Below are 57,671 nucleotides of genomic sequence, written 5' to 3' on the forward strand. Positions count from 1 at the left end.
GGACGGAGGCTTCGGATGGGATTGGACAGCAAAAAGGACGTCTATTTGGACGGCTCATCGGCGGGGTCGGTGAGCCGGCTGGAGATTCTTGAAGGGCCGTCAGGACGTCGTGTGCGGTCGGAAGCTGAGAGAGCGCGGATCGCCGCGGAGAGTCTGTCGCCCGGCGTCCAGGTATCCGAGGTAGCGCGCAAGCACGGAGTGACGCGCTGGCAGGTCTACGATTGGCGACGGCGGCTTCGACAGCGAGGTATGTTGCCGCCGTGCGAGGCGTCTCCACCAACGTTTGCGCCGCTGGTTGTGGAAGATGCGTTGAAGGAGCGTCAGGCTCCGGCGGTCAAGCTTGAGATTGCGATCGGCGATGTCGTGCTGCGGACTGACACAGCCATAGATGCTGACCAGCTATCCCGGGTGATCCGTGCGGTGCGAGCGTCACGATGATCGCGGCCGGTGCTGATCTGAAGATTTACGTTGCCACGCGGCCGATCGACTTCCGCTGTGGCCACGACGGGCTTGCGGCGAAGGTACAGGAGATGCTTCGTCTCGATCCGTTCAGCGGCGCAGCCTTCGTGTTCCGATCGAAACGAGCGGACCGGATCAAGATTTTGGTCTGGGATCGAACGGGTCTGGTGTTGGTGCACAAACGCCTCGAAGGTTGCAAGTTCGTTTGGCCAACGATCGCGGACGGAGTGATGCGCATGTCGCCGGCGATGTTCGCTGCCTTGTTCGAAGGGCTGGATTGGAGATTGGTCCGCCCGGAAGAAGCACGGCGCCCGCAGGTGGCGGGATAACTGCGGCAGAATGACTCGGCAGCTATTTTGATCGTGGCACGGGCGGCGGCGATGTGCTCGAAATAGCGCATGAGCATCGCGACACTGCGCGACGAAAACGAACGCCTAAAGGCGCTTCTGGCGCAAACGCAGGCGGCCTTGAGCGAGCATCAGGGGGCACTGGCGGCATCGGAGGAAGCGCGGCGTCGGCTGGAGGTCATTCTCGGCGAATTGCGACGCGACAAGTTCGGCTCGAAATCCGAGAAGCTACGACCAGATCAGTTCCATTTGCCGCTCGAAGACGTGGAGATCGCGCAAGGCATTCTGGACGCGGCGCAGGAAAGAGCCGAGAAGGTCATCCAGGGTCGATCGCGCAGCGATCCGGACGATCGAGGCTCCCATCGCAATCGCGGCTGTCTGCCTGCCCATTTGCCGCGAGTGGAACGGATCATCGAGCCTGCGAGCACGCTCTGTCCGTGCGGTTGCGGCGCCATGACGAAGATCGGCGAGGACGTCAGCAAGCGACTCGACGTGATCCCGGCGCAATGGCGCGTGCTGGTCACACGCCGCCCGAAATACATCTGTCGCCGCTGCTCGGGCCCTGTCGCGCAGGCGCACGCACCGGAACACGTCGTGCCCGGCGGGCTGCCGACCGAAGCGGCTATCGCTCATGTGATCGTCTCCAAGTTTGGCGACCACACGCCGTTTTATCGTCAGGCCGAGATCTATGCGCGTCAAGGCATTCGGCTTGATCGGGCGACTCTGGGCAACTGGTCCGGCCGCGCCTGCTTCCATCTTCAGCCCATCGCGGACCACATGCGCCGCCACCTGGCCATGGCGGATCGCCTGTTCATGGACGAGACCACGGCACCGGTGCTTGATCCGGGGCGAGGTCAAACGAAGAAAGGCTACTTCTGGGCGATCGCGTCAGACGACCGTGGCCACAGCGGTCCAAGTCCACCGATCGTGTTGTTCCGATATGCCCCCGGTCGCAGCGGCGCCTTCGCGGAGCAGTTCCTGGACGGCTTTGGCGGAAGCTTCCTGCAATGCGATGCCTACGACGGGTATGACCGGCTGACCGAAGTCGTTCGACCGCAAGGGCCTTGGACGCTCGTGCATTGCTGGAGCCATTTGCGCCGGCGCTTTGTGAAATTGGCCCGCAACAGCAAGTCGCCGATCGCCGAGGCCGCCATTCGGCACATCGCGCAGCTTTACGCCATCGAAGCCATGGCGCGCGGTGCATCGCCGGACATCCGGCTGGCCGCGCGCAAGGAGCACTCGCTGCCCATGGTCGCCGCGTTGAAGTCCTGGTTCGAGAAACAGCTGTCGATGATCTCCAGCGGTTCGACGCTCGCCGAGGATATCCGCTATGCGCTCAATCATTGGCAGGGGCTGACCCGCTTCCTCGAAGACGGGCGTCTCGAGCTCGACACCAACCCGGTCGAGAACGCCATCCGGCCGATCTGCTTGACCAGGAAAAACGCGCTCTTCGCCGGACATGAAATCGGGGCGGAAAACTGGGCTTTGCTCGCCTCGATCGTCGCCACCTGCAAACTCAACGACGTAAACCCTGCTGCCTACATCGCCGAAACACTCGAGGCGATCATCGACGGCCATCCCCACAGCAGGATCGAAGACCTCATGCCGTGGCGATTCCGCAAAGCGTCAAGCCCGCACCAATAGGGTGACGGCTAAGCGCTTACGCATCTTCGTCAACCCACTCAGTTCGGACCAAACGAGGATCTCAGCACCTATCCGCGCGACCTCTTCCGCGATGAGGGACTTTGCCGCGGTGGGGTAGAGATTCTCTTCGCGCCGGATTCATCGGAAGTCCATCCGAGCTATTTAAAACCCTCATTGAACTGGGCGTCGTCGCGAAAATTCTGTGCGGAGCCTTCAGGCCTGAACATTTTCGGGGTGTCGCGACTGTCTTATGCAAGTTGTTCAATATTGTGCAGCCCTAAGTCACGTTTTTTGGCCAGAAGAATTTTTCAGCGATGCGCAGCTGTGCTTCGCATGGCGGTTGATCTCAATCTCCCGATCGAAATCGTCAGCGGCCAACGTGCGCAAAAAGGATGGGCTCACCATGAGTAGTCGGAACCGGTATCTCAGCAAGGTAGAACGGCAGCAGGCCCTTGCGATCAACCGGGGACTATCCGCCGCGCTCGATGATTTTCGCTCGGGAGAGCGCAACATAGAAAAGCTGATAGTCGCCGCCAAGGGACATTTAGAGGCAGTTGACAGACTGCAGTATCTTGAATTTGTCGACGGTGACGCTCAAAACTTCCGACAGTTCACTGCGGCGCCGCATGGCCCTTTTGCGGCTACCTAGGCTGGCTCAACGCGGCTGATCGACAACGTAATACTTGCGTTTCCAACTCGGTAGCACAATGCGTAGCTAAATCCTGCGCATCATATTGAACTGAGAATCCTCAGGGCGCTGTTCCGAACGGCGTGTCGAGTTGGTAGCAAATGGCAAACTCTGAGGCGATTTTGTTCAGCGAGTCGGTGAAGCGATAGCGGTAAGTGCGGAATATTGTGGGACCGAGTTGTGTCCGGCAACATCACAAGTGTTGCGCGACAGCGACCAGCGATCGGTTCGACAAACCTTCGTATAATGCTTCGCAGCCGATGCTATATCACCTACTTACCTTTGTAGAGTTGAGCGCTCGCCAAATCGTTTGTACTTTCTGGTCGAGCCTGGATCATTCGGTCTGGGAGTCAATGCGAAGTCTGAACTGATGCGTCGCCAGAAGTCGTCGCGTTCCAATCAGATGTTGGCACGAACATCTTGTGTCGGACCTTTGGCCGATTGCACGCAAAAAGGCCAGGGGCTCTATAGAAGGTGCCAAACGTCAAGGTCGCCATCACCGTCAGAACGGCGGAATAACATTCATTCGAGCGGTGAAGATGGAGGCGGAGGATAGGGCGTCTGCGCTCGCATCATGTGAGCCCTTAGAGTAGCGGATAACGCCTCCGTCATACCGGGGCTCTAGTACAGTCGCCGCATTGATGATCATTGCCGTAGCGTAAGTTGCTGGCGAATTTGCATCCCACCCTTGAAATAAGAGTCGACATGGCATTTACCGAGCTTTTCATCAAACGTCCGGTATTGTCTATCGTCGTCAGTTTCCTGATCTTGCTGATCGGCTTGCGCGCGGCCACCCTCCTGCCGATTCGGCAATATCCCAAACTATCTAATACGGTCATCAATATCACGACTTCCTATCCTGGTGCCTCGGCCGATATGATCCAGGGGTTCGTCACCACTCCCCTAGAGCAAGCAGTCGCGTCCGCCGAGGGCGCCGACTACATTACTTCCTCGTCTGTGCTTGGTGCCTCGACCATCCAAGTCCACGTCAAGCTTAACTTCGATCCCAACGAAGCGCTCACGGAAGTGCTCTCCAAGGTCAACTCCGTCAAATACCTAATCCCGAAGGAATCAAACGATCCAGTCGTCACGAAGTCGACCGGTCAGGCCACTGCTGTCATGTTTATCGCTTTCTCCAGCGAGGAACTGGCGGCCAACGCGATCTCCGACTACCTCTCGCGCGTGGTGCAACCGGTTATCTCAACGGTTGAGGGTGTCGCAACGGCACAGATGCTGGGTGGCCAGAGTTTTGCGATGCGGCTATGGCTCGATAGTGCGAAGATGGCTGGGCACGGCGTGTCGCCGGCTGAGGTTTCAGCTGCAATCGCTGCTAACAACTTCCAGGCCGCGGCCGGCCAGACCAAGGGCTATTTCACTATCTCTGACGTTACGGCAAATACGGATCTGCGGAGTGTCGATGATTTCAAGCGCATGATCGTCAAAGCCAATGACGGTGGCCTTGTGCGCATGGAGGACATTGCAGCAGTCGAGCTTGCCGCGGAGACGACAGACACTAGCGTCACGATGAACGGCGAGCATGCGGTCTTTATCGGCGTGCAGGCGAGCCCGCAGGGCAATCCGCTAAACATAGTGAGAGGCGTTCGGGCGCTGTTTCCGGAAATTGAGCGTAACCTGCCGCCGTCGTTGAGGATGAAAGTGGCCTACGACTCTTCCCAATTTATTCAATCATCGATCGATGAAGTGGAGAAGACGCTCCTTGAGGCCGTCGTAGTCGTGGTGGTCGTGATCTTTCTGTTCCTAGCCTCGCTGCGGTCGGTCATCATTCCTGTGGTCACTATCCCGTTGTCGCTCGTTGGTGTCTGCAGCATCATGCTGGCGCTGGGGTTTTCATTCAATCTCCTAACTCTCCTTGCGATGGTTCTCGCGATCGGTCTCGTAGTGGACGACGCGATCGTTGTGGTGGAGAACATTCATCGCCATTTAGAAGAAGGTGCGTCCCCCCTACGGGCGGCTACAAGCGGCGCGCGCGAAATCGTCGGTCCCGTTATCTCCATGACGATTACTTTGGCTGCGGTATATGCCCCAATTGGATTTCTCGGCGGCCTCACCGGTGCGCTGTTCCGCGAATTCGCGTTTACGCTAGCGGGAGCGGTGATCGTATCGGGCGTGATCGCTTTGACGCTGTCGCCCATGATGTGCTCGCTCTTCCTGAGGCGCGCCGAGGGAGGGCGATTTGCAAGGCTTGTGAACCGCGGCTTCGGCGCCATGACACGATGGTACGGCCGCAAGCTCGACCGCTCGCTCAACTATCGCCCAATTACCGGCCTGTTTGCGCTGACCATGCTTGGCCTTGTGGGCTTTCTCTATACGAATATTTCCAAGGAACTTGCACCAGAGGAGGATCAAGGCATCGTATTCGCGCTAACGAAGGCGCCGAAATACGCCAATATGGACTACCTCGACTACTACGGCACCAAACTTGAAAACGCGTTCAAGAAATTTCCAGAGGCTGACTTGAGCTTCGTACTCAATGGCGTTGGCGGAAAGCAGAGTGGCATGGCCGGCATGTTGCTCAAGCCGTGGGACGAGCGCAAGCGATCATCGATCGCACTAAAGTCCCTTGTCCAGGTCGAGCTGTCCAAAATCGAAGGCATTAGCGCGTTTGCCTTTAGCTTGCCCGCCCTTCCCGGCGGTTCGGATGGCCTACCAGTGCAGATGGTCCTCAATTCGACGCTTGGCTTTCAATCCATCTACGAGCAGATGTCGAAGCTGAAGGATGCCGCACGAAGGAGTGGTCTTTTCGTGGTGAGCGACTCCGATCTCGAGTTCAACCAGCCGGTGGTACGAATCAAGGTTGATCGTTCCAAGGCTAATGAGCTTGGCATCACCATGCAGACGATCGGTAACGCGCTCGCCACCTTACTTGGGGGGAACTACGTCAACCGCTTCAATTTGGAAGGTCGCTCCTATCAGGTGATCCCGCAGGTACCACGGGAGGAGCGCCTGGCACCGCAGGCAATCGGGAGCTATTATGTGAAGACTGCGACAGGCTCGATGCTTCCGCTGTCTACCGTAGTCGCCACCGAAACTGCGACCGATCCGAACGCGCTCACCCACTACAACCAGCTCAACTGCGCGACGTTTCAGGCCGTGCCGATGCCCGGCATCACGATTGAACAGGCTGTGGATTTCCTGGAAGCTGAGGCGAAGAAACTTCCCGCAGGCTTCAGTTACGACTTCCTGGCCGACGCCCGCCAGTACGTGCACGAGAGTAATCAATTGGCCATTACCTTTGCATTTGCACTCATCATCATATTCTTAGTGCTTTCGGCGCAGTTCGAAAGTCTGCGCGATCCGCTCATTATCATGATCAGCGTGCCGATGGCGATGGTCGGCGCCTTGATTCCGCCGTTCATCGGCTGGGCGACCATGAACATTTACACCCAGGTTGGACTGTTGACGCTGGTCGGGTTGATTTCAAAGCACGGCATCTTAATGGTTGAGTTCGCCAATGAGCTGCAGCTTAAGGAGAGACTTGACCGGCGCTCGGCTATAGAGATGGCGGCGCGCGTCCGACTGCGCCCAATCTTGATGACCACGGCGGCAATGGTCACGGGCTTTATACCCTTGCTGACTGCAACGGGAGCTGGCGCCGCGAGCCGCTTCTCGATCGGGCTCGTCCTCGCCGCTGGCATGTCTGTAGGCACGCTGATCACGCTATTCGTGCTCCCGGCGGTCTATGTTGCGATCGCGTCCGATCACCGTGATAATGCGAGCGCCGACCGCGCGAAGACCGCCGCCGAGCTCGGCCTCACCGGCGCTGCTGGTTCCCAGCTGGCCAAGCAATGACGATTAAATTCAATCTAGGTCGCTCAGCGGCCAGCGAGGGAGCCTGCGATCGCTTCACGCCCCATTACGCATTGAGATCTTCACGCCCGTGGTGCCGAGCTTGGCGGCCATCAGGGGCTCGGAAGAACACATCGGTGATCCCCGGCTGCTCCGCTAAGGTGAATTGCACCGTACATTTCATGGCAGCGGAATGCCCAAGCTCGACCTCCGCGGGGGAGAAGGGAATTGATCCTCGCCCATAAAAAGTGCGTTGCCATTTATCCCATAGCTCTTGAAGGAGAATTGTTTGCTTCGGTCTAACCGATGCTTTGCTAGCTGAAGAATGATGGCGCTGAACCGCTTCGGATTCGACACGAGTTCAATTCCGTGGGACCGGCCCGTATCCATGATCGACGCACTTACGGCTTTCGACACGAGGACCATGGATGGACAAGCCGAGAAACAAGCCGACACGTTTGGCTGAGTGATCGTAGTCGGGTACCGGCAGGTGCAGAACAGCTTGCGTTGCACGATCGAAGTCGAGAACAAGAGCGACCGCTGAACGCACACGAGGGCCGCTGCCATTGTGCAGACGGGAGGAGCTGCTAATGGAATGATCAGAATCTGCCGCAACCTGATGACCAATGGCCGCGCCGGCTTCCCGACGCCCTCCGTAGTGAGAGAGTTAAGGAAATGCCTGAGTTTGATGCTGCTATCTGGTTTCTGGCCGCAACGACGTGTTTTGCTGCTTTTGTCAACGGAGCCATTGGCTACGGCTTTTCGTCGCTCACTGTTCCCCTTGGGCTGGTTTTCTACAACAGTCGCATTCTCAACCCCGCCATTGTCATCATCGAGGTCTTCGTCAACGTTTACGTCCTCCTCATCAATCTAAAGGGCGTGCGGGTAGTTTGGAGACGAGTGTTTCCCATCTTGCTTGGGCTCTTGCCGGGCATTGCGCTCGGCGGCTATGCGTTGACCTCGCTCCAGCCGGGCTGGATCAAATGCGCCACCTACACGATCATTCTGCCCCTGATCCTGCTGCAAGCCGCGGGTTGGCGCCGCCCTATCGGAGCAAGCTGGCTAATCGGCCTGCCATTCGGGTGGATGCTGGGCGTTCTCTATTCGCTGACGACTATCTCCGGCCCTCCCTTAGCGAGGCTGTTTAACAACCAGGGCTTGGTCAAACACGAATTTCGCGCCGGCCTAGCACTGGTTCGCGTGGCGGAATCGAGCGTTACCGCCTTCGTCTACTATCAGTCAGCTCGGCTTGTTCACTTACGAAAGCGGCAGCTTGCTCTATGTTTTTGTGCCGAGTGTCATGCTTGGTGTCCCGCTGGGATCCTATGTCATTCGCCGGCTTGATCCGGAGATATTCCGACGCATCTGTATGAGCTTTGATGCTTGGACCGTGGGTTTCGGTTTGTCACGGGTGCTGATCGAGCTCGATCTAGTGCAGAGCGCCTGGGCTTATAGCGTGATGGCGGCTACGATACTGATTGATCTCTGCCTGCTATACTTGTTCTTTATAACGTGTAATCCAATTTGGTCAGAGCGACGGTCTCGACGAACTGCGGATATAAGCGCTTGAACGATGCCGGCTGGCAACTCGGTATCGAATGCGCGCGCGTCCTAGACCTAGTCGACGCCGCCCTCTTCGGCGGCGATAATAATGGCATGCAAATCCGGTTGATTGCGCCAGACGGCCCAGCGCACCGGCGAGGGAACCCGGGATCACAGCACTGCCATGAACTGTTGGAGGCTGATGCTGCCGCCATGCCACTCGATGTGCATGTTGCCGGCGGCGACACGCTGGCCCAGAACAAACGAACTGGGTCCAATGGCTGCGCGGGGAACGATCTGGCGGCCGGAAACCAGGACGAACGAATATCAAAAGCATCGGGCCGACGTTGACCGCTTGCGCGTGATAGCGTGGCTCGTCGTATTGATCTCGCGAGGCAGCGCCGTCACTCGTGATGAGAGCTTCCGATTGTGCAAAGCTGTCGGAAAACCTACGGCCGTGTTAGCGCCAACTACATCGAGGCGTGGGGCGCCGTCGGCTTTGTAGGCGTTACGACAAGCCATACTAAGCGTTACGCCTCCTGCTTTCGCAGACAAACTAAACCATGGCCCTCGTATGGCCAGCTCATCCGTGAGAGAGTGGCCAAAACACCGCCATCCCCAGGGGCTCGACGATCACCCCTACTTGTCGCTCTCCGTGTAACGCAGTTCAGCATTCGTGACGGCATCGCATTTGCAGGGATGAAGAACGTCAACTTGAGGCCATCCGCGTCGAGCCGCGCGCCGCTTGGAGCCGACGCACGCAGGATGGAGGGGCGCCGCGCCCGCGAGTCCGTTCTCTCAGGAGCGTCTGTGATACGATGTGCCAATTTGTCTGCCGGCCTGCTTGGGACGCGCCTGACATTTTTTGTGGCCGGATTCGGCCTCGCGGCCTGGGCGCCTTTAGTGCCACTCGCCAAGGAGCGGCTCGCGGTCGATGACCGCATGCTTGGTCTACTGCTGCTCTGTCTCGGGACGGGATCCGTCATCGCGATGCTTTTGACCAGCGTGCTGAATTCGCGGTACGGCAGCAAGCCCATCATCCTCGCGGCTGGACTTGGACTCGCGATCATCCTGCCGTGCCTTGCAATTGCCGACACACCTGTAAGGCTCGGTGCCACGCTGTTTGCTTTCGGCGTTTCACTCGGCTCGATCGATGTAGCGATGAACATCCATGCGATTGAGCTGGAGCACGCCACCGGCCGCCTGTTGATGTCCGGCTTCCACGCCCGGTACAGCATTGGGGAAGTCACCGGCTCTGCCGCAGTGATCTCGTTCGTCTCGCTGCAGTGTGGCTCGCTTCTCTCGACGTTGGTCTGTTCGGCGTTAGTGACGATCGCGATTGTGACGGCCTGGCCGAGGTTGCTGGCGACGGGTTCGAGACAGCAGGGGCCATTGTTTGTCTTGCCCCACCGCAGTGTGTTGCTCATAGCGGTGCTCGCGGGTATCACCTTTCTTGTCGAAGGTGCAATGCTCGATTGGAGCGCTTTGCTTCTCGTTGAAAGAGATCTTCTCGCGGAGGCGCACGGGGGCATTGGTTGTATGCTCTTCTCAATCGCCATGGCCGCAGGGCGTCTCAGCGGAGATGCCGTGGTGGCACGAATCGGCGACCGTGCCACATTGATGCTCGGGACTGTACTAATGGTAACAGGCTTCCTGGCCGTGGTGGCCGCGCCCGTTGCGTTGATTGCTATGGCAGGGTTCCTGCTTATTGGATTGGGTATTTCAAACGTTGTACCCCTACTGTGTCGACGCGCCGGCAAACAGAACGTGATGCCAGCAGGCATAGCGATCGCGATCATCACGACAGGCGGCTACGCGGGTATGCTCGTCGGGCCAGCCGGCATCGGGCTCATCGCACACTTGTTTGGCTTGCCGATAGCGTTCGGGATCTTAGGCGCGCTCATGTCCATCGCTATGCTGTCGGCGAGGATGATGATGACAGACCATCGCTAAGGCATTGGTCAAGAGGAAGGGGCGGCGGTGCGCTTCCGGCTAATGATCGTCCATCGGCGTTTGAGATTTTGAGTCAAGTGCTGGCAGCACGTCTCGATCATGATCACTCTCCTTTCCCGCAAGTCGGCAGCGGTTCTTAGCGGCGAACTGAGGGCAGTTGTCAACAATGAACGTTCATCAACTTGCAAAGCAAGAGTGATCGTTATGAGCGGCGAGTCTGCTAGGCCGGACGTTCACCGCCGGTTGATCGTAGGATCGGCTCCCTTATCCGGGAACAAGCGAATCAGTCTGGTGCCGTCCGTCGCTGGCAGCGCGATACGCCCGGTATGCCAGCTGAATGCCATCGTTCAGCGAAGTTGTGGCGCGCCAGCCGAGCCCGGACAGCCGACGAACATCGAGCAGCTTGCGGGGCGTGCCGTCCGGGCGCGACGTATCGAAGCTGATCTCACCGCGAAAACCGACGGCGGCCGCGACCATGAGTGCGAAGTCGGCGATGCTGATGTCCTCGCCGGTACCGATGTTGACCAGGTCCGGCGAGGAATAGGTCTTCATCAGATGGATGCAGGCGTCGGCGAGATCATCGACATAGAGGAATTCGCGGCGCGGCGTGCCGGTGCCCCACACCACGACCTTGCGGCCGCCCGAAATCTTGGCCTCGTGGAAGCGGCGGATCAGCGCGGCGACGACGTGGCTGTATTCGGGGTGATAATTATCGCCGGGGCCGTAGAGATTGGTCGGCATCACGCTGATGAAATCGGCGCCGTACTGGCTGCGATAGGCTTCGGCCATCTTGATGCCGGCGATCTTGGCGATGGCATAGGGTTCGTTGGTCGGTTCCAGCGGGCCGGTCAATATCGAATCCTCTCGCAGCGGCTGCGGCGCCAAGCGCGGATAGATGCAGGAAGAGCCGAAGAACATCAGCTTCTCGCATCCATTAGCATGCGCCGCCTGGATCACGTTGCTCGATATCGCCAGATTGTCGTGGAGAAACTCGGCGCGCAGAGCGTTATTAGCGACGATGCCGCCGACCTTGGCGGCGGCGAGGAACACGGCTTGCGGCCGCTTTGCGGCAAACCAAGCGTTCACGGCGGCCTGGTCGCGCAGGTCGAGCTCGCTGCGCGGCACCGTCAAGAGTTCGGCCTGTTCCCCTGCTAGCCGGCGCATCAGCGCCGCGCCAACCATGCCGCGATGGCCCGCGACGAAAACCGTTTTACCCTTCAGCTCAAACGCCGTGCTTGCCATTGGCCGCACCTTGCCTGGCTTCGACGAGATCGCTGGCGACCATTTCCTTCACCAATTGTGAGAACGGCGTTTTCGGAGACCAGCCGAGCATCTGGCGCGCCTTGCTGGCGTCGCCAATCAGGAGATCGACCTCGGTCGGACGGAAATAGGTGGGATCGATCTGCACCAGGGTCTTGCCGGAGGCCTTGTCCACGCCGATCTCCTCGATCCCCCTGCCGCGCCATTCAATGCTGCGCCCGACCTCGGCGAACGCCGCCTCGACGAACTCGCGGACCGACCGCGTCTCGCCGGTCGCGAGTACGAAGTCGCCGGGCTCGTCGACCTGCAGCATTCTGTGCATGCCATCGACATAGTCGCGGGCATGGCCCCAGTCGCGCTTGGCGTCGAGATTGCCGAGATAGAGCGTGTTCTCGAGGCCGACCTCGATGCGGGCGACGGCGCGGGTGATCTTGCGCGTCACGAATGTCTCGCCGCGGGTCGGGCTCTCATGGTTGAAAAGGATGCCGTTGCTGGCGAAAATGCCATAGGCCTCACGGTAGTTCACCGTGATCCAGTAGCCATAAAGCTTGGCGACGCCATAGGGCGAGCGCGGATAGAATGGCGTGGTTTCCTTCTGCGGCACCTCTTGCACGAGCCCGTAAAGCTCCGAGGTCGAGGCCTGGTAGAACCGCGTCTCCTTTTCCATGCCGAGGATGCGGATTGCTTCCAAAAGGCGCAGCACACCGATTGCGTCGGCGTTGGCGGTGTATTCCGGGCTCTCGAAACTGACCTGGACGTGGCTCTGGGCGGCCAGGTTATAGATCTCGCTCGGCCGGATCTGCTGCACCAGCCGGATCAAATTGGTCGAATCCGTCATGTCGCCATAGTGCATCAGGAACGGCACGTTGCCGGCGTGCGGATCCTGGTAGAGATGATCGACGCGCGCGGTGTTGAACGAGGACGAACGGCGCTTGATGCCGTGCACGGTGTAGCCGAGACCGAGCAAATGCTCGGCGAGATATGCGCCGTCCTGCCCGGTGACGCCGGTGATCAGCGCAACGCGCCGCTTTGAGTCCTGAGCTGTCATCGTTTTTCTCTTAGTTGCGCCGGAAAGAAAGCCCTGTGAAACGCTATTGGGAAGCCGTTTCTTGAGAAATCTAGATGCGCAAGCCCGCTCCACCGGCAATTCGAGGAAAGCGATCGTTAGCTCCAGTCATACACATCAGGTAGGAAAGCACACTACATACATTGATTTAAACTGGACTGGAGTGTGTCAACACATTCATCTTCAAAACATCAAGGTCAGCTAACGCTCGCATCCTGGCTTATATCCGCGATGATCCGAAGCAGGCGAGATGGATGCGATCGCCTTTTCGAGCGCAAGGGCGCTTGTCCGGGTTATATTCCAACGAGATAGAAGCCGAGGATCTGTGCTCCTATCTATCCTCAGGCGCAAGTACGCATAGGCGTGGTCTCGTGACGGCTTGGCAGAGCGACGGGCGGAGGCCGCAGTCGTCAATGCATTTGCCGGATGACGGGATGCAAGCAAGCGCACAGTCAGGCCTGCACGTCAAATCGTAATCTCCAAAGCACCCGTACCGTTACTTCCGGACAGAACACCCGGTCTTGGTAGGCGATTTATCGCCCGTGGTCAGCGCTGTTGCCAATATTCAGCTCGCGGCAGGCCGTGGAGCGGCCGACGCAAGGCAAGATGAGCAAGAGTAGTAAACGTTGGTATAGATGCTCCAACCTTTCGATATCGAAAGTTTACGCTCGTACAATAGAGCGTCGCTGCTAATCGTTTAATCTCGACGAGCGTAACTTCCTCGGGACGAGTATGATGAGCCTCTTAACCCCGCGCCTGCGAAAATGTTTCCGTATAGCGCAAGACAACTCACGCTAGAGCGGCTGCGCAAATATGTCGGCAGCAGACCGTGTAGAAGCCGTGGGCAAGTTTCATCTTCATCTGCCCAATGGAATACAGCTGAGACGGAACGTGATCCTCTTGAGGAGTCATTGAGTGACTCGAAAGGACTCAGTTGCTGCCGCCCAGTTCGCCGGTTTCGCTGCTCACTTGCTTGAGAATTCGAGCTGGCGTGAAATAGCTCGCGTGATGATGAGCCAAACGAGACAAGAGTGTTATCGTAGGCTAGTTGGAGTCCGATCTGGATCGAATGTCCCTAATCTATGGAGCCAGACTATTTGCGCGATATATCCTCGGTGGGCTTGTTGCGCCAACCACAGCTATCGTCGAGCAAGTCTGTTTGTATCGAGATTGGATGTCACACCACTGTTCAAGCGCGCCTGCATATCTGGCTCTCCTCAAAGCGGTCGCTTATTCGAAGCAGTATCGCAGTTCTTACTCGATGGGCAGCCAGAAGCGAAATGCAGCCGCGCGAAGCGATGATGGCTGAAAGGGAGCTAACTCACGCTTGTGACTGCGGCGACGATACAGGCCGCTGCGGCAAATCCCGAAGTTGGCACCTGTTATCATCGGGCAGCGAATTTCATAACGGGGTTCCCTGCGAGGGGAACGTCGGGGCTTCTTGAACTTGGGCGGCATCGATCGATATGTGTGGCATTGTCGGCATCTTGGGGCGTGGTCCGGTCGTTGGGAGCTTGATCGCGTCGCTCAAGCGACTGGAATATCGTGGCTACGACTCCGCAGGCCTCGCGATTCTCGAAGGCCTCCGTATCGAGCGCCGCCGCGCTGAAGGTAAGCTACGAAACCTTGAGGAGCGGCTGCGCTATTGTCCGCCTTCGGGTCATATCGGCATCGGTCACACCCGCTGGGCGACTCATGGAAAGCCGACCGAACGCAATGCTCATCCGCATGCGACGGAAAATGTAGCGGTCGTTCATAACGGGATCATTGAGAATTTCAGCGAACTGCGCGCCGAGCTTCAGCAGAATGGAGCCCATTTTGACTCAGAGACGGACACGGAGGTGGTGGCACATCTCGTCGACTCTTATCTCAAGGATGGCTACTCGCCGCAGGATGCGGTAGAAGTGTCGCTGCCGCGGCTGCGCGGTGCCTATGCGCTGGCATTTCTTTTCAAGGCCCACGACGATCTTCTGATCGGTGCGCGCAAGGGGTCGCCCCTTGCGATCGGACACGGTAACGGTGAAGTGTATCTAGGATCGGACGCGATCGCGCTCGCGCCTTTGACCGATACCATTACCTATCTTGAAGACGGCGACTGGACCGTGCTTACGCGCACGGCGTGCGTGATTTATAGCGCAGACGGCTCCATCGTCCAGCGGGAAACATCAAAGTCTGGCGTATCGTCACTCCTTGTAGACAAAGCGAATTATCGCCACTTCATGGCTAAGGAAATCCACGAGCAGTCGTTAGTGGCCGGCAAGACATTGGCGCATTATCTCGACATGGCGGCCAAGCGCGTCGCCCTGCCGCTCACATTGCCGTTCGATTTCAAATCCATTCAGCGCATCTCAATTACCGCGTGCGGCACGGCGAGCTATGCCGGGCACATTGCCAAATATTGGTTCGAGCGGCTGGCGCGCCTGCCTGTCGAGATCGATGTAGCCTCCGAGTTCCGCTACCGGGAGGCGCCTCTGCGGCGTGGTGATCTCGCCGTCGTCATCTCGCAGTCGGGCGAAACCGCTGACACACTAGCTGCGTTGCGATACGCCAGAGGCCAGGGCGTGCACACGATATCTGTAGTCAACGTCCCGACCTCGACGATTGCGCGCGAGAGTGAATCCGTTCTGCCGACGCTGGCGGGGCCAGAAATCGGCGTCGGCTCCACAAAAGCATTCATCTGCCAGCTGATGGTATTGGCGGTGCTTGCCGTCGCAGCAGGCAAAGAGCGGGGTAAGCTGTCTGAGATCGATGAATCGAAGCTAGTCCGTGAGCTTATCGAAGTGCCCCGGTTGATTGCTGCGGCGCTGTTAATCGAGCCGCAGATCGAGAAGCTCGCGCACTATATCGCCGACTCGAGGGGCGTGCTCTATCTCGGTCGCGGCACATCGGCACCCCTGGCCTTGGAGGGGGCGCTCAAGCTGAAGGAAATTTCCTATATCCACTCAGAAGGTTATGCCGCCGGCGAGCTCAAGCACGGACCCATCGCACTGATCGATGAGACCGTGCCTGTGGTGGTGATCGCGCCTTACGACGAGGTCTTCGAGAAGACCGTCTCGAACATGCAAGAGGTTGCCGCTCGGGGCGGCAAGATTATCCTGATCACCGATGCGAAGGGTGCTTTGGAAGCGACGGTGGACACACTCGTGACCCTTGTGCTGCCGGAGATGGTCGCAAGCTTTACGCCGATGGTCTATGCCATTCCCGTTCAGCTCTTGGCTTACCATACCGCTCTCGTGAGGGGCACTGACGTGGATCAGCCGCGGAATCTCGCAAAATCGGTGACTGTCGAATGAGGTCGCAGTGTTAGTATCTGAGCATTGAGGCCTCCGCGGTGTTGGACTTGCGTTTGGTTGCGTCGACTTCGTGGAGAGGGAGCCGCACGAGTTCTCAACCTTCTGTATCGAAGTTGCTCTAGCTGCCCTACGGTTGTGCGATCTCAGGCAATGCCATCGTCAGCCCGCCCGTGCTCGGCTGAGCGGCGAGACCAGATCTAAACGTCATTATGGCGTGGGCGAGCCCAGAATGAGAAACGATCCCGGCATCAACAGGTCATTCATAGACCGATCCAGGTGGATAAGCAGATTCCAGTCGTGCTTACGGCATCAAGTCAAGACGTCATTGGCAGCGAGCATTACTTTCATGGCATTCGAGTGGAATGGTCAATAACAATCGGGAATTACGGACAATTGAGAGATCCAAGTCGGCTCTTGGTTACCCGGCCCACTATCCGGTTTGCAGGGCCAAAATCAGCCTGAAGCTGGATGCACAAAAGATATCCCCTAACTCATGCTCGCACCTTGCCGAAGCGGGCGAGCAAGTCGGTGACGACAGCTTCGGACCGCTCCCTCGCGGCTTATTCACTGCAAGCGCATACGCGCGACAACTTACTTTTCCCGATTGCCAGCCAGCATCCGAGCCCTATCGGTCAAGTTGAGCATGCGCTTCGCCCTTCGGATTAGCAGTCCAGTTTCTCCGTTAGATCGCGCGTACCAACGGCTCATTGATTCCGGATGGGGCCACAGGCGCCGTTCCCACCTGCTGCGTGTCATGAGAAGAATTGTTAGGAATCGGACATTCCCGCGCAACGTCGAGAGCCCAGAATCAATCGCAGATGGTAGCCGCACCGGAAGGTGCGGCGCCACCGGGCTGTATATGCGACAGGCGAGTACCATTGGCCATTATCTAGCCCAGCGACAGCCGACCCTTCTCGTATAGCAGGATGGACTGGGCCTCGCGGCGACGCGATTTAGCACGAGTGGCAAATCCGGTTGGTGAGCCAGACATCGCACCGGGCTCCTACCGCGGAGCCGTAGATCTGGTTGACAGAGGAACCGATCCTCATCCTCGGCACGGGAATTGCTGTCCCGCTCCTCGAACGTGACTGCTGTCAACGCATGTCTGGGAGTGCGACGCCCTAGCGCAACCTCTCCAATTCTTCGTTTCAACGCTCGCAACGAGAAAATAATTGTGTGGCCGCAAATCTCGGGGCTGCAACCCAACAAGCCAACGGTGGGGAGGTGGCTTGCCAGGACTAGGCGTCCGTTCGCCACATGCCCAGGAGGAACGAGATGAATGATCGGAATGCGGCCGAAGTCGATCTTCACAACCTACAGGTCTCGGATCCGCTGATTGGGAAATGCCAGCAGCTGGTCAGGGAAGTGGCAATTCCCTACCAATGGGAGGTGCTGAACGATCGCGATCCCGAGGCGGTCCCGAGCCACGCGGTTGAGAACTTCCGCCTCGCCGCCGGACGTGCGCGGGGCGAGTTCCATGGCACGGTTTTCCAGGACAGTGATGTCGCAAAATGGCTTGAGGCGGCTGCGTGGTCGCTTTGCCAGGCACCAAATCCGGACCTGGAGAAAGCCGCCGATGAGCTGATTGAATTGATTGCGGCCGCCCAATGTGGCGACGGCTATCTCAACACTTATTTCATACTGAACGCGCCTCAGGAGCGCTGGACCAACTTAGCGGAGTGCCACGAGCTTTATTGCGCGGGCCACTTGATTGAAGCGGGTGTCGCGTTCTTTCAGGCCACTGGCAAACGGCGATTGCTGGAGGTCGTTTGCAGGCTTGCTGACCACATCGGCACAGTTTTTGGCCCGGAGCGCGATCAGTTACACGGCTACGATGGCCATCCGGAAATCGAACTTGCGTTGGTACGCCTCTACGAAGCGACTAAGGAGCAGCGATATCTCACGATAGCCAGTTATTTCGTGGAGCAACGCGGCACGGAGCCACACTTCTACGAGATTGAGTACGAGAAACGCCAGCAATCCTGCGTCCCCACATCGGACTGCCCGCCTTGGATGATAACAAACAAAGCGTATAGCCAAGCGCACTTGCCACTTTCGGAGCAGCGGACTGCAACTGGCCATGCGGTTCGTTTCGTATACCTAATGACCGCCCTAGCTCATCTCGCGCGTCTGCGAAAGGATGAGCAGCAGCGCCAAACTTGCCTACGCCTCTGGCAAAACATAGTCCAGCGCCAGATCTATGTTACCGGAGCCATAGGCTCACAATGCGCTGGCGAAGCGTTCAGCAGCGATTATGATTTACCGAATGATACGGCGTACGCGGAAACTTGCGCGTCGATTGGCCTGATGATGTTCGCACGCCGTATGCTGGAAATGGAACTAGACAGTCGCTATGCCGACGTGATGGAGCGCGCGCTCTACAATACCGTTCTCGGCAGTGTCGCGTTCGACGGGTGTCACTATTTCTATGTCAACCCGCTCGAAGTGCATCCCAGAACGCTGAGGTCGAATGGCATCTACAATCACGTCTCGCCGGTGCGACGACGCTGGTTTGGTTGCGCTTGCTGTCCGCCTAATATCGCGCGCCTTTTCACATCGATTGGTCATTACATCTACACGCCCCGCACCGACGCGCTCTATGTAAATCTCTACGTTGGCAATAGGGTGGCGATATCCGTCGGCGGACATGCGCTGCGCTTGCTCACGAGCGGGAGCTATCCATGGACAGATGAGGTGGAAATCGTCGTCGAATCTAGGCCGCCAATTGCCCACACGATCGCCCTGCGACTGCCGGAGTGGTGTAGCGCGCCGCAGGTGAGCCTGAACGGCGAGCCTATCAATTGCGAGCCGTGCAAAGGCTATTTACACGTTCGGCGAACATGGCGGCAGGGAGATCGCGTCAAAGTGTCGCTGCCGATGCAAGTGCGTCGCGTATACGGCCATCCACAACTTCGTAACTTGGCTGGCAAGGTGGCCATCCAACGTGGCCCTTTAATTTATTGTCTGGAGGAAGCCGACAACGGGACCGAGTTACACAATATTTGGCTTCATGCGGACAGCCGGTTTTCTCTTATCGAAGGAACTGGTCTCTTTAACGGCAAGGTTCTGCTGCAGACCGATGGGTGGCGGTTGCAACATACGCATTCTGAAGAAGCGGCGCTTTATCAATACGACAAAGTGCCTGGACAGCTAGAACCGCAGCGGCTGACGTTCATTCCGTGGTTCAGCTGGGCTAACCGCGGCGAAGGCGAAATGCGGGTTTGGATAAATGAGCGTTGACGCGGATCGCGCTTACACAAGTCGAACTTAGATCGCGTTTCCGGCGCAGGTGATATGGTTGGTCATAGTCTGGAAATCGGCCAAAAATATGGGCGGCGGCTCGTCCGCGAGCTCCACTGGAAGGCGCGACTGGTCGCTGAAGCTGATGCTCATCAAGCCCAAACATTCGACGACCGAACTGTCATGCGGCAGTTGTTCCGAGATCGCCGGAACTATGTCGGTCCATTGCTGAAGCAGACGTCAGTGTTCAGCGGCGGCCCCAGTCTCCAATTTATCTTGAAGGAGACCAGTCATCAACAGGAAGCGAATTCGCGGCCAGAGGTCCCCGAGGTATACGTCGACGACTCCGCTGATGCGGGCTGACAGGTGCTCGTACAGGGTCATAAAGCCTCCACCATCTCGCTCAGGTCATTCCCTGGATAGGTATGCGCCTCTTGAGACAGACCAGGTTCAAGTAAAGTCGCCCGGCAATGCGGAATTGATTGCATTGTGCCAGTCCTGCGGCGGAGCACACCCGCGCAGTACCGCAAAGCGTTGCATATCGTCGGCAGGCCCTTAATGCACGTGGACGACGTGCACAGACCTTGCTGGAGGGTGGCACAGACCTTGCTGTTAGAGGGCAGCAATAGTGAACGATTGCTCTGCGTATATAGTGCGAGACCATCGATGCTCTTCTTCCTTGGACCGATGTACTTTGCTCACGACATGAAACACTTCTTGCTTGCGAGTTGGAGCGCGCCGCGCTCAACGCGGCGGCACCGACGTTCGCCGCGGATCTCGATGGGAAGACACTATACGGCAAATCGGTCGCGGCCCGCCGATCAGAGATCAGCTAGCACAAAAGGTGGCGTAAGGTCGTGCATCAGTTTTGGAGAGTAACATGGTGCTTGGCTTAGAATCCCCAGCTCCTCTGATCAAAGTAGAGATTTGGCTGCGCGGCCAGTCCCTCGCGAGCTTCAAGCCCGGAACTGTGTACGTGGTCGAATTCTGGGCAACTTGGTGTAGTCCGTGTGTGGCAGCGATGTCCGATCTGGTGCAGTTGCAAGAGAAATACAAAAACAGCGGAATTGAGGTCCTCGGAGTGGCAGTTCATGAACGCGCCCAAACAGTGGACGAGGCTCGAAACAATTTGGACGCCTGGTTGACCGAAAAGGTGCCGAATCTCAACTACCGGATCGGGTTGGACTACACACGCGAGATGAAAAAGCTCTGGCTAGATCCGAGCTTTTCAGTGGGGATTCCGACTTCGTTTGTGGTCGACCGTGACGGCCGCATTGCCTTTGTCGGTCTTCCGACACAACTCGCTGACGTTTTACCGAAAATTCTAACCGGCGGCTGGCGGACCAGCGATGAAGCTAAGGCCGCCCAAGCAGAGTGGATCGCCGAAAACGAGCGCATGGAGCGCGAATGGCGGGCAAGAAGCCCTGACTGAGCTCGCCAAACTTACGCTAATGATGGAGGGGAGATTGGGCGAAGGCGCTTCCGGCCCTCGAAGAGGCATAGCTCTAATGCCGGATGAGCTTAGATTGCGCGTGCTACATAAAAGATGCGCGTCTTGTAGGTTGGTTTGCCGGTTACAAGTAAATTTGTTCGGGACGCGATCGGCAAACAGTACGAGCTTTGGAGCTAGGGGTGCTGCGACAACTCTTTAATTGGGCGAATGACAACTCCTACTTCTCGTCTGCCGAGCACCGTGCGTAACGAAAGAGTTCCTCCGAACACATTCTGGCGCTGTATGTTCTCCTTAGAGAGGATAGGAATGAGCAGGTTTGATGAGAGCTCCCGCCCAGATGAGGCAAACACCATGCCTCTCTCTTGTCCAGACACCGCGTGGTTCGGCTATTGATGCAGGTGCGTGCTTATAAATGCATCTTGCTCATTGCCTTCAACCAATCTCTAGATGCCGACGACCATAGCGATTGAAGGTGCGTCATCTCTGCCTGGTCGATCGTATACTGACAATGATGTCTCGCTCGTTCACCGTGTTCGAGTTCAGACACGCGGGGCGCATTCGCGTTTCACAACAATGCCGTTTAGACGACGAGACCAAACCAATGCACATTGCGCATTGTTGGCATGAGTTCTGCTTCTGCTAAGTGTGACTTGCGGGCGGTGTCCGGCATAGTGAGGGCAGCTGATCAAGTCATGCATAAGCTCGACGTCATGTATAAGATCGGCGCTTTGATATTCGCTCTCTTAGCTCAGCAGGAGGCGGCTGCTGTGAACGGGTCAAGAGGCAACAGAGAAAAAGAGGTCCTGCGTCCTGCCGATTACAATCGAGCGCTCACGATAAACGATCGGCATGCCAGACTGACGATCAATGCTCCGGAGGAAGCGTTCTGGCTCGCAGATGGTGCTTCGTTCGCCTATCGCTCGACGAGCAACGGCAAGCGCCAGTTCATGCGCGTGAATGTTGCCAGCGGCAGAAAACAGGTAGCTTTCGATCATGAGAAGCTAGCTGCCGCGCTGAATCGCTTGGGCCACACAGAGTTTAATGCCGATCATCTGCCATTCGACCGCTTTGAGCTCGCTGACGATGGTGGCAGAATAACGTTTGAGATTGAGGATACAGCTTGGAGCTGCGAACTCGTAAACTACGCTTGCTCGAGAGAGGCAAACCGTTCCGCAATCGACCAGCAGAGCCCGTACGATTATACGCCAATTGCGGAAAATGATCCTAAGAGAGCGAGCGTGTCGCCTGACGGGAAATGGCTCGCCTATACCAAGGATTACAATCTTTTCCTGCGCAGCAAGGAGGGGCCGAAGGACATCCCTTTGACTTGGGACGGATCTGAAGGCAACTACTACGCGTTTTCGACGCTGAGTTGGTCTCCAGACTCGCGTCGCCTCGCAGCTTACCGCGTCCGTCCGGGCCACAAACGGGAGGTTCATTACATCGAATCATCCCCAGGCGACCAGCGCCAACCGAGGCACTTGACAATAACCTACCCGAAACCCGGCGATGCTCTGGCACTGCCACAGCCGGTCCTTTTCGACGTCGGTGATCGTCGCGAGATCGCGATCGACAATGCGTTGTTCCCAAATCCCTATGACCTCTCTCCCATCCGATGGTGGAAGGACAGCCGTGGATTCACTTTCGAGTACAATGAGCGAGGCCATCAGCTTTACCGGCTCGCCNGAGGTCGAAGCCGCCACAGGCACCGTTCGAACTCTGATCGACGAGCGCAGCAAGACTTTCATCGACTACCAGCCCCTAAGAATGGACCAGTCGAATACTGGCAAGACCTTCCGCTACGACGTTGCGGACGGGCGGGAGATCATCTGGGCCTCAGAACGCGATGGATACGAACATCTGTACCTGTTCGATGGACGCACTGGCGAGCTTAAAAACCAGATCACGCGTGGAGCTTGGGTTGTCCGTTCCGTCCACTACGTAGATCCCATCAAGCGCCGGATATGGTTCAGTGCAAGCGGGATGAATAAAGGGGAAGATCCCTATTTCGTCCACGCCTACGGCATCAACTTCGATGGCACGGGACTGACCTCGCTGACGCCCGAAACGGCGAATCATCAGGTCGAGTTCTCGCCAGACGGCCGCTACTATCTAGACTTCTGCTCGCGCAGCGATCTCGCGCCGCGCCTAATGTTGTACCGAACCATTGACAGCTCGGAGCTGATGGAGGTCGAGAGCGCCGATATTTCCGCGCTCGTAGCCGCTGGCTGGCAGCCGCCCCTGACGTTCCATACACGGGGCCGGGACGGCGAGACCGAAATATGGGGGATTATTCACCTCCCGATTAACTTCGACCGAAGCCGCCGATATCCGGTCATTGAAAAGATTTACGCCGGTCCGACCGGTTCTTTCGTTCCGAAGTCTTTCTCGCCTTTCGTAGAGCCGCTCACACAGCTTGGATTTGTCGTCGTTCAGATCGATGGAATGGGCACGAACAATCGGTCCCGTGCGTTTCACGACGTTGCCTGGAAAAACCTGAGAGATGCTGGCTTTCCCGACCGAATCCTTTGGCACAAGGCGGCGAGCGCGAAGTTTTCGTGGTACGATATCTCGAGAGTTGGTATTTTTGGTGGCTCGGCCGGCGGTCAAAACGCGGTGAGCGCACTGCTCTTCCATTCCGATTTTTATAAGGTGGCCGTTGCCAATAGCGGTTGTTACGACAATCGTATGGACAAGATCTGGTGGAACGAACAGTGGATGGGGTGGCCGGTCGGTATTGAATATTCGCAGTCTTCCTCGGTTGACAACGCTCATAGATTGCAAGGTAAGTTGCTGCTCATCGTGGGCGAATTGGACCGCAATGTCGATCCAGCCTCTACATTTCAATTGGCTGACCGGCTTATTCGAGCAGGAAAATACTTCGACATGCTTGTGGTGCCAGGCGCGGATCACGGAGCGCCCGGGTCTTACAGTCTGCTCAAGCTCCTGGACTTTTTCGTTTTGAATATCCTCAGGCAGACGCCGCCTAATTGGAATGACCCATCTATTGACTAGCCAAAGACATCGAGGGCGAACCTGCCCCGCCTTGATCGGCCGTCTTCGATTGATTTCCAATACGGTTTCGACGATGTCTTGGGGCAAATTGCGGCGAGACGATCCAGCACCATAGAGTCCCGTTCGATCTGCCGAGCGCCTGAGATATGTGACGCCGCGGCGGAATTCCGGCGTCAACAGGCTAATCATCGATCGACCCGATTTCTAAGAGCAGCATCCTCCGACATGCTCGCTGCCTTTCATCAAACCTGATGAATGCCAACGAGCGTGCCGCCGTCTCGCTTAGAAGGAAGCCCTGTGACAAGACAGCGTGAGGACTATAGCAGGACCACGTCAGGTTTTCGTAAGGCAGGCTGCCTATCAGCGCCGCAAGGCCTAACAAGCCTGAACTAGATACGGAAAGAATGTCCGACGGGAGCACCAATCGCCATGTATAATCGGATCAATGGCTCGTCCTACCTCCAATCCTCTCCCTTTGCCGAAACTAATGAGCAAGAGGACGCAGATATCTTTGCAGATGCGTTCGCCAATATGCGCTTAGCCGCACCAAACTCTGGCGGCGGTTCATCTCCGGCCTCACGGCCGTATTCGCTCGATTCAAACCCTCCTGTGGTGGAGCTCAAAAAGGCGGAATTCAGAAAAGCAGCGCAGGACTACCACAGCGACGACATCAGGTATATCGCCAACAACCCACTAGAGTATTCGGATTTTGTATCTGCAAGAGCCGTGCGAACTGCAGAAGTTGCTGAGGAGTATGGCACAACTCGAGATTCTGATAGTGCGCGATACTTCAGCTATCAACTAGGAAACAAGAGTGTCGGTCTCTTACGAATGGAAAAGGGCGACAGCATGACGGAGTTCGACGTCGAAAGGTGGGAAGGGCTGTTTCCTGGGCGGCCTGGGACTACCTCTACTGTAGATCTTCAAGTCGTTCATCCGCTCGTCGAGAACGCTGGCGATATTCTGCTCGAGCATCAACTTCGAATGGACGGCGAACGGCCGCTGCTTAATTTGCGTCCGGCAAATCCGGAAGCAAGAGCCCGTGCGGCAAAGATGGGCTTCGTCGAGGTTGACGCCGACAACATGGTTCTCGACCCAGAGAAGTCGGACAAGTGGGCAAGGAATAGCGACGGCAAATGGCAACGGGAAGGCACTGCCGCGCGGTATCTTTCGAAAGCTGATGACAGTAAAGCTAGTGATACCGAGATCCCAGCGAGCTCCTCAACATACGATTATGAGGATGATTTTATGTGACCATGGGATCACCGGGATTTGGTCCCATGGAGTAGATCTATCTAGCCTACTCCGGGCTACCTGTGTTTATCGGCCTTTCGCTGGAGTCCCTCTGAGTTGGCTCAGAAGACTGTCCCCAGAGTGCACCTTGGCTTAGCGGTCGCTGATCTGTTTGCGCCTCGGAAGTAGGACCTCACTGCAATTGCTGACAATGCTCGGTGAGGCGAGGACCTGCATGGGGTGCCGCCAAAGTCCGCCCGGCCGCCGAAGGGGCCGGGCGTGTTCCGCGGCTGGACGGCTTAGAGGCAGAGGTCTCTACAGATGATGCCGACGAAGTAGTAAGGGCGAGCGCCTGCGTGAGTCGGTCGGCAAGGGAAACGCACAGCGAAGCCGGCCCGATGGACAAGACCGGCCCGCATGTGTCAACGGACATAACGACGCCGTGAGCACGAAGCATCGTGCAGAGCTCTTCACCAGAAAGCCTCAACACAAGAGACGTGAGGCGGTTGTCCTGGGCGAAGCCCCTTGTCTCGTCCCTGCAGAAAGGCTGAGCACGGCGAATCTCTTGCCTTGTCGAGCGCTCTCGGCCAGATCCGGTCTGCAATGGAATATATGGCCCCGATCCAGACGGACTTAAGAAGTGCGTAATGCCGTCGATTGCTTTGGGTGAGCATTACGTTGAACATCGACCTGCAGAATGAGTTGAGCCGGCGTACCCTTCGACCCTCGCAGCGACAAGGTTGTTCTGCACCAATGTAACCGAAGGGTAAAGCATCGACGAGGCAAGTTCGGCCTCTCGCTCGCCTGTAGAGCTAGTAGCCTGTCCGACTGCGAAGAGGTTGATCGGTCACTAGATCGTCGTCGCATGGAGCGTTCAGATCCGACATGAACTCAAGCGCTGCTGCATCAGATGTCCCCTCGGCCACCATGCGCCTTCAGTGCGGTGTCGAGGCACTCGATTAACGCTTGTCCGCCAAAGGGCTTGGCGAGGAAGCCAATCGCCCCGGCTTCCAGGGCTGACGCGCGCACGCGCTCGTTGGGGAAAGCTGTGATGAAAATGAAAGGCGCGTCGTAACCACGCGTCCGCATCTCTGCCAGCAGCTCCAGCCCGCTCATAGTCGACATCTGTACATCGGTAATAACACAGGATGTCTCATTCAAGTGCGGCGACCGCAGGAGTGCCTCGGCTGACGCAAATATCTGCACGACGTAGCCACGCGATTTCAAAAGGTTTTCTGTCGACGCACGGACGGAGGCGTCGTCGTCAACGACGGAAATCAAAGGCGTGGACAAGATCAGCCCTCCTGACGCGGGAACAGCGGCTGCCAAAGCATTAGCCACCTTCGGCGAAAAATGGGCTTGAGTGATGAAGTTGTAAAATCATACTTGCGTTTGTTCGGAACGATTGACGCAAATTCCCAGCGTCTCGCTCATTCTGATCAGGTCGGCCAGCGACCGGGCACGCATCTTTTTCATTACGTGACCCCGGTAGATCTTCACCGTAATCTCGGCGAGCCCAAGTTCGGCGGCTACCTGCTTATTCATCAGGCCGGCAGCGACCAGTTTCATCACTGCCTGCTCTCGCGGACTTAATGTCTCAAATAGAGACTGCAGGTTCGCGACGGTTCGCTGAGCTTCCCGTCTTTTGCGATCTCGTTCGGTCGCTGCAACCACGGCATCAAGCAGCTCCTGATCGCGGAACGGCTTGCTGAGAAAATCAACCGCACCTCCTTTCATGGCCTTGACGGTCATGGGAATGTCGCCATGGCCGGTAATGAAAATGATCGGGATGTGTATGTTCAACCTGGCCAGCTCGGTCTGGTAGTCAAGCCCGCTCAGGCCTGGCAGCCGGACATCAAGAACTAGACAGCTTGTGACGTCCGGAATTGTGCTCTGCAGCATTTCGCGCGCCGATCCAAACGCAACGACCTCCAAACCTACCTGTTGAAAAAGGTTCGTAAGCGAGCGGCGCACGGAGATGTCATCCTCAACGACAAAGACGATCGCCTTCGTCGAGGCCTCGGCATTGCTACCCTCACCTGGCGAGTCAAATCGTCCTGTCACTGGAGGGCCTCCTTATGCACGGGCAGGACAAACTGGAAGGTCGCGCCCGGTTCATTTTTCTTGAGAAGCGATAGCCGCCCTCCGTGAGCTTCCACGATAGAACGGCAGATCGAAAGGCCCATTCCAAGGCCACTCGACTTGGTGGTGAAGAAGGGATCCAAGACGTGGTCAGCGTCCTTCTCGGCGATCCCGACGCCGCAATCGGCCACGGCAAGCTGCACGTTCCCCAGATCGTCCTTGGATGATTGAATCAGAAGTTCGCGCGGCCGGTCTGTAACTTCGTCCATCGCCTCGATTCCATTCATTACCAGATTGATGATCACCTGTTGTAGCTGAATTCGGTCACCGAGGATCCTAGGCAGCGCGGCCGCCAACTCGGTTCGCAACCCCACTCGGTGGCTCACCAGCTCTCGTGTTACCAGCGCAATGACGTCCCTAACGACCTCATTAATGTCGAGTGGTACCATCTCAATCTCGCCCTTCTTCGCGAGCGCGCGAACACTGCGGATCACTTCGCTTGCTCGGATGGCGTCTTCGATGATCCATTCCACCGAAGAGCGCGCGGCGGCGAGATTAGGAGTTTCCCGAGCCATCCAGCCAAGGCACGCATCGGCGTTGTTGAGAATAGCGGCGAGTGGTTGGTTTATCTCGTGCGCGATGGAAGTCGTCAATTCTCCTAACGTCGTTACACGCGTCACATGTGCAAGCTCCGCCTGCGCCTTTCGCAGCTCTTGTTCGGCTTGATCGGCACGAATCGTAGCGGTAATGTCGGTGCTGACGCCACGATAGCCCATAAAATTGCCGTTTCCGTCGAAGAAGGGCTTGCCACTCGTGCGGACGTAAATCGGAGATCCCGTCCGATTCACGGTACGGTAGACGAGATCTCGAAACGGCAGATGCGCCTGCAACGTCGTCCGATGCTGCCGCCACTTCTCTGGTTCCTCTTCGATATCGCACGCAATGTCCCAGCGAAGCAGGCCCATCAATCCTGTCGCCAAGATTCCCGCAGCGCTGGTGTGCTCGGACAAGTGAGTGACCCGATGATCTGGCCCGGTCTCCCAGAGCCAGTCGGAAGCGGTCTCGGCGTAGTCGCGAAAGCGCTGTTCGCTTTGGCGCAGCGCGACAAGTGTGTTTTCCAGGCGTTCCCTAGCTGCGTGTTGCTCGGTGACATCCATATGCGTTCCGATCAGCTCGCTGACGTTACCGTCGCTGCCGACGACAACGTGCGCAACGGAGTGTATGCGCCTTATCCCGCCATTTGGCAGAAGAACACGGAAATCATATTCGAACCGCTCCTTCTCGTGTTCAATCGCCTGGCGCTGCACCTCCTGTAGCCGCGGCAGATCTTCCGGATGGATGCGCGATCGAACGGTCTCTATCGAAACCGGCTCTTGTGGGTTAAAGCCAAATAGGCGATCGACCTCCGCGGAGCGATACACGAAATCTAGAGCGTGGACGTCCCAGGACCAGCTGCCTGTGTGAGTGAGATGCTGGGCCTCGGCCAGATAGGCTTCGCTGCGGCGCAACTGCTGTTCCGCTGTCCTCGCTGCCGTAATGTCGGTGGCCGCCCCAACAAACTCGATCTCACCAGAGGCCGTTCTCGTGGCTCGTGCCTGCGCATGGATGTGCTTGACAGAGCCGTCCGGTAATAGCAGCCGGTACTCGTGCTCGAAATCTGTCAGGTCTCGCATCGCTTTATCGATGATCTCTTTAACGGAGGCCCTATCGTCTGGGTGAGTGCGCTCGACGACGAGCTGCGGCGCAGGATTCGTTTGAGGATCTAATTGGAAAATCCGAAATGTTTCTTTTGACCAGAAGGCCTCGCCCGTGGTGGCGTTCCAGCTGAAGCTGCCTGTATGACTCAACTCCTGCGCTTGAGCTAAGTGTGCTTCGCTCCGCTGCAGGGCAAGTTCGGTCTGCTTTCGCTCTGTGATATCTTCGCATGCTATAAGGACAATAGGCCGGTCGTCGGCCCAAAGCATAGCCTTGGCGTTCTCACGTACCCACAATACGGAGCCGTCCTTCCTGACTTTTTGGACGTCCCACGTGCGCGATTGTCCAATATCCTCTAGGCACGTCCGAATGCATTTGCGAACGAATGCGCGATCCTCCTCAAGAAATATGCCAACCACGGAGTGGTCGATCAGTTCTGCACGAGCATAGCCGAGGTGTGTCGCGCCGAATGTATTGACATTGAGGACAGTGCCGGCTTCATCGAGCATGAAGTACATGGCCGGATTATGCTCGAAGATTGCACGCCACCGTTTTTCACGATCCTCCAAATCCGCCGCACTCCGCTGAAGCTTGGCCGCAGCCACACGCGCAGCCTCTCTTTCCTGGCGGAGCTTTCCGATCAGGTACGTTCCCACAATCGAGACAATAAAGAATGCGATCACCACTAGAAGATCGCGCGCGTCATCGATTCGCAGAGTGAACGCCGGCGGCGCAAAGTAGTAAGCGAGAGCGGCGATTGCGATAATGCAAAGCGCGGATGACGCGATGAAGCTGCCCATCGACGAAAATAGCAAGACTACCAACAAATAGGCGAACGCCGTCGCGGCAAAATGCGCATGGAGGTACAAGCAAGTCAGTGTAACCGCGGCTAACGTTATGCTGCCGAAGGTCAACTGAGGGGCTGAACGTTTAAAACTGCTAATCAGGCTAGGCATTTGAGACCGTCCGGCCTGTTATCCGGCGGGAGAGCTATAGCATTTTAGGCAAAAATGGGGCAATCTTTGAACGTTTGGATCCGCTAGTGAGCGTGTCCGGAGGTTGATCACCTGCTGGCGAACTCAGCACGCGCGGGGAAAAAACGCATTACAAACATACGTATAGTTCTCTTAAACCTTTCGATAGGGGTGTCTCTGATGCGGCTGCAGTCGAACCTGAAATGTCTGCTGTGCGCCGCTACTAATAGCTTCGGACAGTCGCTCGAGCCTCCGGCCGGTGCGCCCCCTTATGCCCGCGCAATGAGGACAACAGCCTCAGTTCAGCCGAGAAGTTGAAGCGAAACAAACAGGCGCGCCTCCGAAGCGGCAAAGAACAGAACCTAGTTGCTGAACCATCTGACCGGCAAGGGTCGGTCCTGCAGAAGAGCGCAAGGTTCATGTACCGAGACAGGAAGGCGAAGTTGCGCGAGTACAACCCACGCGATCACGCCGTCATCCCTAGCTGCGGAGGACGCGTCTCCAACTGGTTCACTGGAACCGAGCGCCGACATCGGCGCCGAACCGACGCTAGCCGTGTGCGGCTCACCCCGGCTCCGTCGAGTACCATGTACCACGCTGACCACACCCGCCATGATCTGGTGCCGCAGCGCGCATCGTAACGACGGATGACGAGTTGCGTCCGCAGGATCCCTACGACGTCGTTGGTCGCACAAGGCAAATGCAGCGGCCGCGCACAGGGTTATTGATAGGCGGACCAATATCTAAGTCCGTCACGCCGGACACCCCGCAGTCCTGTTATCTGGGTCCGTAAAATGTTCCACAAGCACTCAGATGGCCGGGAGCCTTGAGCGAAAGAGGCGCCTTGAAAAAGCAGGGGCAGCTGCCTGGCCGTGGTGCGGAGAAACCTGTGCACTGGAGAGCGCACGAGAAAGTACCGGCTCATCTTAAGACAGCCTCGCTCATTCGAATACGAGAAGTGTGGCTCTTGCATCCGACCTGTTCGGATGCGCGGATTGAGATCCGGGGCCTACCGCATTGTGCTTGTAGTGTCGATAGTGGTGGAAACGGTGGCCTGGTCGAGCTTAGCCTGCAGCGTCGCGTGCTCGAGCTCGTCTTCCCACCAGGAGACGAACACGGCCGCGATGCCATTGCCGATGATGTTGGTCAGGGCGCGCACCTCGCTCATAAACTTGTCTATCGAAAACACGATTGCCATGCCCGGCACCAGCGCTGGGTTTACCGCCGACAATGTCGCAGCGAGCGTGATGAAGCCCGCGCCGCTGACGCCGCTTGCTCCCTTCGACGTTAGCATTGCCACGAGCAAGATCGTGAGCTGCTCGCCAAAGGTGAGATCGACCCCGAGTGCCTGGGCAATGAACAATGTTGCAAGTGTCATATAGATATTGGTGCCATCGAGGTTGAAGGAGTAGCCAGTTGGCACCACCAGGCCGACGACCGGCTTGGAGCAGCCCAGCCGCTCGAGCTTCTCCATCAACTGCGGCAGTGCGCTTTCGGAGGACGAAGTACCGAGCACGATCAGAATCTCGTCCTTGATATAGATAAGGAACTTGAAGATCGAAAAGCCGACGAGGCGCGCGATCAGACCGAGCACTACCACCACAAACATCGCCGCCGTCGCGTAAAAGAGCGCGATCAGACCGATCAGATTGCCAAGTGCTGCCGGCCCGAACTTGCCGATCGTGAAGGCCATGGCGCCGAAGGCGCCGATCGGGGCCGCTCTCATTACAATAGCGATTACGCCGAACACTGCGTGCGCGACGTCGTCAATCAGGCCGCGGAGCCGCTCGCCACGGTTTCCCAGCGCCATGAGCGAAAAGCCGAAAAGGATCGCGAACAGCAGAACCTGCAGAACATCGCCGCGAGCGAAGGCGCCGACCACGCTATCGGGAATGATGTTGAGAAAAAAGTCGACGGTCTTCGAGGCTTCCGCCTGCTTGACGTAATTGGCGACCGCCGCAGCATCCGGCTTGACAGCAAGGCCATTGCCGATTCGGACCAGATTGCCCATGACAAGGCCCAACAGCAAGGCAAAGCTGGAGACGATCTCGAAATAGAACAGCGCCTTGAGGCCGACGCTCCCGACTTTTTTCGCATCCTGAATATGCGCGATACCAGATGTGACAGTGCAGAAAATGATCGGCGTGATCACCATCTTGATGAGCTTGATGAACCCGTCGCCGAGCGCCCTGACCCAGTCGTTGGTGGCGACAGACGGCCATAGACAGCCGACCATGCCGCCCACCAAGATCGCGATCAGCACCTGCACGTAGAGAATCTTATACCAAGCTTGCGACGCGCGTGCGGGCGCCGCAGTTGCCATGGTGGTCATGACGCTTCCTTCCCGAATATACTCGAATGTGAGCCGCCGCGTCATTGAGAGGCGGCAGCGTCATACGAGACTCATCATTTTAGCCGTGCCCGATTGAGACGTTCCGAGAGCGGTCGCGTCCTTTCCAAGGCAGGCGTTTAGGTACGTTGTCCTTTCTCGGTAAGCAAGATGTGCACCAGATGCCAACTGCGGCCGAGTCGCGGACAAATAGTCTGTCTTCGGCGACATCGGCTAGAGTGCTCGCACCCCGTTCGAGGTCGAACAAGAAGTTGCAGCGTGGCGCGCATTAGCGGAGTTACGCCTCGGCTGGAGTGCTGAGATCGATGCAACAGTACGTCGCATTGGTAAAATCGATATTTTGGATTGTACGCATTTACCGGATGGAAGCCTGGCTTAGGAACTCATTCCGCGGGAAGGAATCTTTGATGGATACACTGCGTTGTCGATAACGGTGAAGCCCGTTGATGCGCGGGGCGTCTGTCTCCAGGCCTGTGCTGACGATGTGACTAGCTAGCTCGGCCGAGAGGCGGCCTCCGCCCGCGGCCCTCGCGCCCTTTGCGGCGTCGCAGAAGCAGCCTTGCGACGATTTTTCAGCCCGATCGTTCGCGTTTCTGCCAGCCGGCAGGCGTCCTGCATCCGTTCAGCTACCAGCTCGGCGAGTGCGGCGTTTGAGACATCGACAAACCAAGCAGAAATCTGTCGAGGTTGTCGAAGCCTGCCCGTTCGTTGCGCACCTGTCGCTGTCTGCTCGAGAACAAAGATGCCAGGAATCTGACACAACGTTAGGTCCACTCCACAGTGACGTCGGCGTCTATGTAAAGTGTTTTCCCGTTGAGCATAGAGCCGCCACACTTCGCGCGCGGCACAAGAATTGCTGATGGCAAATGAGAAGTTACGCCGTCAGGTGGATTGAAGAAGACTTGTCACAGGAGTTCTCGATGAGGCTTGCGATGCAGTTCGTGCTCGCAGAAAGGACGTGCGTGAATTCGGCGGTCGCTACGAGCTGCCGAGCGACTAAATGGCTACCCGTGCCACATCGCTGGGGGAGCCGGACGTGCAGGCGATCACTGTCACGATACGGCGATCTGGGCTCGCGGGTGGGCTGACGCACATGGATGTCGATTCGTCAGAGATTTCGCAATCCATTGCGCTCACGATCGAGCTCGCTAGCGTGACGACCGTGATCCTCCTCATGATTGGTGTGCCCCTCGCTTGGTGGCTAGCGCGCTCAAAGACGTTTTTGAGCGAGGCGGTGGCGGCACTGATCACTCTTCCGCTGGTGCTACCCCCAACGGCTCTCGGCTTTTGCGTACTCGTTTTGCTCGGGCCCGACGGGCCGGGTGGCGTTCTTGCCTCTTTCTGGGGCGGGCGCACGCTAGCGTTTACCTTCGCAGGTATCGTGGTCGGATCGGTGCTCTCGGCGCTACCGTTGGTCGTGCACCCGATACGCAACGCCTTTGTTGCGATTGGCGATCACCCCTTGAAAATGACACCGCGCGTTTCGCCATTGTATGCCTTCATTGCCATCAGCGCGCCGCTGGCGCGACTGGAGCTTGCGAAAGCGGCGGTGTTTGGATTTTCTCATACGATCGGCACATTCGGCGTCGTGATGATGATCGGCGGCAATATTCCTGGACGGACCAAGGTGTTGTCGGCCTACGTCGTAGACTATGTCCAAGCGTCGCGCTGGCACGAGGCAAGCGTGGTTGCCGCTGGTATGGTGGTGTTCGCCGTTGCGACAATCTTCACCTTAGCCATCATCGACAGACATTCTACGAGGCGAGTCACCGAACCGTCCTAAGCTTGCCAACCAGACATATCACGAGCTTGTTATGGTCGCGGCGGCTGCTGGGATCGGCTTCAATTCAGTGCAGTCCGCGCCTCTGCCGAAGCGACGGCCGACGACGTCGGCGCTTCTCAGCAGCGCTTGCAAAGCTAGACGAGTTCTTCGCTCGCGAGATCGCGAGTAAACGCGTGCCGGGTGCGGTGGTTGCAATCGCCAGAGACGGCAAGCTGATCCACTACAAGGCGTACGGACAACTCGATCCTACAAGAGGAAGGTCGATGCGGCTCGATGCGATATTGGCGCTTGCTTCTATGACCAGACCGATGATCGCCGTTGCGGGGCTTATCCTCATGGAGCAAGGTCGCCTGCCTCTACCAGGCCAAGCTTACCGATTGCTCCCCCGAATTCGCAAATATGAAGGTGGGAGTGCCACAGCATGACGGCTCATTGAAATTGCAAACGCAGAGATCTCCGAACTTAATTCACGATCCTTATCGCCACACATCCGGGCTCCCTTATGGCCCGCGCCCTCCAACAGCTCAGACCAAGTGGCGCGTCTCTATCCCGATTTCGCTACTCCGCCACTAAGGGGCGATAAGCAGGCTTTCATCGAAGCCATTACCAAGCTGCCGCTAACGCACCAACCGGGAACGGAATTCGAATACGGCTTCTCGACCGATGTGCTGCGGGCTGTCGGGGAGCGGGTCAGCGAACAGCGATTGGGCGACTATCTCGCCGGCAACTTGTGGAAGCCTATCGAAATGCAAGATGCCACATTCCATCTGTCTGAATCGCAGCGCGAACGCTTCGCACGTCCATTTTCATGCGCCCCCCCTTACGGGAAAACCACAAGACATCGAGCATCCTCGAAAGCCAAACTAAGTTTGACTGCGGGGGAGCTTGCGCATTTGGGACCGTCGGTGACTACGTGCGCTTGGACAAATGCTGCTCAACGGCGGGGAGCTCGATGGGCGGCGCATTCTTGGTCAGAGGACGGTGCGCCACATGGTCTCCAACACATCGGGCCAGGGATCAAAAATAGAGTCGCAAATGTGGAGGCGCACCGTGCGGCTTCGGCTTCGGGCTCGGAGTGGCTGTACGCATGACCGAGGGGCGCTCGGCGGTTCCGCGAATCCTGGTGAGTTCACCTGGACCGGCGCCTACGGGACACAAGTTTTCTGCGACCCGAAAGAGCGTCTGGTCGCGGTGGTCGGGACGGCGGCGCCCGAAGAAATCCGGAAGTATTACCGCGAACAAGTACGATATATCGTCTATGCTGCGATTAGCTTCTTGCAGAAAGGCGCGATGAACCATTTTGTAGTAGGCAGGCAGCACTTTCCGCGCCGGACGGATTGCGCGATGAAGCCCCCCGGACCATAGCTTTAAACGTCCAGTCTGTCGCTCACAGCCCCGTAGCGATGCCGCGTAACGAGCCGCTTTGAACCAAAGGCAAATCGGATCGACCCAGACCTATAAAGCGAGTCAACGTACGCATCACGGCTCAGTGCATTGCATTCTCTATTCATCGCGCGACAGCCGCTTTCGCACGGGCTGCCTGCATAGTTGCGCCTGTGAGCGCTTTAACCCACCATTGATCAGAAATCGGCAAGTCTGATTGAGATGGGGCATGGCGGTGCCCGTCAGCTGACCCAATTGAATTCGACAATCGGCATGACGAGTGTCGCGGTTGTGTAGAGGCGTAGTCCCGTGCAGTGGTGAACCATCGTGCTGATCTGTTGAAGTGCTAACACGGACGTCCAAAACTAGACACCATTAGCGCGACAGATCGATGGCGCAGTTTCCTTGCACGCTGGCCGCGGTCGACAATCCGCGACATCTCGCAGCGTTGGCTTGCTATGTTTCAAGTGTTTCGCTTCGCTGGCCTGCTTCTTGCTGAACGTCACCAGTTCGTAACGGCTGACGACAACTCGCATGGAAGGGTTCATGGGTGATGCAACGGAAACTTTCTACAGCGTAATCAGACGTCAGGGTATCACGCGCCGTAGTTTCCACAAATTCTGCTGTTTGACCGCCGCGAGCTTGGGACTTAGTCCACTCACCGCAAGCAGTATTGCGCACGCCCTGGAGACCAAACCGCGTGTGCCTGTGATCTGGCTGCACGGGCTCGAGTGTACCTGCTGCTCGGAAAGTTTTATCCGCTCGGCCCATCCCTTGGTCAAAGACGCTCTGCTGTCGATGATTTCGCTCGACTATGACCACATGATCATGGCGGCGGCAGGACACCAGGCTGAGGCCATCCTGGAGGAAACTCGTGCCAAGTACAAAGGCAGGTATGTGCTCGCCGTTGAAGGCAATCCGCCGTTGAACGAGGGTGGCATGTTCTGCATTGAAGGCGGCAAGCCGTTCGTTGAAAAGCTCACGTCGATGGCGGAAGAGTCTATGGCGATCATCGCTTGGGGCACGTGCGCGTCCTGGGGATGCGTGCAGGCGGCCAAGCCAAATCCGACTGGCGCGGCGCCGATCGAAAAGGTGATCACCGACAGGCCGATTATCAAGGTGCCCGGGTGCCCGCCGATCGCAGAGGTTATGAGCGGCCTGGTGACTTTCATCACCATGTTCGGAAAGCTTCCGGAGCTCGATCGCCAAGGGCGTCCAAGCATGTTTTACTCCGAGCGCATTCACGATAAGTGCTATCGGCGGTCCCATTTTGACGCTGGCCAATTCGTCGAAGAGTGGGACGATACCAACGCACGCAAGGGCTATTGCCTGTACAAGATGGGCTGCAAGGGGCCAACCACCTACAACGCCTGTTCGGCCGTTCGGTGGAACGGCGGCGTCTCATTTCCCATTCAATCCGGCCACGGCTGCCTCGGCTGCTCCGAAGACGGCTTCTGGGATAAGGGGTCATTTTACGACCGACTCACAACCATCAAGCAGTTCGGCATCGAGGAGAACGCCGACCAGATCGGAATGGCCGCTGCCGGCGTGGTGGGACTGACCATCGCTGCCCATGCGGCGGCCACCGCGGTGAAGCGGTTGACCCATTCTCCGGATCGCTCTGCCCATAAAGGCAAACCGAGTTGAGGAGGGACGAGGGTGGCCGTCCAGACGCCGAATGGGTTCACTCTCGATCGTTCCGGCAGACGAATCGTTATCGATCCGCTGACGCGAATCGAGGGCCACCTGCGCATTGAAGCCAATCTTGATTCCGACAATGTAATCCGCAATGCGGTCTCAAGCGGGACGATGTGGCGCGGCATCGAAGTCATCCTGCGCGGGCGCAATCCGCGGGACGCGTGGGCGTTCACCGAACGGATCTGCGGGGTCTGCACCGGCACGCATGCGCTCACCTCCGTGCGCGCTGTTGAAAATGCACTAGGAGTTACGATTCCGGAGAATGCGAATTCGGTCCGCAACATCATGCAGCTGTGCCTGTTCGTGCATGATCACCTCGTACATTTTTATCACCTCCACGCGTTGGATTGGGTCGACGTGGTCTCCGCGCTCAAGGCCGATCCGAAGTCCACCTCTGCACTGGCGCAGTCTATCTCGCCCTGGCCGCAGGCATCCCCTGGCTATTTTAAGGATTTGCAGATCCGGCTCACCAAATTCTTCGGATCAGGGCAACTCGGTCCGTTCAAGAATGGCTATTGGGGGCATCCGGCCTACAAGCTGCCACCAGAAGCGAACCTGATGGTGGTAGCTCATTATCTGGAAGCGCTCGACTTCCAGAAGGAGATCGTCAAGATCCAAGCTATTTATGGTGGCAAGAACCCGCATCCAAACTGGCTGGTCGGTGGCGTGCCGTGCGCGATCAACATCGACGGAATCGGTGCGGTGGGCGCGATCAACATAGAGCGGCTGAACATCGTGTCCTCGATCATCGACCGCTCGATTGAGTTTGTCGAGCAGGTCTACCTGCCGGATATCGCCGCGATCTGCTCGTTCTATAAGGATTGGCTCCACGGCGGCGGCCTTTCAAGCAAAAGCGTGATGTCCTATGGCGACATCCCGGAAAATGCCAATGACTGTTCCACGGAGAGTTTCAAGCTGCCGCGCGGGGTTATTCTTGATGGCAATCTCAAGGAGATACTGCCGATCGACCATGGTGATCCCGAACAGATCCAGGAATTCGTTGCGCATTCATGGTATAAATACCCCAGCGATTGCTGCGGATTGCATCCCTGGGATGGTATCACCGAGCCGAGTTTTGAGCTTGGGTCAAAACTCAAAGGCAACAAGACGGATATCAAGGAACTCGACGAAGGCGGCAAGTATTCCTGGATCAAAGCGCCGCGCTGGCGCGGTCGCGCCGTGGAAGTCGGGCCGCTGGCGCGATACATCGTCGGTTATGCGCAAGGCAAAGCCGAGTTCAAGGAGCCCGCCGAGAGACTGCTCAAGGGGCTCAATCTTCCCGTGACTGCGCTGTTCTCGACGCTTGGCCGTACTGCGGCGCGAGCGCTTGAATGCCAGTGGGCGGCGCATCAGATGCGATATTTCCAGGATAAGCTCGTAATCAGCATCAAGGCAGGCAATACGGCAACTGCCAATGTCAGCAGGTGGAACCCGGAAAGCTGGCCCAAGGAGGCCAAGGGCTACGGGTTCACCGAGGCGCCACGCGGAGCGCTCGGGCACTGGATTAAGATCAAGGACGCTAAGATCGACAACTATCAATGTGTCGTGCCGACGACGTGGAACGGATCTCCTCGCGATTTCGAGGGCAATATTGGTGCTTTTGAAGCTTCCCTGATCGGTACCCCGATGGCCGATCCGCAGCGACCCCTGGAGATCTTGCGCACCATCCATTCCTTTGATCCGTGTTTGGCTTGCTCGACCCACGTGATGACTCCTGACGGCCAGGAAATGGCTTCAGTTAAAATTCGTTAGGTCTATGCTGAACAGGGCTCGGAAGCTACTTGCCGCCATCGATGCGGCACCGACTGGTCGCAGCATCGTCGGTGGCGTCGGCTACGTTTACGCGCCGGTTCGACTTTGGCATTGGGTTAATGCGGCGGCCATTCTCGTGCTGAGTTTAACCGGCTATCTTATTGGAACCGGGACACCCGCGACGTCGGGAGGGGCAAGCGGGAATTTTCTGTTCGGCTATATCCGCTTTGCTCATTTCTCCGCGGGATATGTGCTCAGCGCCGGTTTTCTTCTGCGCATCTACTGGGCCCTGGTGGGAGACGCGCATGCCATGCAGATCTTTTACGTGCCGCTTTGGCGCGGGTGCTTTTGGCGGGAGTTGTGCCACGAGATTCGCAGGTATGCGTTCCTTACGGTTGAGCCAGCGAGGGGCCTCGGGCACAACCGACTTGCTCAGCTCGCAATGTTCTTCATGTTTACGCAGACGATCACATTCATGGTCCTCACCGGCTTTGCACTTTATGGGCAAGGTGCCGGTACTGACAGCTGGCAGTACAAGGTGTTCGGCTGGGTGTTTTCATTCTTGCCGAACAGTCAGGACGTCCACACCTTGCATCATCTCGGCCTATGGGTGATCGTGATGTTCGTGCTGGTCCACATCTACGCGGTGATCCGGGAAGATATCATGTCGCGCCACAGCTTCTATTCTATATCCGGTGACCACGGGTTCGGCGATTGACTGGGAAGCGCATGCTCAGTCCGACAAACAAAAAACGGATCCTGGTGCTCGGCATCGGCAACATCCTATGGGCCGATGAGGGATTCGGTGTGCGTGTGGTCGAGGAGTTTCATCGCCGCTACGCCGTCGATGATAACGTCACCGTCCTCGATGGAGGCACCCAAGGGCTCTACCTCGTCAGTTTTCTTGAGCAGGCTGATCGTCTGATCGTGTTCGATGCCATCGACTATGGATTGCTGCCCGGGCAGTTGATGCTTGTACGAGATGACGAAGTCCCTAAATTCACTGGCGCCAGGAAAGTTAGCCTGCATCAGACTGGCTTTCAGGAGGTCTTGAGTGCGGCCGAGTTGCTTGGCCGCCGCCCGCGAGAGCTCGCTCTCATCGGCTGTCAGCCGTTTGACCTGGAGGATTGGGGCGGTCCTCTGACCGCGCCGGTGCGCTTTCAGATTGCCCCTGCGATTAAACTGGCTTGTAAACTCCTAGAGCAGTGGGGCTCGCCGGCAAAACTCCGGAGCCTGCCGCTGCCTGCATCAGAACGGCTGTTGGCGAACAATATTGACCATGCGAATTATGAGATGAGGGCGCAGCCGATCTAGCGGCTGCGAATGACCATGTGCCTTGGGTTGCCAATGACGATTGTCGAGACCGACGGTTTCACGGCGCTATGCGAGTATGGCAATGAACAGCGGCGCGTTTCAGTCATGCTGCTCGCCGATGTATCGGTTGGCGCGAAGGTGCTCGTTCATATCGACAGCGCGGTGCGGCTCTTGGACGAAAATGAGGCAAGGCTAATCTCGCGAGCACTTGACGGGCTTGAGGCCAGCCTCAACGGCCAGGACTGCGAACGCTTCTTTGCGGACTTGATCGGTCACAAGCCGCAATTGCCGGAGCACCTACGCTAACGGTTCCGCGCGCCGGTTGCGCCAACTGTTTGCTCACAAATCCGAATTCCGGTCGCACGTAACTTTGCCTAGAAAATGTCGGGCGCGTCGAGCCATTGGTTCGAGCGGGATCACGGCTAGAGGATGATTGGCATGCGCCTTGCTCACAGCCCTGCTAGCAGAACCTAGCATGATCAGAAAGGCGTGTGATGAAGTTGCAGCCGGCGCAGCATGGTCTGGCGCGACCCGCTCCGTCCGACGTAGAGGGAGTCCGCGTCGATGCGCGCCTGGCCGCGCACGCTCCCGTGAAGGGACCGCGATGCCGCTGTCGCCGGCCGATCACCTATATTTGCGCCCGATCATTCAGCTCGCGTTCTTCGTTGCCGGAATTTTCGAGGAGTTTCGGCGAGGCGTGCAAGGCGCAGCGACTTCGCGCGGCGTTAGTGGCGCACTGGTCGGCTGGCTTGGCCGGCGCGAACCGTGCGCCGGCAGCACTTCTTTAAGCAAGTGCATCGCCGCCCGATGCAGACAACGGAACATCGCATGAAAGCAGCGATCCCCTTCGACGGTGCCGACCGGGCGGCGAGCGACCTTGCCACTGGGTCTGGAAGTTTCGATGTATTGCATAGCCGCTCGGCGAGTGCGCTGGCGACGCGCGCTTGGCGGGACTGCGACGAGCGTGCAAGGAGTTATGCGAACGCCGCCTTGCTGCTATCGAATGCCGCTGCTGCCGTTGGGGAGCAGAGAAGCGGTGCTCCGACACAATTGTACGGACTCGCAAATCTCAGCGATGCCGAGCGCAAGCTGATTGGCGAATTACTCGGAGAAGGTGAGGTGGAGGGCGTGGTTGCGCTGCCAGATGGCTCTTTGGCGCAAATTCTGGAGTCCGTGCTTGCGGGAATCTGGCGCGTGCGCATCGGGACCGAGCCGGCGCACGAATATGTTGAGGTCGGAGCGATTCCGCAGATTGTCCGGCGCGCTGCAGCTGACCTGACGTCCGCCGATCTTGTGATCGGCACGGTGCCGGACGGCGCGATGAACGTGCGACCGGTGCTCGCAGAAATACGCGAGCGGGCGCGCGTCTGGCGGTTTGGTATGCATGCGCATGTTGTCAATCTCACGCTGCTGCCGATGAGCATTATCGACCTGACGTTCCTGCAGCAAAGCCTGGGCAATGGCCCGGTCCAACTCGTCTTCCGCGGCTACGGCACCTGCCGGGTGCAGGCGACCGGGGTCAGAAACGTCTGGTCAGTGCAGTTCTTCAATTCTACGGACAACATCATCCTTGATACGCTGGAGGTAGGGGGGGTGCCGATTGTTGCGTTGGCTGCCGACGAGGATTTCCAGGACTCTGCCGAACGAATGCAGGAAATGATCAAGGCGTACCTCACATGAAGAGCTCGGGCATTCGGCATCGGTTGGGATCCTGCAGACAGAGCGTGCGCATGGGCGACAGCTTGCGCGGCATGATGACGGAGCGGTGCGCATGAACCTCACTGCTCGCAACAAAATCGATGTCCGGGTATTGCTGGCTGCCGACGTAGTCGCCTCGGTCGAGATCCTGCCGCGAGTCCGGCCGCCGCTGGCGCGGGTGTTTGCCGGAAAGCCGGCCACGTCACTGCTCAATGTCCTGCCGCGGCTCTTCGCGTTATGTGCCGCCGCGCAGCAAACCGCACTGTTGTCCGCCATCGAGACGGCGCGTGACGAAGTGATCACCCGCGCAACAAAACAGCATCGTATTGCGCTTATCGTTACCGAGCGCATCACGGACTTGGCACGCGGCCTGTTTGTCGGACACCTTACGCAAGACGTCGCCAGTGCGGCGGCAATCCGCTCTCTGAGGTCGGAGTTGTCAGCGCTCGGTAGCGCCGCGCACCCGGTCTGGGGCTCCGCTCAACGCGAAGCAACGGCGGGGATTGCCGCTGCGCTGGCCGCGCTCGGCATGCCGCATGATGGTGACGCGCTGAAGTCCGGTAGCCCGCTGGCGCTTCACATTGCCGCGCTCAATGAGGTCGACCTGAAGGCAGTTCCGACGGAGCACTCGTTCTTGTCCGTTGCTGACGACCGCAACATCGCGAAACGGCTGCTCGTGGATGAGACATTTTGCTATTGTCCCGACCTCGACGGACATGTGCCCGAAACAGGGCCATGGGCGCGTCAAATGGCCCGTGAACGGCTCTCGCCGAGACCCTTCGGTGCGGTCGAGCGGCTGAGGGCCAGAATTGTTGAAATCCTCCGGCTATGCGCCTGGCTCGAGGCCGGCGCTCAGATTGAGGCCGCGGAGGATGGGATTATCGAAATATATAAGCTAGGTCCCGGCCGTGCAGCGGCCGCGGTCGAATGCTCCAGGGGCCGTCTCTACCACGCGGTTGAGCTTGATGCGCAGGGCCGGATATCCCGCTTCGAGTTCCTCGCGCCGACGGAGTGGAATTTCCACCGGCGCGGACCGGTGGTTCGGAACCTGGAGGGTGCGGTGCTGACTGCTCGACGAAGCCGAGATGCAGTCCATGCGGTGATTGCATCGCTAGATCCGTGCGTCGGGTTCACTCTCAATTTTCGCGAAGTTCGCGATGCATGAAATGGCGATTTGTCTTGGCATCATTCTGATCGTAGAGGAGGAGGTACGCCATCGATCCTCTTCGCGGGTGCGGAGCATCTGTCTAGAGATGGGAGCACTCAGTCATGCCGCGCCTGAAGCGATCAGGTTCTGCTTTGCTGTCGCCGCAAGGCGGACTGTTGCCGAGGGGGCGGCTCTTAATATCGTCGAACTGCCAGGCGTTGCCTGGTGCATGAGCTGTTCGAAGAGCGTCGAAATTGCACGGCGCGGTGAGTGCTGTCCTTGCTGCGGCAGTTATCAGTTGCAGGTAACCGCGGGCGAACAGATGCGCGTGAAAGAGCTGGAGATCGATTGATGTGTACCGTTTGTGGCTGCACCGAGGGGGCGCCGACCAATCACGCCAAGACAAATCATTCGGAGAGCCATGAGCGATGCGATGCCCATATGCAGGACGACTACAACCGCCATTCTGCCCTTCCGCAGCGCGACCAACGCCCGTCGCACGCTGGCGATAGTCATATTAGCCATCGTCGCTCAGCACATCAGCAGGCACATGGCTTGCAGGCGCTTCCAAGCGGCGGCGTCGGGCCGGCTGGCTTAAAGGTCGGGGGCGTGAGCAGAGAGCGGGTCATTGAGATCGAGCGCGACATTCTGGGCAAGAATAATGGGATTGCCGCGGTCAACCGCGCGCTCTTCGTTGCCGATGACCTGCTGGTATTTAATCTTTTGTCCAGTCCCGGCGCAGGTAAGACGACACTGCTGGCCCGCGCCGTGTCCGAGTTGAAGCGTAGGCGTCTGGTCGGGGTCATTGAAGGCGACCAGCAGACCTCGAACGATGCCGAACGTATTCGGGCGGCTGGCGTGCCGGCCGTTCAAGTCAATACCGGCAAGAATTGCCATCTCGATGCTGCTATGATTGGCGAGGCTTATCGCCACTTGCCGCCGCTCACAGGCGGTATTCTCTTCATCGAGAACGTCGGTAATCTGATCTGTCCCGCCGCCTTCGATCTGGGCGAGGCCTGCAAGATCGTAGTGTTTTCGATTACGGAAGGTGAAGACAAGCCGCTCAAATATCCTGATATGTTTGCCGCTTCGTCGCTCATGGTGATTAACAAGGTTGATCTGGCGCCGCTGCTTGATTTCGATTTGGGAAAGACCATCGAATACGCCAGACGCGTCAATCCAAAGATCGACGTGCTCGTCGTTTCGGCTCGTACTGGCGAGGGCTTTGGCGCGCTCTACGCCTGGATCGATAAACAGACGGGCGATCAGAGGCGCACCGTAGAGGACTCCAGGCTATGAGCGCCGCAGGCACGTGCGACCGAACACGGCTGCGCGTGCGCGTCAGCGGGGCAGTGCAAGGGGTCGGGTTTCGTCCTTACGTCTATGGACTCGCCACGCGGTACGGATTGGCCGGGTTTGTCATCAATGGCCCCGAGGGCGTTATCATCGAGGTCGAGGGCTGCCGTGCGTCGGAGTTTGTTGCAACGTTACCGCTTGAGGCGCCTCCATTGGCACGCATCGACCACATCTGCGTTCGGGAGACTGTGGCGCTCGCGGCGAAGGACTTTTCGATCGGCACGAGCGAAGGCGGCAGATTGTCAACGCAGATCATTGCTGACGCCGCGGTCTGCCCGCAATGCCTCGGGGAGCTATTCGATCCAGAAGATCGGCATTATCTTTACCCGTTTATCAGTTGCTGCCATTGCGGCCCACGCTACACCATCGCCGAACGGCTTCCGTACGATCGCGCTAACACCGTGATGAGCGCTTTTAGCTTGTGCGCCGCCTGCGCGGCCGACTATGCCGACCCGGCAAGCCGCAGGTTTCACGCGGAGGCGATCGCGTGTCCGACATGCGGTCCTCGGCTCAGCCACGGGATCAGCGCCATTGTCGCGGCCATCGCGGGGGGGCAGATCGTGGCGATAAAGGGGCTGGGCGGATACCAGCTTCTTTGCGATGCGCGCAATCAGGACGCGGTGCAGCGTTTGCGCCGCAGAAAGCGCCGCCTTCACAAGCCGTTCGCGGTTTTGGTCGCTTCCAAAGAGCGCGTTAGCGAGGTCGCGGAGGCGAACGCGTCCGAGCTTGCGCTGCTCGAATCCGTGGCACGTCCTATCGTCCTCCTGCCTTCGCGCAACAATCTGGCGCCCGCCATAGCGCCTGGGTTATCGCGAGTGGGTGTCATGCTGCCCGTCGTGCCGCTGCATCACCTCATCTTCCATGGGCTTCGCGCGACGGGGGCTCGTGTGGGGTCTGGCCCGGTCATTGTCGCCACCAGTGCCAATCTTTGCGGCGAACCGCTCCTGATTGACAATGCGCAGGCGCTGCGGCACCTCAAGGGGATCGCCGACCTTGTCGTGACCCATGATCGCGATATCTTGACGCGCGCTGATGATTCCGTGGTTTCGGTGGTGGCTGGCCGGCCGCAATTCATTCGTCGTGCCCGTGGCTATGTTCCCGAGCCGATCCGGCTTGCGAGGTCCGTCCCGCCCGTGCTCGCCGTCGGTGGCGCACTGAAATCGACCGTCACCATCACGCGTGACAATCAAGCGTTCGTCTCTCAGCATATTGGCGATCTAAATACGGCCGAGGGAATCCGTGCGTTCGAGAAGACGATCCGACATCTCACATCGAGCCTTGACGTGGAGCCCATCCTCATCGCCCATGATCTGCATCCCGATATGGCTTCTACCCGGTTTGCGGAAGAAAATGCTCGCGCGCTGGTCGCCGTCCAGCATCACCACGCACACGCTGCCGCAGTCATCGCCGAGCATGGCCATGAGGGACCTGCGATTGCCCTGGTGCTCGATGGCCATGGCTTTGGCGCCGACGGCGGCAACTGGGGTGGCGAACTATTGTTGTGCGAAGGGACGAGGTCACGACGCATCGGGCACTTAGCGCCCCTGCAAATGCCTGGTGGAGATCGCGCGGCGCGCGAGCCGTGGCGCATGGCGAGCGCAGTATTACACGGGCTCGGCCGAGGTAACGAAATCGGGCAGCGCTTTGCTGCACAAAGGCAAGCCGGATGTGTGTCGGCCTTGCTCGATCAGCCGGACGGGCCCACCACGACCAGTGCGGGCCGGTTATTCGACGCGGCCGCGGCGCTGCTGGGGATCGCGAATCTGCAGAGCTATGAGGGCGAAGCAGCGATGAAGCTCGAAGCGCTGGCGCGGCGGACTGCGGTTCTCGAAACCGGCTGGACAATCGATGGCGGCGTGCTGTCGCTTCGTCCGCTGTTTTCGCGGTTGATTGCTGATGACATTGACGCCCCAGGCGGAGCCGGGCTGTTTCACGGCACCTTCGCCGCCGCCTGCGTTGACTGGGTCATGCGCTCTGCGCGAACAACCGGCGTTAACACCGTCGTTCTGAGCGGCGGCTGCTTCCTGAACGCGGTGTTGGCGCACGAAATCCCACGCGCTTGCAGCGCTGCCGGTCTTACACCGCTGGTGCCACGGCGGCTGCCGCCTAATGATGGCGGTCTGAGCCTTGGCCAGGCCTGGATTGCTGCTCTACAGATTGTTCAACAGTCGGGCGCCAGGGCAGGAAGTGCTTGATATGTGTCTTTCAGTTCCGGCAAAGATCGCGAAAATTCTTCCCAACGACATGGCCGTCGTGTCCATCGATGGCATCAGCCTGGAGATATCGATTGCTCTCATCGAAGAGATCAACGTTGGCGATTTCGTCCTTGTCCATGTCGGCTATGCGCTGGCCAAGATCGATCCGTCGGAAGCTAAGCGCACGCTGCAGCTTCTGCAGGAGCTAGGCAGCGCTGGGCAGGAATGCCGATCATGAAATATTCTGACGAATTTCGCGACAAGACCATCGCACAGCGACTTGCGCGTGCGATTGACGCTGAGGTCAGTTCGCAAAGAGCCTATCGGTTCATGGAATTTTGCGGTGGACACACTCACGCGATCTCTCGCTACGGCCTGGAGGATCTGCTGCCCGCGAACGTCCGGATGATCCACGGGCCCGGTTGTCCCGTCTGCGTTCTGCCCGCGAGCAGAATCGACATGGCGATTCGGCTCGTGGACCGACCAGAAGTCACTCTGTGCGTTTACGGCGACCTGATGCGCGCGCCCGGGTCCCAAGGACGTTCCCTGTTGCGAGCCAAAGCGCTCGGCGCCGACATTCGGATGGTATACTCGACCCTCGACGCAATCCGGCTCGCCGAACAGTCGCCGGGCCGCCAGACAGTCTTCTTTGCCATCGGATTTGAGACCACGACGCCCCCGACGGCAGTCATGATCCGAATTGCCGAGAATATGCGATTGAAGGGGCTTAGCGTGTTCTGCAATCACGTGCTTACACCCTCTGCGATGCACAGCATTCTCGAGGACCCGAAGATCCGCAACACCGGGGGAGGTCCAATTGACGGCTTTATCGGGCCTGCACATGTCAGCACCATTATCGGTACACAGGCTTACGAGCCGCTAGCGGAACAGTTCGAGAAGCCGATCGTGATCGCGGGATTTGAACCTCTCGACGTGATGCAGGCTATCCTAATGCTGGTGCGGCAGGTGAACCAAGACCGCTACGAGGTAGAAAATCAATACAGCCGGGCAGTGACACGCGAAGGAAATCGGCGTGCCAAGAACTGGATGTCGCAGGTGTTCGAATTACGTGAGCAGTTTGAATGGCGTGGGCTTGGATTCGTACCCAACAGCGGACTGAAGCTGAACCGGGCTTACGAGAGATTCGACGCTGAGACACGTTTTGCGCTCCACGACATGCCTGTCGCAGACAATCCGGCGTGCGAGTGCTACGCGATCCTGCGTGGCGCCAAGCGGCCCGTCGAGTGCAAGTTGTTTGGAACCGTCTGCACGCCGCAAACTCCCGTAGGAGCCTGCATGGTGTCATCAGAAGGGGCTTGTGCGGCGTATTGGACCTATGGCCGAGTTCGCGATGAACACTTGAGGCAGACGTCATGAGCGTGAAAGCCCATCAAAGCAAGCTCGACGTGGAGGACGGACGAATTGATCTTTCCCACGGATACGGAGGGCGTGCTATGGCACAGCTGATCTCCGGACTTTTTCACCAAGCCTTTGGTAATGAATGGCTCGCCCGCTGCAATGATCAGTCGGCGTTTGACGTTGCGGCAGGCAGGATGGTGATGACCACCGACGGCTATGTGGTTTCGCCGCTGTTCTTTCCCGGCGGCAATATCGGGTCCCTGGCTGTGCACGGCACGATCAATGATGTCGCGATGTCCGGCGCGCGTCCACTCTATTTGTCAGCCAGCTTCATCATCGAGGAGGGTTTTCGGCTTTCCGATCTGAAGGCGGTCGCGGATTCGATGGGAACGGCGGCGCGAGGGGCCGGCGTTTACATCATTGCCGGGGACACCAAGGTCGTCGAGCGGGGCAAGGCGGATGGTCTGTTCATCTCTACCACGGGGATCGGGCTTGTGGCCGGTGGGCTCGATCTTTCGGCCGACAAGGCAAGGGTCGGGGATCGTGTGCTGCTGTCAGGTAGCCTCGGCGATCATGGGGTGGCGATCATGTCAAAACGTCAGAATGCCGCTTTTCAAACGGAAATCGTCTCGGACTCAGCAGCGTTGCATAATCTCGTAGCGGTCATGGTTGCCGCAGGTGGTGGCGGCATCCGGGTGATGCGCGACCCCACGCGCGGTGGGCTCGCTGCTGCTCTCAACGAGATTGCGCATCAATCCGATCTCGGGTTTCATCTGCAGGAATCAACCATTCCGGTGAAGCCCGCGGTTGCGGCTACCTGCGAGCTCCTTGGACTCGATCCGATCCATGTCGCCAACGAGGGCAAGCTCGTCGCGATCGTGGCGCCTGATTCGGCCGATGGCGTGCTTGCAGCCATGAAGGCGCACCCGCTCGGGTCCGATGCAGCTGATATTGGCGAGGCGGTGGCTGACGACCAGAAATTTGTGCAGATGGGCACCGATTTCGGCGGCCGACGAATCGTCGACTGGCTGTGGGGCGAACAATTGCCTCGCATCTGTTGAACCGGCTTCGAATCATCCACCTTTTGGAAGCCAAATTACGATCAAATGGTCATTAGCCACCAGCTCCGGAAGCGCTTCGATTGACCGGCAATTCCGTCTAACTGGCAAATTGCTTCGCTGTTTGAGAATTGGCGAGGCTGGATTTCGGTTGTTAGCTTTCGGCGAGCCGAGAACGCAATTCGAAACGGATCATCGCTCTCGCGCAATTTCGAGGGTAAAACTCAGCGGCCATGGTCCCACGAATCCGCTCGGTACCCGTGGGTTGGAAATCCTGCGAAGCCGGTCAAACATTGCTGAATTCCTGCGCAATTTCACCGGTTGCGTCGCGATATCGCTACGCGGTTCCGATAAGAAAGCGCGTCAGGTAGGGAGTTTTCAAAATGAAGGTCGGAGTCCCTAAGGAAATCAAGGCGCACGAATATCGCGTGGGCCTTACCCCTGGAGCTGCCCGCGAATACGTGGCAGCGGGCCACGGCGTGATGATCGAAACCAACGCCGGCGCTGGCATCGGGGCAACCGATGAGGATTATCGCGCTGTTGGTGCAACGATTCTAACTTCCGCAGCTGAGGTATTCGCATCGAGCGAGATGATCGTAATGGTTAAGGAGCCACAGCCCACCGAATGGTCTCAGCTGCGGGAGAATCAGATCCTGTTCACTTATCTGCATCTGGCCCCCGACGCGGATCAGGCCACCGGCTTATTGGAATCTGGATGCACCGCGATCGCCTATGAGACCGTAACTGATGTGCATGGTGGTCTTCCACTGCTGGCGCCCATGAGCGAGGTGGCGGGTAGACTTGCGATCGAAGCGGCGGGTAGCGCGTTAAAGCGGAGTGCAGGCGGACGAGGGCTGTTGATCGGTGGGGTGCCCGGTGTTCAGCCTGCCCGTATCGTGGTGATCGGAGGTGGCGTGGTTGGTACGCATGCGGCACGCATGGCGGTCGGTCTGGGCGCAGAGGTCACCATCATCGATCGCTCGATACTCCGGCTCCGCGAGTTGGACGAGCTATTCGAAGGGCGCGTTCGCACCAGGTTTTCGACCATCGATTCCCTGGAGGAAGAGGTATTTGCGGCGGACGTGGTGATTGGCGCGGTGCTCGTTCCAGGTGCGAGCGCGCCGAAGCTGGTTCGCCGGAGCATGCTGAGCTCGATGCGCAAGAGGGCGGTACTCGTAGACGTCGCCATCGATCAGGGCGGCTGCTTTGAGACATCGCACCCGACCACTCACGCTGATCCAACTTACGAAGTGGACGGGGTCATTCATTATTGCGTGGCCAATATGCCCGGCGCCGTGCCGCTCACCTCGAGCCAGGCACTGAATAATGCGACCCTGCCGTTTGGTTTGGCTCTGGCCAATAAGGGTTTTTCCGCCGTGCTCGAAAATCCACATTTGCGCGCAGGCCTCAACGTCCATCGGGGCCGGCTAACCTACAAAGCGGTGGCCGAAAGCCTCGGGCTGCCCTTCTCACCGATCGAACAGGCTGCGGCCTGATCCCAGAGGCCCTCATGGGCGTTTCCTCCCTGACTTAGGCCACCCTTCGGGGTGGCTTTTTTTCGGCTCCATCGATCTGCTGAGCGCCGCTGGCATCTACTTGGAGCGCGGAGCAAAGCGGAGGATCGCCCAGACGAACGCCTGGCTTCAGTCGCCTGTACGATGGGACCACAATGTACTTCACCCCATACAGCGCCTATGAATGCCGGTGTTGCCGGATAGTCCAAGGCAATTGAGCATGCGTCGCGGGCCCCAGGGGGACGCCTATTTCCGGAGCGACTTTATCTGGAGCGATCGCCGCGGCCTACCCGACTGGCTGCAATGCGCGGACCGAGATGAGTCCCGGTATGCGCACATCACGCATCGAGATCAAGCTGCTGTCGAGCCCGTTGTCGGATTTGCGACACCGTGTCGTGGCGGCGACTTGCGTTATGGAAAATACTGAAGACTAATCAAGCTCAAACCGTCTGGCACAAGACTTGATAGCAAGGAACTGTCCCGCACGTCTGCTCATGGAATCGCAGTGATGGCCTACAAGATAATCGCATCTCAGTGCACCGTCTGCGGTGCGTGTGAGTTCGAGTGTCCCAATGCCGCGATCAGCCTGAAGAACGACATATATGTGATCAATCCGTCCCAGTGTACCCAATGTGAGGGCCATTTTGACGGGCCGCAATGCGCCGTCGTTTGCCCGGTGCCCGATACATGCGTCCCGGCAAAGGTGGGGTAACATTGTGCCATGGCACCTACGCAGGGAACGACTCGGCGCAGTGATCACAAGGGCGGCGGCGGATGATGACGCCAATTTCTTGCTCGATGATTTTGAGCGGCTCCTAAGCCCGCGCAGCACAATGGTTGCAATCATACAAATGTCGAACTGCTCTGTTCCGTGCTGCCGGTGAAAGACGCGGTGAAGACGCACATGCCCGCCGTATCCAAGTGCTGGTCGACGGCTCGCAAGGATACGTCCTGACCGCCGACGTCTGCGACATCGACTGTGATTTCTACGTCATGACCGGCCACAAACTCTTTGGTCCGACTGGGATTGGTGTGCTTTGCGGCAAGTCTGCACATCTGGCATCGATTCCGCCCTTCGATGGCGGCGTGGACATGATCCGCGAGGTCTCGCGTTCGGGTGCCATTCATGGCAATCCGCCACACCGCTTCGAAGCGGGTACGCCGCCAATCGTCGAAGCCATCGCTCTAGGCGCGGATATCGATTGCATCGATTCAATAGGCGAGCGGCAGATCCGCAGGCAATAGAACGTACTGCTCGCTTACGCGCAGGAGCAGCTGGCCGACATCAACTTCGGGCGCATGATCGGGACTCGGGCCGAGAAGGGGCCGATCATTCGCTTTGATGCGGAGGGTATGCATGGGCATGATATTGCCACCTTCGTCGAGCGCGCCGGTGTAGCGGGGCGGGCGCGCCGTGTGATTCCGCTGCTTAAGCAATTCGGCGTGCTGGCGACGTGCCTTGTGTCCTTTGACTTTACAATACACGCGAAGAAGTCGATGTGCTCGTGCGCGCCCTGCAGGCGCGGCAGCTACTCTCGGCGAGCCTACGACGTTCATGCGGCGAGGCCGCTCCCATAGAGCTCTGGGAGGATGAGATCGTGCACTTCATCACAATTGCAGGAGGTGAGCACTCAGTAAGCATAGATTGCTTGTCTAGCCTCTGTCGGTCAGCCGGCGTTGCAGCCGCCGTCCGCCTTCGATCGCAGAGTACTGCGGTGCCGGATACGCTCGAGAACTGCGCAGAAAGTTTCAAACATAGCCCGCCCTGTTCCATTTCGAACAGGCCCAAACCAAGAGTTCTCTGCGCAAAGCGCGCTGTCGGATTCGCAACAACACCCCTTTCATCGCCGAGGCGCGCTAAGCGACTCTGATTGTTTGGTTTTTTGTGCTCGCGAGACGCTGGCATGCTGGTTGCAAGAGTCTTGGGTCAAGAAGCCGCCCTCGCAACAGCTAACCTTGAAGGACATCAGATGAGTCTCGCCACGACCCAGAGCACCGCAGAAACCAGGGCTCGCAACAAAGAGCTGATCGAGGAGGTGCTGAAGGTCTATCCAGAAAAAACCGCGAAACGGCGCGCCAAGCACCTCAACGTTCACCAAGCCGGCAAGTCAGACTGCGGGGTGAAGTCCAACATCAAATCCATACCTGGCGTGATGACGATCAGAGGCTGCGCCTATGCAGGGTCAAAGGGGGTGGTCTGGGGGCCCATCAAGGACATGGTTCACATCAGCCATGGCCCGGTCGGTTGCGGTCAGTATTCGTGGGGCTCGCGACGCAACTATTACGTTGGCACGACGGGCATCGACAGCTTCGTGACTCTGCAGTTCACCTCCGACTTCCAGGAAAAGGATATCGTATTCGGCGGAGACAAGAAGCTGGACAAAGTCCTTGATGAAATCCAGGAGCTGTTTCCACTCAACAACGGCATCACGATACAATCTGAATGCCCGATAGGATTGATCGGCGACGATATCGAGGCGGTGTCACGAGCGAAATCTAAGGAATATGGGGGCAAGACCATCGTTCCGGTCCGTTGTGAGGGCTTCCGGGGCGTGTCGCAGTCACTAGGCCATCACATCGCTAACGATGCGGTGCGCGATTGGATTTTCGGTCATCTCGAGGGCGACGGCAAACCAAAGTTCGATCCGACGCCGTACGATGTTGCGATCATCGGAGACTACAATATCGGCGGCGACGCCTGGTCATCACGAATTCTGCTGGAGGAGATGGGCCTGCGCGTGATCGCGCAGTGGTCCGGCGACGGTTCGCTGGCTGAGCTCGAAGCAACGCCGAAGGCAAAGCTCAACATTCTGCATTGCTATCGCTCGATGAACTACATCTCACGGCACATGGAAGAGAAGTTCGGTATCCCCTGGTGCGAGTACAATTTCTTCGGACCGTCAAAGATCGCAGAATCGCTGCGCAGGATTGCGGGTTATTTCGACGACAAGATCAAGGAAGGCGCCGAGCGGGTGATCGAGAAGTACGAGCCCCTCGTGAACGCGGTGATCGCCAAATATCGCCCGCGCCTGGAGGGCAAGACGGTGATGCTGTACGTCGGCGGACTCCGTCCGCGTCATGTTATTGGCGCGTATGAGGACCTTGGCATGGAAGTAATTGGCACGGGATACGAGTTCGGTCACAACGACGACTATCAGCGCACAGCTCAGCACTACGTGAAGGACAGCACGCTCATCTATGATGACGTCAATGGCTATGAGTTCGAGCGCTTCGTCGAAAAGCTCCAGCCTGACCTTGTCGGCTCGGGCATCAAAGAAAAGTACGTTTTCCAAAAGATGGGCGTTCCGTTCCGGCAGATGCATTCGTGGGACTATTCGGGTCCATATCACGGCTATGACGGCTTTGCGATCTTCGCGCGCGACATGGATATGGCGGTCAACTCGCCGGTTTGGAAGAAAACGACGGCCCCCTGGAAGGAAGCTTCGAGCGTCAAGCTCCAGGCTGCCGAATAAAGCAACTCATCTCGCTTTCTCGGAAAGCCGGGGCGATACCAATCTCGATAGTGAAGGATTTTACCAATGGCGCAGAGTGCCGAGCGCGTGCTCGATCATGTCGAACTGTTCCGCGGTCCAGAATACCAGCAGATGCTGGCCAAAAAGAAGATATTCGAGAATCCTCGCGATCCCGCCGAGGTCGAGCGTATCAAGGAATGGACGAAAACCGCCGAATACCGCGAAAAGAACTTTGCGCGGGAGGCGCTAGCGGTAAATCCGGCCAAAGCTTGCCAGCCGCTCGGCGCCGTATTTGCCTCTGTTGGGTTTGAGCGCACGTTGCCGTTCGTCCACGGCTCGCAGGGCTGCGTGGCCTATTACCGCAGTCATTTGTCGCGACACTTCAAGGAGCCTAGCTCCTGTGTCTCTTCATCAATGACGGAAGACGCCGCCGTATTCGGCGGTCTGAACAACATGATCGACGGGCTCGCGAACAGCTACAACATGTACAAGCCCAAGATGATTGCGGTTTCCACAACCTGCATGGCAGAGGTGATCGGCGATGACCTCAACGCCTTCATCAAGACGTCGAAAGAAAAAGGCTCGGTTCCGGCGGAATTCGACGTGCCATTCGCCCACACGCCGGCGTTCGTCGGCAGTCACGTCACTGGTTATGACAATGCGCTCAAGGGCATTCTGGAGCATTTTTGGGACGGAAAGTCCGGAACAGCGCCGAAGCTGGAGCGCAAACCGAATGGTGCGATCAACATCATTGGTGGGTTCGATGGCTATACCGTCGGTAACCTTCGCGAGATCAAGCGCATCCTGGAATTGATGGACATCGACCACACGGTTCTCGCCGACAATTCTGAAGTGTTCGATACTCCGACAGACGGCGAATTCCGGATGTATGACGGTGGTACCACGCTAGAGGATGCGGCGAACGCGATTCACGCCAAGGCGACTATCTCCATGCAGCAGTGGTGCACGGAAAAAACGCTGACATTCGTGGCGGAGCATGGCCAGGACGTTGTATCCTTCAACTACCCGGTGGGCTTATCGGCAACTGATGACTTTATCGTCGCGCTGTCACGCATCAGCAGCAAGGAGATTCCCGAGCAACTCGCGCGAGAACGTGGCCGCCTGGTTGATGCCATCGCCGACTCCAGCGCCCATGTTCATGGCAAGAAGTTCGCGATCTATGGCGACCCGGATGTTTGCTATGGATTGGCTGCGTTTCTGCTCGAACTCGGCGCCGAGCCGACCCATGTGCTTTCCACGAACGGCAACAAAGCGTGGCAGGAGAAAATGCAGGCGCTGCTTGCAAGCTCGCCATTCGGGCAGGGCTGCCAAGCCTATCCGGGCCGAGACCTCTGGCATATGCGCTCGCTCTTGTTCACCGAGCCAGTCGATTTTCTGATTGGAAACACCTACGGGAAATACCTGGAGCGTGATACCGGAACGCCACTGATCCGCATCGGCTTTCCGATTTTTGATCGGCATCACCATCACCGCTCGCCCGTATGGGGCTATCAGGGCGGTCTGAATGTACTGGTGAAGATCCTGGACAAGATTTTCGATGAGATCGACAAGAAGACCAACGTTCTTGGAAAGACGGACTACAGCTTCGACATCATTCGTTGATGGGCAACTACGCGTGCCATCGCCCAAGCACTGGGCGATGGCACCAGCACATGACGGTCGAATTTGAAATTTGTTTGCCGAAAGGAAACAGGATGAGTTCACTAGCGGCCACGGTCCAGAATATCTTCGACGAGCCGGGCTGCGCCAAGAATGGCAGTAAGTCGGAGGCTGAACGCAGGAATGGCTGCACCAGACAGTTGCAGCCGGGTAGCGCTGCCGGCGGCTGTGCTTTCGATGGCGCGAAGGTTGCGCTGCAGCCATTCACCGATGTCGCTCACCTGGTACATGGTCCGATCGCCTGCGAAGGTAATTCCTGGGACAATCGCAGCGCAGCGTCATCCGGCTCGGATCTGTGGCGCACCGCATTCACAACCGATTTGAGCGAAACCGACATTGTCTTCGGAGGCGAGAAGCGGCTGTGCAAAGCGATCAAGGAGATCATCGACAAGTGCGATCCGCCCGCCATCTTCGTCTATCAAACCTGCATCCCAGCGATGATCGGCGATGACATCAACGCAGTCTGCAAGGCAGCATCTCAGAAATTCTCAAAGCCGGTGATCCCGATCAATTCTCCGGGCTTCGTCGGTTCGAAGAACCTTGGTAACAAGCTCGCCGGAGAGGCCCTGCTCGACTATGTAATCGGGACGCGAGAGCCGGACTACACCACGCCGTACGACATCAATCTGATCGGAGAATACAACCTTTCGGGAGAGCTATGGCAAGTGAAGCCATTGCTAGACGAGCTCGGAGTGCGAATTCTCTGCTGCATCTCCGGCGATGGTAAATATCGCGAAGTCGCTTCATCTCATCGTGCGCGTGCGGCGATGTTGGTGTGCTCAAAATCCATGATCAACGTGGCACGCAAGATGGAGCAACTTTACGGGATCCCATTCTTCGAGGGGTCCTTCTACGGTATTCAGGATTCAAGCGAATCGCTACGCCAGCTCGCCCGCTTATTGGTTGAACGCGGCGCCCCGACAGATCTGCTCGGGCGCACCGAAGCGGTGATCGCGCGCGAGGAAGCGCGGGCGTGGGCTGCCATCGAGCCGTACAAGCCGCGTTTCGAAGGCAAAAAGGCCTTGTTAATGACGGGCGGTGTTAAGTCATGGTCGGTCGTTGCGGCACTCCAGGAAGCCGGGCTGGAGTTAGTTGGGACCAGTGTGAAGAAATCGACCAGGGAAGACAAGGAGCGCATCAAGCAGCTCATGGGGCAGGATGCCCACATGATCGAGGACATGACCGCGCGCGAAATGTACAAGATGTTGAAGGGCGCAAAAGCGGACATCATGCTATCAGGCGGCAAGTCGCAGTTTGTCGCGCTGAAGGCGGCGGTGCCGTGGCTCGATATCAACCAGGAGCGTTGCTACGCCTATATGGGCTATGTCGGAATGGTCAAGCTGGTGGAGGAGATCGACAAGTCGCTCTCCAATCCGATGTGGGAGCAGCTACGCCGACCAGCGCCATGGGAGGCATTGGCCAAGGCGAGGGAGCAGATGCAATCAGCGATGGCCGCGAGCGCAAGCGATCCGGCGCTCGCCGAAACCGCGCGCCGCGCGAGCAAGATCTGCGTGTGTAACAGCGTTGATTTGGGCACGATTGAGGATGCAATTTACAGGCACGGCCTGAGGAGCGTCGTCGCGGTCCGAGAGCATACAAATGTGGTCGGTGGCTGCTGTCAAAGGCGCATAGAAGGTATGTTCGTGTCCGAGCCGTCTGACATGCGACAGGCCGCAGAGTAGGGAGTCGTCATGGCCCTCGTCACGGCTCCAACAAAAGCCTGCGCTGTCAACCCGCTGAAGATGAGCCAGCCGATCGGTGGCGCATACGCCTTCATGGGGCTGCGCGGTGCGATGCCGCTTCTGCACGGCCCCCAGGGGTGCACATCTTTCGGACTCACGCTCTTTGTCCGGCATTTCAAAGAAGCAATACCGCTGCAGACCACCGCGATGAGCGAGGTTGCGACGGTACTCGGCGGCTATGAGAATCTCGAGCAGGCGATACTGAACATTTATAACCGTACCAAGCCAAAGATAATCGGGATCTGCTCGACCGGTGTCACCGAGACCAATGGCGACGATGTCGATGCGTACCTCAAGCTAATCCGGAGCAATCATCCGCAACTCGCAAAGTTGCCACTGGTGTATGTATCAACGCCTGATTTCAAGGGCGCCTTCCAGGATGGCTGGGAGAAGGCTGTTGCACGCATGGTGGAGGTGC

General features: G+C 58.0%; 41 protein-coding genes and 3 pseudogenes (1 of these 44 running past the window's edge). 38 read left to right on the plus strand and 6 right to left on the minus strand.

Annotated elements, in window-relative coordinates; translation table 11 throughout:
• The 8 genes and pseudogenes from tnpA to A5906_RS34780 all read left to right on the plus strand — a co-directional run.
• Positions 1-438: IS66-like element accessory protein TnpA (gene tnpA / locus A5906_RS34750; RefSeq protein ID WP_245326617.1), on the plus strand; the 438-nt coding region annotated here is incomplete at its 5' end.
• The gene (gene tnpB, locus A5906_RS34755) at positions 435-788 is read left to right on the plus strand and encodes an IS66 family insertion sequence element accessory protein TnpB (RefSeq protein ID WP_080134255.1); all 354 of its coding nucleotides are present in this window, start codon (positions 435-437) and stop codon (positions 786-788) included. The genes tnpA and tnpB, both read left to right, overlap by 4 nt.
• A gap of 69 nt (positions 789-857) precedes the next feature.
• Positions 858-2,450, plus strand: coding sequence for an IS66 family transposase (gene tnpC, locus A5906_RS34760; protein ID WP_136615696.1), 1,593 nt, complete (start codon positions 858-860; stop codon positions 2,448-2,450).
• 33 nt (positions 2,451-2,483) lie between these two features.
• Positions 2,484-3,153: pseudogene (locus tag A5906_RS34765) on the plus strand (4-phosphopantoate--beta-alanine ligase); the annotation flags it as partial.
• Positions 3,154-3,843: 690 nt separating this feature from the next.
• Entirely contained in the window at positions 3,844-6,948 is a 3,105-nt protein-coding gene (locus tag A5906_RS34770) for an efflux RND transporter permease subunit (RefSeq protein WP_080139629.1), read from the plus strand.
• 672 nt (positions 6,949-7,620) lie between these two features.
• The gene (locus A5906_RS34775; protein ID WP_245327057.1) at positions 7,621-8,289 is read left to right on the plus strand and encodes a sulfite exporter TauE/SafE family protein; all 669 of its coding nucleotides are present in this window, start codon (positions 7,621-7,623) and stop codon (positions 8,287-8,289) included.
• Positions 8,290-8,511: 222 nt separating this feature from the next.
• Positions 8,512-8,838 carry a hypothetical protein gene (locus tag A5906_RS42075; RefSeq protein ID WP_136615697.1) on the plus strand — a complete coding sequence of 109 codons (327 nt, stop codon included), beginning with the start codon at positions 8,512-8,514 and terminating at the stop codon, positions 8,836-8,838.
• A gap of 462 nt (positions 8,839-9,300) precedes the next feature.
• Positions 9,301-10,440 (plus strand): MFS transporter, encoded by a 1,140-nt coding sequence (locus A5906_RS34780; protein WP_430642438.1) that lies wholly within the window; start codon positions 9,301-9,303, stop codon positions 10,438-10,440.
• A 264-nt stretch (positions 10,441-10,704) separates the two neighbouring features.
• On the opposite strand, the gene A5906_RS34785 is transcribed toward A5906_RS34780, so the two are convergent.
• Positions 10,705-11,682, minus strand: coding sequence for a GDP-L-fucose synthase family protein (locus tag A5906_RS34785; RefSeq protein ID WP_080139630.1), 978 nt, complete (start codon positions 11,680-11,682; stop codon positions 10,705-10,707).
• Entirely contained in the window at positions 11,663-12,748 is a 1,086-nt protein-coding gene (gene gmd, locus A5906_RS34790; RefSeq protein WP_080139631.1) for a GDP-mannose 4,6-dehydratase, read from the minus strand. The genes A5906_RS34785 and gmd overlap by 20 nt, the downstream gene beginning before the upstream one ends.
• Before the next feature lie 1,484 nt (positions 12,749-14,232).
• Here gmd and glmS point away from each other — a divergent pair.
• The 6 genes and pseudogenes from glmS to A5906_RS34820 all read left to right on the plus strand — a co-directional run bounded on the left by glmS (position 14,233) and on the right by A5906_RS34820 (position 25,021).
• A complete protein-coding gene (glmS, locus tag A5906_RS34795; protein WP_080139632.1) occupies positions 14,233-16,059 on the plus strand; it encodes a glutamine--fructose-6-phosphate transaminase (isomerizing) in 1,827 nt (608 codons plus the stop codon).
• A 1,275-nt stretch (positions 16,060-17,334) separates the two neighbouring features.
• A complete protein-coding gene (locus A5906_RS34800) occupies positions 17,335-19,299 on the plus strand; it encodes a glycoside hydrolase family 127 protein (RefSeq protein WP_080139679.1) in 1,965 nt (654 codons plus the stop codon).
• A gap of 880 nt (positions 19,300-20,179) precedes the next feature.
• Positions 20,180-20,731 (plus strand): TlpA disulfide reductase family protein, encoded by a 552-nt coding sequence (locus A5906_RS34810; RefSeq protein WP_136615698.1) that lies wholly within the window; start codon positions 20,180-20,182, stop codon positions 20,729-20,731.
• Between the two features lie 731 nt (positions 20,732-21,462).
• Positions 21,463-22,437, plus strand: a 975-nt coding sequence (locus tag A5906_RS45580; protein WP_245327060.1) for a DPP IV N-terminal domain-containing protein, incomplete at its 3' end; no start/stop codon positions are given.
• A 1-nt stretch (position 22,438) separates the two neighbouring features.
• A pseudogene (locus A5906_RS45585) lies at positions 22,439-23,767 on the plus strand (S9 family peptidase); the annotation flags it as partial.
• Between the two features lie 429 nt (positions 23,768-24,196).
• On the plus strand, positions 24,197-25,021 hold the full coding sequence (locus A5906_RS34820) for an Effector protein NopP (protein ID WP_080139633.1): 825 nt from the start codon (positions 24,197-24,199) through the stop codon (positions 25,019-25,021).
• Positions 25,022-25,906: 885 nt separating this feature from the next.
• Here the strand turns inward: A5906_RS34820 and A5906_RS34825 are convergent.
• The 4 genes from A5906_RS34825 to dctA form a co-directional block, all read right to left on the minus strand.
• Positions 25,907-26,293, minus strand: a complete 387-nt coding sequence (locus tag A5906_RS34825) for a response regulator transcription factor (protein WP_080139680.1) — start codon at positions 26,291-26,293, stop codon at positions 25,907-25,909.
• 87 nt (positions 26,294-26,380) lie between these two features.
• Entirely contained in the window at positions 26,381-27,064 is a 684-nt protein-coding gene (locus A5906_RS34830) for a response regulator transcription factor (RefSeq protein ID WP_080139634.1), read from the minus strand.
• Positions 27,061-29,733 (minus strand): PAS domain S-box protein, encoded by a 2,673-nt coding sequence (locus tag A5906_RS34835; RefSeq protein ID WP_080139635.1) that lies wholly within the window; start codon positions 29,731-29,733, stop codon positions 27,061-27,063. The genes A5906_RS34830 and A5906_RS34835 overlap by 4 nt, the downstream gene beginning before the upstream one ends.
• A gap of 1,027 nt (positions 29,734-30,760) precedes the next feature.
• On the minus strand, positions 30,761-32,083 hold the full coding sequence (gene dctA / locus A5906_RS34840) for a C4-dicarboxylate transporter DctA (protein ID WP_080139636.1): 1,323 nt from the start codon (positions 32,081-32,083) through the stop codon (positions 30,761-30,763).
• A gap of 1,111 nt (positions 32,084-33,194) precedes the next feature.
• On the opposite strand from dctA, the gene A5906_RS34845 reads away from it, so the two are divergent.
• From A5906_RS34845 to nifN, 24 genes and pseudogenes are all read left to right on the plus strand, one after another.
• Complete coding sequence (locus A5906_RS34845) at positions 33,195-33,884, plus strand: molybdate ABC transporter permease subunit (RefSeq protein ID WP_167523704.1); 690 nt, start codon at positions 33,195-33,197, stop codon at positions 33,882-33,884.
• Between the two features lie 185 nt (positions 33,885-34,069).
• Positions 34,070-34,309 carry a serine hydrolase gene (locus A5906_RS46510; protein WP_430642439.1) on the plus strand — a complete coding sequence of 80 codons (240 nt, stop codon included), beginning with the start codon at positions 34,070-34,072 and terminating at the stop codon, positions 34,307-34,309.
• Positions 34,310-34,417: 108 nt separating this feature from the next.
• Complete coding sequence (locus A5906_RS46515; RefSeq protein ID WP_430642436.1) at positions 34,418-34,975, plus strand: serine hydrolase; 558 nt, start codon at positions 34,418-34,420, stop codon at positions 34,973-34,975.
• A gap of 838 nt (positions 34,976-35,813) precedes the next feature.
• Positions 35,814-36,914: a hydrogenase small subunit gene (locus tag A5906_RS34855; protein ID WP_080139681.1), complete on the plus strand. Its 1,101-nt coding sequence runs from the start codon at positions 35,814-35,816 to the stop codon at positions 36,912-36,914.
• Between the two features lie 12 nt (positions 36,915-36,926).
• Positions 36,927-38,717, plus strand: coding sequence for a nickel-dependent hydrogenase large subunit (locus A5906_RS34860; RefSeq protein ID WP_080139637.1), 1,791 nt, complete (start codon positions 36,927-36,929; stop codon positions 38,715-38,717).
• 4 nt (positions 38,718-38,721) lie between these two features.
• Positions 38,722-39,435, plus strand: a complete 714-nt coding sequence (gene cybH, locus A5906_RS34865; protein ID WP_080139638.1) for a Ni/Fe-hydrogenase, b-type cytochrome subunit — start codon at positions 38,722-38,724, stop codon at positions 39,433-39,435.
• An 11-nt stretch (positions 39,436-39,446) separates the two neighbouring features.
• Positions 39,447-40,031, plus strand: coding sequence for a HyaD/HybD family hydrogenase maturation endopeptidase (locus A5906_RS34870; protein WP_080139639.1), 585 nt, complete (start codon positions 39,447-39,449; stop codon positions 40,029-40,031).
• 15 nt (positions 40,032-40,046) lie between these two features.
• Complete coding sequence (locus A5906_RS34875) at positions 40,047-40,337, plus strand: HypC/HybG/HupF family hydrogenase formation chaperone (RefSeq protein WP_080139682.1); 291 nt, start codon at positions 40,047-40,049, stop codon at positions 40,335-40,337.
• A gap of 522 nt (positions 40,338-40,859) precedes the next feature.
• Entirely contained in the window at positions 40,860-41,711 is an 852-nt protein-coding gene (locus A5906_RS34880; RefSeq protein ID WP_080139640.1) for a hydrogenase expression/formation protein, read from the plus strand.
• A gap of 91 nt (positions 41,712-41,802) precedes the next feature.
• Positions 41,803-42,894 (plus strand): hypothetical protein, encoded by a 1,092-nt coding sequence (locus A5906_RS43380; protein WP_080139641.1) that lies wholly within the window; start codon positions 41,803-41,805, stop codon positions 42,892-42,894.
• Positions 42,887-43,228, plus strand: coding sequence for a hydrogenase maturation nickel metallochaperone HypA (hypA, locus tag A5906_RS34890; protein WP_080139642.1), 342 nt, complete (start codon positions 42,887-42,889; stop codon positions 43,226-43,228). Before A5906_RS43380 ends, hypA begins: the two co-directional genes overlap by 8 nt.
• Positions 43,228-44,175, plus strand: a complete 948-nt coding sequence (hypB, locus tag A5906_RS34895; RefSeq protein ID WP_080139643.1) for a hydrogenase nickel incorporation protein HypB — start codon at positions 43,228-43,230, stop codon at positions 44,173-44,175. The genes hypA and hypB overlap by 1 nt, the downstream gene beginning before the upstream one ends.
• Positions 44,172-46,427, plus strand: a complete 2,256-nt coding sequence (hypF, locus tag A5906_RS34900) for a carbamoyltransferase HypF (protein ID WP_080139644.1) — start codon at positions 44,172-44,174, stop codon at positions 46,425-46,427. Before hypB ends, hypF begins: the two co-directional genes overlap by 4 nt.
• Before the next feature lies 1 nt (position 46,428).
• The gene (locus tag A5906_RS34905) at positions 46,429-46,665 is read left to right on the plus strand and encodes a HypC/HybG/HupF family hydrogenase formation chaperone (protein WP_080139645.1); all 237 of its coding nucleotides are present in this window, start codon (positions 46,429-46,431) and stop codon (positions 46,663-46,665) included.
• Positions 46,662-47,804, plus strand: coding sequence for a hydrogenase formation protein HypD (hypD, locus tag A5906_RS34910; protein ID WP_080139646.1), 1,143 nt, complete (start codon positions 46,662-46,664; stop codon positions 47,802-47,804). Before A5906_RS34905 ends, hypD begins: the two co-directional genes overlap by 4 nt.
• Complete coding sequence (gene hypE / locus A5906_RS34915) at positions 47,801-48,847, plus strand: hydrogenase expression/formation protein HypE (RefSeq protein WP_080139647.1); 1,047 nt, start codon at positions 47,801-47,803, stop codon at positions 48,845-48,847. The genes hypD and hypE overlap by 4 nt, the downstream gene beginning before the upstream one ends.
• Positions 48,848-49,227: 380 nt before the next feature.
• Positions 49,228-50,340 (plus strand): alanine dehydrogenase, encoded by a 1,113-nt coding sequence (gene ald / locus A5906_RS34920; RefSeq protein ID WP_080139648.1) that lies wholly within the window; start codon positions 49,228-49,230, stop codon positions 50,338-50,340.
• Between the two features lie 526 nt (positions 50,341-50,866).
• Positions 50,867-51,070 (plus strand): 4Fe-4S binding protein, encoded by a 204-nt coding sequence (locus A5906_RS34925; protein ID WP_080139649.1) that lies wholly within the window; start codon positions 50,867-50,869, stop codon positions 51,068-51,070.
• A gap of 40 nt (positions 51,071-51,110) precedes the next feature.
• Positions 51,111-51,242 (plus strand): hypothetical protein, encoded by a 132-nt coding sequence (locus A5906_RS46250; RefSeq protein WP_347337631.1) that lies wholly within the window; start codon positions 51,111-51,113, stop codon positions 51,240-51,242.
• A 37-nt stretch (positions 51,243-51,279) separates the two neighbouring features.
• Positions 51,280-51,936, plus strand: a pseudogene (locus A5906_RS34930) (aminotransferase class V-fold PLP-dependent enzyme).
• Positions 51,937-52,328: 392 nt separating this feature from the next.
• Positions 52,329-53,831, plus strand: coding sequence for a nitrogenase molybdenum-iron protein alpha chain (gene nifD / locus A5906_RS34935; protein ID WP_080139650.1), 1,503 nt, complete (start codon positions 52,329-52,331; stop codon positions 53,829-53,831).
• A gap of 66 nt (positions 53,832-53,897) precedes the next feature.
• Positions 53,898-55,454, plus strand: coding sequence for a nitrogenase molybdenum-iron protein subunit beta (gene nifK, locus A5906_RS34940; protein ID WP_080139651.1), 1,557 nt, complete (start codon positions 53,898-53,900; stop codon positions 55,452-55,454).
• 92 nt (positions 55,455-55,546) lie between these two features.
• Complete coding sequence (nifE, locus tag A5906_RS34945; protein WP_080139683.1) at positions 55,547-57,193, plus strand: nitrogenase iron-molybdenum cofactor biosynthesis protein NifE; 1,647 nt, start codon at positions 55,547-55,549, stop codon at positions 57,191-57,193.
• Between the two features lie 9 nt (positions 57,194-57,202).
• Positions 57,203-57,671: the 5' end (the start) of a nitrogenase iron-molybdenum cofactor biosynthesis protein NifN gene (gene nifN, locus A5906_RS34950; protein ID WP_080139652.1), read on the plus strand. 938 nt of this gene lie beyond the right edge of the window; the window shows 469 of its 1,407 coding nt (coding positions 1-469); it begins with the start codon at positions 57,203-57,205; its stop codon lies off the right edge, out of view.

It is taken from the genome of Bradyrhizobium sacchari, assembly GCF_002068095.1.
Classification (GTDB): Bacteria; Pseudomonadota; Alphaproteobacteria; order Rhizobiales; family Xanthobacteraceae; genus Bradyrhizobium; species Bradyrhizobium sacchari.

What these genes read in the sequence shown, in the direction of transcription:
- A5906_RS34855 (WP_080139681.1), top strand. Translation starts at nt 35,814, where the DNA reads ATGGGTGATGCAACGGAAACTTTCTACAGCGTAATCAGACGTCAGGGT.
- hypB (WP_080139643.1), top strand. Translation starts at nt 43,228, where the DNA reads ATGTGTACCGTTTGTGGCTGCACCGAGGGGGCGCCGACCAATCACGCC.
- A5906_RS34925 (WP_080139649.1), top strand. Translation starts at nt 50,867, where the DNA reads ATGGCCTACAAGATAATCGCATCTCAGTGCACCGTCTGCGGTGCGTGT.
- dctA (WP_080139636.1), bottom strand. Translation starts at nt 32,083, where the DNA reads ATGACCACCATGGCAACTGCGGCGCCCGCACGCGCGTCGCAAGCTTGG.
- nifE (WP_080139683.1), top strand. Translation starts at nt 55,547, where the DNA reads ATGAGTTCACTAGCGGCCACGGTCCAGAATATCTTCGACGAGCCGGGC.
- A5906_RS34905 (WP_080139645.1), top strand. Translation starts at nt 46,429, where the DNA reads ATGTGTCTTTCAGTTCCGGCAAAGATCGCGAAAATTCTTCCCAACGAC.
- gmd (WP_080139631.1), bottom strand. Translation starts at nt 12,748, where the DNA reads ATGACAGCTCAGGACTCAAAGCGGCGCGTTGCGCTGATCACCGGCGTC.
- cybH (WP_080139638.1), top strand. Translation starts at nt 38,722, where the DNA reads ATGCTGAACAGGGCTCGGAAGCTACTTGCCGCCATCGATGCGGCACCG.
- A5906_RS34770 (WP_080139629.1), top strand. Translation starts at nt 3,844, where the DNA reads ATGGCATTTACCGAGCTTTTCATCAAACGTCCGGTATTGTCTATCGTC.
- glmS (WP_080139632.1), top strand. Translation starts at nt 14,233, where the DNA reads ATGTGTGGCATTGTCGGCATCTTGGGGCGTGGTCCGGTCGTTGGGAGC.
- A5906_RS34775 (WP_245327057.1), top strand. Translation starts at nt 7,621, where the DNA reads ATGCCTGAGTTTGATGCTGCTATCTGGTTTCTGGCCGCAACGACGTGT.
- tnpB (WP_080134255.1), top strand. Translation starts at nt 435, where the DNA reads ATGATCGCGGCCGGTGCTGATCTGAAGATTTACGTTGCCACGCGGCCG.
- A5906_RS34810 (WP_136615698.1), top strand. Translation starts at nt 20,180, where the DNA reads ATGGTGCTTGGCTTAGAATCCCCAGCTCCTCTGATCAAAGTAGAGATT.
- ald (WP_080139648.1), top strand. Translation starts at nt 49,228, where the DNA reads ATGAAGGTCGGAGTCCCTAAGGAAATCAAGGCGCACGAATATCGCGTG.
- A5906_RS34785 (WP_080139630.1), bottom strand. Translation starts at nt 11,682, where the DNA reads ATGGCAAGCACGGCGTTTGAGCTGAAGGGTAAAACGGTTTTCGTCGCG.
- A5906_RS34820 (WP_080139633.1), top strand. Translation starts at nt 24,197, where the DNA reads ATGTATAATCGGATCAATGGCTCGTCCTACCTCCAATCCTCTCCCTTT.
- A5906_RS34835 (WP_080139635.1), bottom strand. Translation starts at nt 29,733, where the DNA reads ATGCCTAGCCTGATTAGCAGTTTTAAACGTTCAGCCCCTCAGTTGACC.
- hypA (WP_080139642.1), top strand. Translation starts at nt 42,887, where the DNA reads ATGCATGAAATGGCGATTTGTCTTGGCATCATTCTGATCGTAGAGGAG.
- hypF (WP_080139644.1), top strand. Translation starts at nt 44,172, where the DNA reads ATGAGCGCCGCAGGCACGTGCGACCGAACACGGCTGCGCGTGCGCGTC.
- nifK (WP_080139651.1), top strand. Translation starts at nt 53,898, where the DNA reads ATGGCGCAGAGTGCCGAGCGCGTGCTCGATCATGTCGAACTGTTCCGC.
- A5906_RS34880 (WP_080139640.1), top strand. Translation starts at nt 40,860, where the DNA reads ATGAAAGCAGCGATCCCCTTCGACGGTGCCGACCGGGCGGCGAGCGAC.
- A5906_RS43380 (WP_080139641.1), top strand. Translation starts at nt 41,803, where the DNA reads ATGAACCTCACTGCTCGCAACAAAATCGATGTCCGGGTATTGCTGGCT.
- hypD (WP_080139646.1), top strand. Translation starts at nt 46,662, where the DNA reads ATGAAATATTCTGACGAATTTCGCGACAAGACCATCGCACAGCGACTT.
- tnpC (WP_136615696.1), top strand. Translation starts at nt 858, where the DNA reads ATGAGCATCGCGACACTGCGCGACGAAAACGAACGCCTAAAGGCGCTT.
- A5906_RS34870 (WP_080139639.1), top strand. Translation starts at nt 39,447, where the DNA reads ATGCTCAGTCCGACAAACAAAAAACGGATCCTGGTGCTCGGCATCGGC.
- hypE (WP_080139647.1), top strand. Translation starts at nt 47,801, where the DNA reads ATGAGCGTGAAAGCCCATCAAAGCAAGCTCGACGTGGAGGACGGACGA.
- A5906_RS34845 (WP_167523704.1), top strand. Translation starts at nt 33,195, where the DNA reads ATGGATGTCGATTCGTCAGAGATTTCGCAATCCATTGCGCTCACGATC.
- A5906_RS34800 (WP_080139679.1), top strand. Translation starts at nt 17,335, where the DNA reads ATGAATGATCGGAATGCGGCCGAAGTCGATCTTCACAACCTACAGGTC.
- A5906_RS34875 (WP_080139682.1), top strand. Translation starts at nt 40,047, where the DNA reads ATGTGCCTTGGGTTGCCAATGACGATTGTCGAGACCGACGGTTTCACG.
- nifD (WP_080139650.1), top strand. Translation starts at nt 52,329, where the DNA reads ATGAGTCTCGCCACGACCCAGAGCACCGCAGAAACCAGGGCTCGCAAC.